The 56,496-nt window shown below is 62.2% G+C and carries 55 protein-coding genes and 1 pseudogene (1 of these 56 only partly in view); 31 read left to right on the top strand and 25 right to left on the bottom strand.

The genetic code is table 11. From position 1 onward, the window contains the following. Both Q7J58_RS18915 and Q7J58_RS18910 read left to right on the top strand, forming a co-directional pair. Window positions 1-1,132, top strand: the 3' portion of a protein-coding gene (locus Q7J58_RS18915; protein ID WP_304831168.1) for a tripartite tricarboxylate transporter permease. The gene continues 380 nt to the left of window position 1, outside the view; the window shows 1,132 of its 1,512 coding nt (coding positions 381-1,512); its start codon lies off the left edge, out of view; its stop codon occupies window positions 1,130-1,132. 62 nt (window positions 1,133-1,194) lie between these two features. Then, complete coding sequence (locus Q7J58_RS18910) at window positions 1,195-1,746, top strand: hemerythrin domain-containing protein (RefSeq protein ID WP_304831167.1); 552 nt, start codon at window positions 1,195-1,197, stop codon at window positions 1,744-1,746. A 359-nt stretch (window positions 1,747-2,105) separates the two neighbouring features. Here the strand turns inward: Q7J58_RS18910 and Q7J58_RS18905 are convergent, their stop codons facing one another. Continuing rightward, window positions 2,106-3,152: an IS110 family transposase gene (locus Q7J58_RS18905; RefSeq protein ID WP_304831166.1), complete on the bottom strand. Its 1,047-nt coding sequence runs from the start codon at window positions 3,150-3,152 to the stop codon at window positions 2,106-2,108. Window positions 3,153-3,335: 183 nt separating this feature from the next. After that, a complete protein-coding gene (locus tag Q7J58_RS18900) occupies window positions 3,336-3,638 on the bottom strand; it encodes a hypothetical protein (RefSeq protein ID WP_304831165.1) in 303 nt (100 codons plus the stop codon). Between the two features lie 242 nt (window positions 3,639-3,880). On the opposite strand from Q7J58_RS18900, the gene Q7J58_RS18895 reads away from it, so the two are divergent. The 5 genes from Q7J58_RS18895 to Q7J58_RS18870 all read left to right on the top strand — a co-directional run bounded on the left by Q7J58_RS18895 (window position 3,881) and on the right by Q7J58_RS18870 (window position 8,804). Beyond that, window positions 3,881-5,256, top strand: a protein-coding gene (locus Q7J58_RS18895; protein ID WP_304831164.1) for an IS3 family transposase whose coding sequence is annotated in 2 segments (ribosomal slippage) — window positions 3,881-4,372 and window positions 4,375-5,256 — 1,374 coding nt in all. Because the reading frame shifts where the segments join, the coding sequence is not laid out codon by codon here. Between the two features lie 366 nt (window positions 5,257-5,622). After that, window positions 5,623-5,961 (top strand): transposase, encoded by a 339-nt coding sequence (locus Q7J58_RS18885; protein ID WP_304831163.1) that lies wholly within the window; start codon window positions 5,623-5,625, stop codon window positions 5,959-5,961. After that, the gene (gene tnpB / locus Q7J58_RS18880; RefSeq protein ID WP_304831162.1) at window positions 5,958-6,290 is read left to right on the top strand and encodes an IS66 family insertion sequence element accessory protein TnpB; all 333 of its coding nucleotides are present in this window, start codon (window positions 5,958-5,960) and stop codon (window positions 6,288-6,290) included. Before Q7J58_RS18885 ends, tnpB begins: the two co-directional genes overlap by 4 nt. An 80-nt stretch (window positions 6,291-6,370) precedes the next feature. Continuing rightward, on the top strand, window positions 6,371-7,909 hold the full coding sequence (locus tag Q7J58_RS18875; RefSeq protein ID WP_304831161.1) for an IS66 family transposase: 1,539 nt from the start codon (window positions 6,371-6,373) through the stop codon (window positions 7,907-7,909). A gap of 562 nt (window positions 7,910-8,471) precedes the next feature. Then, window positions 8,472-8,804 carry a hypothetical protein gene (locus Q7J58_RS18870; protein ID WP_304831160.1) on the top strand — a complete coding sequence of 111 codons (333 nt, stop codon included), beginning with the start codon at window positions 8,472-8,474 and terminating at the stop codon, window positions 8,802-8,804. Window positions 8,805-8,887: 83 nt separating this feature from the next. Here the strand turns inward: Q7J58_RS18870 and nadC are convergent, their stop codons facing one another. From nadC to Q7J58_RS18850, 4 genes are all read right to left on the bottom strand, one after another. Continuing rightward, window positions 8,888-9,736 (bottom strand): carboxylating nicotinate-nucleotide diphosphorylase, encoded by an 849-nt coding sequence (gene nadC, locus Q7J58_RS18865; RefSeq protein WP_304831159.1) that lies wholly within the window; start codon window positions 9,734-9,736, stop codon window positions 8,888-8,890. A 21-nt stretch (window positions 9,737-9,757) separates the two neighbouring features. After that, a complete protein-coding gene (locus tag Q7J58_RS18860) occupies window positions 9,758-10,213 on the bottom strand; it encodes a hemerythrin domain-containing protein (RefSeq protein WP_304831158.1) in 456 nt (151 codons plus the stop codon). Between the two features lie 63 nt (window positions 10,214-10,276). Further along, a complete protein-coding gene (locus Q7J58_RS18855; RefSeq protein ID WP_304831157.1) occupies window positions 10,277-11,026 on the bottom strand; it encodes a TSUP family transporter in 750 nt (249 codons plus the stop codon). Then, window positions 11,026-11,997: a tripartite tricarboxylate transporter substrate binding protein gene (locus tag Q7J58_RS18850; protein ID WP_304831156.1), complete on the bottom strand. Its 972-nt coding sequence runs from the start codon at window positions 11,995-11,997 to the stop codon at window positions 11,026-11,028. Before Q7J58_RS18850 ends, Q7J58_RS18855 begins: the two co-directional genes overlap by 1 nt. A 187-nt stretch (window positions 11,998-12,184) precedes the next feature. Here Q7J58_RS18850 and Q7J58_RS18845 point away from each other — a divergent pair, with 187 nt between their 5' ends. From Q7J58_RS18845 to Q7J58_RS18835, 3 genes are read left to right on the top strand one after another with little or no spacing between them, the layout of a single operon-like run. Beyond that, window positions 12,185-13,147, top strand: a complete 963-nt coding sequence (locus Q7J58_RS18845; RefSeq protein ID WP_304831155.1) for a PDR/VanB family oxidoreductase — start codon at window positions 12,185-12,187, stop codon at window positions 13,145-13,147. A gap of 8 nt (window positions 13,148-13,155) precedes the next feature. Further along, window positions 13,156-14,361 carry a Gfo/Idh/MocA family oxidoreductase gene (locus Q7J58_RS18840; RefSeq protein ID WP_304831154.1) on the top strand — a complete coding sequence of 402 codons (1,206 nt, stop codon included), beginning with the start codon at window positions 13,156-13,158 and terminating at the stop codon, window positions 14,359-14,361. A gap of 8 nt (window positions 14,362-14,369) precedes the next feature. Then, entirely contained in the window at window positions 14,370-14,882 is a 513-nt protein-coding gene (locus tag Q7J58_RS18835) for a MarR family transcriptional regulator (protein ID WP_304831153.1), read from the top strand. A 51-nt stretch (window positions 14,883-14,933) separates the two neighbouring features. On the opposite strand, the gene Q7J58_RS18830 is transcribed toward Q7J58_RS18835, so the two are convergent. Beyond that, window positions 14,934-15,923, bottom strand: a complete 990-nt coding sequence (locus Q7J58_RS18830; RefSeq protein WP_304831152.1) for an ABC transporter substrate-binding protein — start codon at window positions 15,921-15,923, stop codon at window positions 14,934-14,936. 9 nt (window positions 15,924-15,932) lie between these two features. After that, window positions 15,933-17,252 carry a Rieske 2Fe-2S domain-containing protein gene (locus Q7J58_RS18825; RefSeq protein ID WP_304831151.1) on the bottom strand — a complete coding sequence of 440 codons (1,320 nt, stop codon included), beginning with the start codon at window positions 17,250-17,252 and terminating at the stop codon, window positions 15,933-15,935. 200 nt (window positions 17,253-17,452) lie between these two features. On the opposite strand from Q7J58_RS18825, the gene Q7J58_RS18820 reads away from it, so the two are divergent. From Q7J58_RS18820 to Q7J58_RS18740, 17 genes are all read left to right on the top strand, one after another. Continuing rightward, a complete protein-coding gene (locus tag Q7J58_RS18820) occupies window positions 17,453-17,650 on the top strand; it encodes a DUF2798 domain-containing protein (protein ID WP_336623510.1) in 198 nt (65 codons plus the stop codon). 255 nt (window positions 17,651-17,905) lie between these two features. Continuing rightward, a complete protein-coding gene (locus Q7J58_RS18815; RefSeq protein WP_304831149.1) occupies window positions 17,906-18,838 on the top strand; it encodes a LysR family transcriptional regulator in 933 nt (310 codons plus the stop codon). Beyond that, complete coding sequence (locus Q7J58_RS18810) at window positions 18,835-19,104, top strand: EexN family lipoprotein (protein WP_304831148.1); 270 nt, start codon at window positions 18,835-18,837, stop codon at window positions 19,102-19,104. The genes Q7J58_RS18815 and Q7J58_RS18810 overlap by 4 nt, the downstream gene beginning before the upstream one ends. Before the next feature lie 275 nt (window positions 19,105-19,379). Continuing rightward, window positions 19,380-21,371, top strand: a complete 1,992-nt coding sequence (locus Q7J58_RS18805; protein ID WP_304831173.1) for a conjugal transfer protein TraG — start codon at window positions 19,380-19,382, stop codon at window positions 21,369-21,371. After that, the gene (locus Q7J58_RS18800) at window positions 21,368-21,868 is read left to right on the top strand and encodes a CopG family transcriptional regulator (protein WP_304831147.1); all 501 of its coding nucleotides are present in this window, start codon (window positions 21,368-21,370) and stop codon (window positions 21,866-21,868) included. The genes Q7J58_RS18805 and Q7J58_RS18800 overlap by 4 nt, the downstream gene beginning before the upstream one ends. Then, a complete protein-coding gene (trbB, locus tag Q7J58_RS18795; protein WP_304831146.1) occupies window positions 21,865-22,941 on the top strand; it encodes a P-type conjugative transfer ATPase TrbB in 1,077 nt (358 codons plus the stop codon). Before Q7J58_RS18800 ends, trbB begins: the two co-directional genes overlap by 4 nt. Then, window positions 22,938-23,354, top strand: a complete 417-nt coding sequence (locus Q7J58_RS18790; RefSeq protein ID WP_304831145.1) for a TrbC/VirB2 family protein — start codon at window positions 22,938-22,940, stop codon at window positions 23,352-23,354. Before trbB ends, Q7J58_RS18790 begins: the two co-directional genes overlap by 4 nt. Then, window positions 23,351-23,632: a VirB3 family type IV secretion system protein gene (locus tag Q7J58_RS18785; RefSeq protein ID WP_066084106.1), complete on the top strand. Its 282-nt coding sequence runs from the start codon at window positions 23,351-23,353 to the stop codon at window positions 23,630-23,632. Before Q7J58_RS18790 ends, Q7J58_RS18785 begins: the two co-directional genes overlap by 4 nt. A 10-nt stretch (window positions 23,633-23,642) precedes the next feature. Further along, window positions 23,643-26,090 carry a conjugal transfer protein TrbE gene (trbE, locus tag Q7J58_RS18780; protein WP_304831144.1) on the top strand — a complete coding sequence of 816 codons (2,448 nt, stop codon included), beginning with the start codon at window positions 23,643-23,645 and terminating at the stop codon, window positions 26,088-26,090. Next, window positions 26,087-26,860 (top strand): P-type conjugative transfer protein TrbJ, encoded by a 774-nt coding sequence (gene trbJ / locus Q7J58_RS18775; RefSeq protein ID WP_304831143.1) that lies wholly within the window; start codon window positions 26,087-26,089, stop codon window positions 26,858-26,860. Before trbE ends, trbJ begins: the two co-directional genes overlap by 4 nt. Before the next feature lie 18 nt (window positions 26,861-26,878). Beyond that, entirely contained in the window at window positions 26,879-28,249 is a 1,371-nt protein-coding gene (gene trbL, locus Q7J58_RS18770) for a P-type conjugative transfer protein TrbL (protein ID WP_304831142.1), read from the top strand. A gap of 12 nt (window positions 28,250-28,261) precedes the next feature. Further along, on the top strand, window positions 28,262-28,966 hold the full coding sequence (trbF, locus tag Q7J58_RS18765) for a conjugal transfer protein TrbF (RefSeq protein ID WP_304831141.1): 705 nt from the start codon (window positions 28,262-28,264) through the stop codon (window positions 28,964-28,966). Continuing rightward, on the top strand, window positions 28,963-29,976 hold the full coding sequence (trbG, locus tag Q7J58_RS18760) for a P-type conjugative transfer protein TrbG (RefSeq protein ID WP_304831140.1): 1,014 nt from the start codon (window positions 28,963-28,965) through the stop codon (window positions 29,974-29,976). The genes trbF and trbG overlap by 4 nt, the downstream gene beginning before the upstream one ends. A 2-nt stretch (window positions 29,977-29,978) precedes the next feature. Beyond that, complete coding sequence (locus Q7J58_RS18755; protein ID WP_304831139.1) at window positions 29,979-31,298, top strand: TrbI/VirB10 family protein; 1,320 nt, start codon at window positions 29,979-29,981, stop codon at window positions 31,296-31,298. Continuing rightward, the gene (locus tag Q7J58_RS18750; RefSeq protein ID WP_304831138.1) at window positions 31,295-31,570 is read left to right on the top strand and encodes a DUF2274 domain-containing protein; all 276 of its coding nucleotides are present in this window, start codon (window positions 31,295-31,297) and stop codon (window positions 31,568-31,570) included. Before Q7J58_RS18755 ends, Q7J58_RS18750 begins: the two co-directional genes overlap by 4 nt. A 34-nt stretch (window positions 31,571-31,604) precedes the next feature. Continuing rightward, window positions 31,605-31,775, top strand: a complete 171-nt coding sequence (locus Q7J58_RS18745; RefSeq protein ID WP_304831137.1) for a hypothetical protein — start codon at window positions 31,605-31,607, stop codon at window positions 31,773-31,775. Next, entirely contained in the window at window positions 31,772-32,080 is a 309-nt protein-coding gene (locus Q7J58_RS18740; RefSeq protein WP_304831136.1) for a helix-turn-helix domain-containing protein, read from the top strand. Before Q7J58_RS18745 ends, Q7J58_RS18740 begins: the two co-directional genes overlap by 4 nt. Here the strand turns inward: Q7J58_RS18740 and Q7J58_RS18735 are convergent. Both Q7J58_RS18735 and Q7J58_RS18730 read right to left on the bottom strand, forming a co-directional pair. After that, on the bottom strand, window positions 32,007-33,233 hold the full coding sequence (locus tag Q7J58_RS18735) for a tyrosine-type recombinase/integrase (protein WP_304831135.1): 1,227 nt from the start codon (window positions 33,231-33,233) through the stop codon (window positions 32,007-32,009). The genes Q7J58_RS18740 and Q7J58_RS18735 overlap by 74 nt on opposite strands. Window positions 33,234-33,532: 299 nt before the next feature. Next, entirely contained in the window at window positions 33,533-34,054 is a 522-nt protein-coding gene (locus Q7J58_RS18730) for an OmpA family protein (RefSeq protein WP_304831134.1), read from the bottom strand. Between the two features lie 102 nt (window positions 34,055-34,156). Here Q7J58_RS18730 and Q7J58_RS18725 point away from each other — a divergent pair, with 102 nt between their 5' ends. Together Q7J58_RS18725 and pdxH are read left to right on the top strand one after the other, a co-directional pair. Then, complete coding sequence (locus Q7J58_RS18725) at window positions 34,157-34,801, top strand: gamma-glutamylcyclotransferase (RefSeq protein WP_304831133.1); 645 nt, start codon at window positions 34,157-34,159, stop codon at window positions 34,799-34,801. A gap of 63 nt (window positions 34,802-34,864) precedes the next feature. Continuing rightward, on the top strand, window positions 34,865-35,500 hold the full coding sequence (gene pdxH / locus Q7J58_RS18720; protein ID WP_304831132.1) for a pyridoxamine 5'-phosphate oxidase: 636 nt from the start codon (window positions 34,865-34,867) through the stop codon (window positions 35,498-35,500). An 18-nt stretch (window positions 35,501-35,518) separates the two neighbouring features. On the opposite strand, the gene folK is transcribed toward pdxH, so the two are convergent. Genes folK through Q7J58_RS18695 form a run of 5 tightly spaced genes read right to left on the bottom strand, consistent with a single transcriptional unit; the run spans window position 35,519 to window position 40,238 of the window. After that, entirely contained in the window at window positions 35,519-36,016 is a 498-nt protein-coding gene (gene folK, locus Q7J58_RS18715) for a 2-amino-4-hydroxy-6-hydroxymethyldihydropteridine diphosphokinase (protein WP_304831131.1), read from the bottom strand. 4 nt (window positions 36,017-36,020) lie between these two features. Then, a complete protein-coding gene (pcnB, locus tag Q7J58_RS18710) occupies window positions 36,021-37,724 on the bottom strand; it encodes a polynucleotide adenylyltransferase PcnB (protein WP_304831130.1) in 1,704 nt (567 codons plus the stop codon). Beyond that, complete coding sequence (locus Q7J58_RS18705; RefSeq protein ID WP_304831129.1) at window positions 37,721-38,440, bottom strand: HAD family hydrolase; 720 nt, start codon at window positions 38,438-38,440, stop codon at window positions 37,721-37,723. The genes pcnB and Q7J58_RS18705 overlap by 4 nt, the downstream gene beginning before the upstream one ends. After that, window positions 38,437-39,123: a DnaA regulatory inactivator Hda gene (gene hda / locus Q7J58_RS18700; RefSeq protein WP_304831172.1), complete on the bottom strand. Its 687-nt coding sequence runs from the start codon at window positions 39,121-39,123 to the stop codon at window positions 38,437-38,439. The genes Q7J58_RS18705 and hda overlap by 4 nt, the downstream gene beginning before the upstream one ends. 11 nt (window positions 39,124-39,134) lie before the next feature. Continuing rightward, on the bottom strand, window positions 39,135-40,238 hold the full coding sequence (locus Q7J58_RS18695; protein ID WP_304831128.1) for an AI-2E family transporter: 1,104 nt from the start codon (window positions 40,236-40,238) through the stop codon (window positions 39,135-39,137). A gap of 147 nt (window positions 40,239-40,385) precedes the next feature. Between Q7J58_RS18695 and purM the strand changes: the two genes are divergently transcribed. Next, window positions 40,386-41,423 carry a phosphoribosylformylglycinamidine cyclo-ligase gene (gene purM, locus Q7J58_RS18690; protein ID WP_304831127.1) on the top strand — a complete coding sequence of 346 codons (1,038 nt, stop codon included), beginning with the start codon at window positions 40,386-40,388 and terminating at the stop codon, window positions 41,421-41,423. Between the two features lie 19 nt (window positions 41,424-41,442). Here purM and Q7J58_RS18685 read toward each other — a convergent pair whose 3' ends face one another. The 5 genes from Q7J58_RS18685 to murJ all read right to left on the bottom strand — a co-directional run bounded on the left by Q7J58_RS18685 (window position 41,443) and on the right by murJ (window position 46,151). Then, a complete protein-coding gene (locus Q7J58_RS18685; protein WP_304831126.1) occupies window positions 41,443-42,075 on the bottom strand; it encodes an NAD-dependent dehydratase in 633 nt (210 codons plus the stop codon). 67 nt (window positions 42,076-42,142) lie between these two features. After that, entirely contained in the window at window positions 42,143-43,105 is a 963-nt protein-coding gene (locus tag Q7J58_RS18680) for a PA2778 family cysteine peptidase (protein ID WP_304831125.1), read from the bottom strand. Beyond that, window positions 43,102-43,494, bottom strand: a complete 393-nt coding sequence (locus Q7J58_RS18675) for a PA2779 family protein (protein ID WP_304831124.1) — start codon at window positions 43,492-43,494, stop codon at window positions 43,102-43,104. The genes Q7J58_RS18680 and Q7J58_RS18675 overlap by 4 nt, the downstream gene beginning before the upstream one ends. A 194-nt stretch (window positions 43,495-43,688) precedes the next feature. Next, complete coding sequence (locus tag Q7J58_RS18670) at window positions 43,689-44,546, bottom strand: tetratricopeptide repeat protein (RefSeq protein ID WP_304831123.1); 858 nt, start codon at window positions 44,544-44,546, stop codon at window positions 43,689-43,691. A gap of 39 nt (window positions 44,547-44,585) precedes the next feature. Continuing rightward, window positions 44,586-46,151 carry a murein biosynthesis integral membrane protein MurJ gene (murJ, locus tag Q7J58_RS18665; protein WP_304831122.1) on the bottom strand — a complete coding sequence of 522 codons (1,566 nt, stop codon included), beginning with the start codon at window positions 46,149-46,151 and terminating at the stop codon, window positions 44,586-44,588. A 165-nt stretch (window positions 46,152-46,316) separates the two neighbouring features. On the opposite strand from murJ, the gene rpsT reads away from it, so the two are divergent. Further along, complete coding sequence (gene rpsT / locus Q7J58_RS18660) at window positions 46,317-46,616, top strand: 30S ribosomal protein S20 (protein ID WP_304831121.1); 300 nt, start codon at window positions 46,317-46,319, stop codon at window positions 46,614-46,616. Between the two features lie 536 nt (window positions 46,617-47,152). On the opposite strand, the gene Q7J58_RS18655 is transcribed toward rpsT, so the two are convergent. The 5 genes and pseudogenes from Q7J58_RS18655 to Q7J58_RS18635 all read right to left on the bottom strand — a co-directional run. Further along, entirely contained in the window at window positions 47,153-48,337 is a 1,185-nt protein-coding gene (locus Q7J58_RS18655; protein WP_304831120.1) for an EAL domain-containing response regulator, read from the bottom strand. Next, window positions 48,334-52,800, bottom strand: a complete 4,467-nt coding sequence (locus tag Q7J58_RS18650) for a response regulator (RefSeq protein ID WP_304831119.1) — start codon at window positions 52,798-52,800, stop codon at window positions 48,334-48,336. The genes Q7J58_RS18655 and Q7J58_RS18650 overlap by 4 nt, the downstream gene beginning before the upstream one ends. Then, the gene (gene cheB, locus Q7J58_RS18645; RefSeq protein ID WP_304831118.1) at window positions 52,797-53,882 is read right to left on the bottom strand and encodes a chemotaxis-specific protein-glutamate methyltransferase CheB; all 1,086 of its coding nucleotides are present in this window, start codon (window positions 53,880-53,882) and stop codon (window positions 52,797-52,799) included. Before cheB ends, Q7J58_RS18650 begins: the two co-directional genes overlap by 4 nt. Beyond that, a complete protein-coding gene (locus tag Q7J58_RS18640; RefSeq protein ID WP_304831117.1) occupies window positions 53,879-56,206 on the bottom strand; it encodes a hybrid sensor histidine kinase/response regulator in 2,328 nt (775 codons plus the stop codon). The genes cheB and Q7J58_RS18640 overlap by 4 nt, the downstream gene beginning before the upstream one ends. Before the next feature lie 33 nt (window positions 56,207-56,239). Next, window positions 56,240-56,496: pseudogene (locus Q7J58_RS18635) on the bottom strand (chemotaxis protein); the annotation flags it as partial.

Here is a 56,496-nt window from a genome sequence, read left to right as displayed (position 1 = left end):
CCTGGCGGGCTTCGCGGCGCCGCTGACCGAACTGGCGCTCGAGTTCGGCCCGGCCGAATACTTCTCGCTGATGATCGTGGGCCTGATCGGTGCCGTGGTGCTGGCTTCCGGCTCCCTGCTCAAGGCCCTGGCCATGATCGTGCTGGGCCTGCTGCTCGGCCTGGTCGGGACCGACGTGAACTCCGGCGTCGCGCGCTACAGCTTCGACATCCCGGAACTCACCGACGGCATCAGCTTCCTGGCCATCGCCATGGGCGTGTTCGGCTACGGTGAAATCATCCAGAACCTGTCGCACCCGGACGAAAAGCGCGAAGTGTTCACCGGCAAGGTCAACGGCATCATGCCCACCGCTGAAGACTTCAAGAACATGATTCCCGCCGTGCTGCGCGGCACCGCGCTGGGTTCGGCGCTGGGCATCCTGCCCGGCGGCGGTGCGCTGCTGTCGGCCTTCACGGCCTACACCATCGAGAAAAAGACCAAACTCAACCCGGGCGAAGTGCCCTTCGGTCAGGGCAACATCCGTGGCGTGGCGGCGCCCGAGTCGGCCAACAACGCTGGTTCGCAAACCTCCTTCATCCCGCTGCTGACGCTGGGCATCCCGCCCAACGCCGTGATGGCGCTGATGGTCGGTGCCATGACCATCCACAACATCCAGCCGGGCCCGCAGGTCATGACCAGCAACCCGGAACTGTTCTGGGGCCTGATCGCCTCCATGTGGATCGGCAACCTGATGCTGGTCGTGCTGAACCTGCCGCTGATCGGCATCTGGATCAAGCTGCTGACCGTGCCCTACAAGTGGCTGTTCCCGGCCATCGTGCTGTTCTGCGCCATCGGCGTGTACTCGACCAACAACAACAGCTTCGACATCTGGATGGTGGCGCTGTTCGGCCTGATCGGTTACGGCTTCATCAAGCTCGGCTGCGAGCCCGCCCCCTTGTTGCTGGGCCTGATCCTGGGTCCGATGATGGAGGAGTATCTGCGCCGTGCACTGTTGATCTCGCGTGGCGACTGGTCGGTGTTCGTCACCCGTCCGCTGTCCGCCAGCCTGCTGGTCGTCGCTGCGATCTTGTTGGCGGTGGTGCTGATGCCCTCGGTCAAGAAAAAGCGCGAAGAGGCTTTTGTTGAGGACTGAAAGTGCCGTAGTACTAGAGGCAATATTTGCGTTTCCCGCAATGACTACATGAGGCTATCAATATGACCGAAATCATAAAATCGAACGACGATTCGCCCCTTGACAATTTTTCCAACTGTCATGAAGGAATTATTTCACATCTTAATGAATTTGGACAAATCACTGACCTTATTAAAGCCGCAACAAGTGCTCGCAAGATTGCCGACGATACCGTCACATTTTTCAGAGTCGCTGTATTTGATCATCACGCAGAAGAAGAAAGAGATCTATTTCCTGCAGTCCTTGCCAATGCAAAGCCTGGCGAGGAGCAGTCCGTCGTGCAGATGATGATCGACGGACTTATAGCAGAGCACCGCGAGATCGAATCCCAGTGGAGTCGTATAGAACCGAAGCTTGTGAAACTTGCCAAAGGGCACCTCATCGAAATCGATGTCACGGCTGTTCAACGGCTCGTGACTCAATACACGGCACATGCTAGACTGGAAGAGCGCGAATTCTTACCTCTAGCAGAAAAGATCCTTGGTCGGAAAGATCCCGAATTGGCGACGCTTGGACTCGCTCTACACACACGCCACGTCATTCGTGCAGCTCGTCGCGGCTTACGGGGCTCCTAAATGCAGAATGACGAAACCCAAAAAGCCACGAGGATGAAAAATCCAACAAGCATGTGAAGTCCCCTTGAAAACCTGAACCACCTACATGGTCCGCCCAAGGAGAACAAGTTTTCGGCGTTGTGATTTTCTGAAAGGTTTGCTGCCTTACATTCGGGCTGTTTTTGCAGTCGGTGCTGCTGCCCATGATGGCTGTTCGCGGTTGGAGCTCCTACCTCGGGGCTGTACTCAAGGTACTGGCGGTTCATCGGAATCTCTTCAACCCGGTTTGACCTTCATCCCATCACTTCGCTTCTTGCAGGTTCTCCTTCAAAACGGTTCTGGTCAGTCGCTTGCCGGCTTGATGCTCAACCGGTCGTTGATCAGTGGCTCGCATTCTCCAGTGGATGCCACTTGACCAGCTCAAAGGCCGCTCCTTTTGCCAGGACTGCCCACGCTGTGCGGGCTATTTTGTTGGCCAGTGCGACAACCGCTACGTTGTAGTGGCGCCTCTCCAGCAGCCGTGTGATCCAGCTCGATCTCTCCGCTCTGGCAATCACGGCTCTGGCGCCCGCAATCAGCAGGGTACGCAAGTAGGTGTCGCCGCGCTTGGAGATGCCCAGTTGTTGTGTCTTGCCCCCGGTGCCCACCTGTCGTGGTGTCAGGCCTACCCATGATGCAAATTGGCGCGCAGATTTGAACGTCGAGAAGTTGCCCACGGCTGCCACCAAAGCGGAGGCCGTTAAGTCTCCGATGCCCGGGATTTGCTGGATCGCCTGCATATGCCGGTCCTCGCGAATCATGGCACGCAGCCGCTGACCAAGGTGGTCGATGTCCTCTTGCAAGGCGTCAATGCGTTTGAGTTGTTCCTGCACGCTGACGACCAGATCGGCAGGCAACTGGTCCTCTTGTTGTGCCTTGGCCAACTCGCCATGGATCGTCTTGAGCAACTGGTTGTGCCCCACTGGCAATGCAACTCCAAACTCGCCAAGAATGCCGCGTAGCGCATTGGTTTGCATGATGCGAATCTTCATGAGTTGGCGGCGCATTCCGTGCAGGGACATGCAGGCCTGCTGGCGCTCTGTCTTGACGGGCACCTCTTTGATGTGGGGTTGCTGGGCGGCTACCCAGATCGCTTGCGCGTCCATGGCGTCTGTCTTGTCGCGCAGCAAGAAGGCTTTGACGTGCTGGGCCGGCAGCAGCTTGGCCTGGTGACCCAGTGAGCGGATGGTTCGTGCCCAGTGATGGGCGCTCCCACATGCTTCCATCGCGACCAGACTCGGCGCGCACTTGGCAAAAAACTCGGTGAGCTTGGCGCGTTTGACCTGCCGACGCTGGATCTCGCCAGTCTCTACATCGACGATGTGAAGTTGGAAAACGGTCTTGGCCAAATCCAGGCCAATGACGGGCAGATTTGAAGTAGATTGCATGGTGGGGCCTCCAAATTAGGTGGTTGCTCGAACCTCCACTTTGGCACTCTGATGCCGTTTCTGCGAGGCCCCACCCAACTCTGATGGCAGTCTCACTTCAGCAGCAGCGCTGTAGGTGGGCGGACCATGCCATCTCGGGGGTAGAGAATTCCCTCAGTTCCCCAACCTCTACTTTTGATTTGCTTAGGAAACCGAGGGGACTTCAACCACGGCGCACCGGGCTGCTGCCGTTACCGACCAGGTAATCGTGGTGGTGGCACTGGCACGCTGGACCTCGATGCGGATGAACTGACCATCGCCGCTAGCTTGCGTTAGAGCGGTGGCCATAGGCTGCGCAATGTGGTCATCGGCAACCACCGCTGGAATCGACAGCGGCACAAAGGCTGGCCTTTGTGGCTTTCCCTGTTCGCACTCCAAGTGTTGCTCATGCAACCAGCGGTGCACCATGTTCGGATGCGGGCCATGGCTCAAGGCCACGCCGGACACTGAGGCTCCGGGTTCACGGGTCTGAGCCAGAACCGACGCCTAGAAAGCGGTGCTGTACTCGCGCCGCAGCCGGCGATCAATCGTTCCATCGTCTCCACGATCTCCTTCGTGGGGACGATCCTCGATTACCGCTCTCGATTCAAGATGGGTTCACCGGACGCATACTCTTCTTGGCTTCATTCATGGTGTCCACCTAAATCATGATCTGACCCCCGAAACCTGGACGAATTCGAGGAATCGAAGTGACCAGGTACACAGAGAAACAGAAGCTTGCTGCCGTCACGGCCTACCGGAAGGGCGCTGGCGGCTTGCGTGCCACCGCCAGCGCGCACGACGTCGGCGTTGATTCGCTGAGGGCGTGGATCGCCGCGTACGAGGCCAATGGGAAAGCTGGTCTGGTGGCGAAAAGGCGCGTCATCTACGATCTCGACTTCAAGCTCGAGGTCCTGCGCCGGATGCAGGATGAGGGTCTGTCGTGCAGGCAGGTTGCGGCCCTCTTCAACATCCGGCGCCTCGACCTGGTAGCGGAGTGGAGCCGGTTGTACGCCGCTCATGGGGCGGCAGCTTTGCAGCCTGGCTGGAAATGGGAACAGACGAGGATGAGCAAGCCGCCGAGCAGGCACGATGACCGCGAGGCGGTGACGAACGACCAACGCAGCCGCGAAGAGTTGCTACGCGATCTCCAGCAACTGCGCGCGGAGAATGCTTACCTAAAAAAAGTGCAGGCCTTGGCTCGAACCAAGTCGCGCTCGGCGCCCGTGAAAGGACGTTGATCGTGCTCGAGTTGAGGCCGCACTTCCCTCTTGCCGATCTGCTGCGCGCTGCTGAGCTGGCGCGCAGCAGCTTCTACTACCAGCTGAAGGCTCTCCGCACGGGTGACAAACACTGCGACCTGAAAGCGAAGATCCGCGAGATCTTCAACCGTCACAAAGGCCGATATGGCTATCGACGGGTCACCGCTGAGCTGCGCCAGCAAGGTCTCGTCGTCAACCACAAGACGGTCCAAAAGCTGATGGTCGAGATGCAGCTGAAGTCGCTGGTCCGCCCAAAACGCTACAAGGCCTATGACGGCGCAGCTTCCGAGACGGCCCCGGACCGCTTGGAGCGCGACTTCACGGCTGATGAGCCCAATCAGAAGTGGGTGACCGATGTGACCGAGTTCAAGGTGAACAACCAGAAGCTGTACCTGTCGCCGGTGATGGATCTCTACAACCGCGAGATCGTGTCGTACGAGATTGCAGAGCGTCCACTGCCGGTCATGATCAAGAACATGCTCACCAAGGCGTTCAACCGGCTCGACTCAGGCCAGCGACCGATCCTGCATTCGGACCAAGGGTGGCAGTACCGCATGCCCGCGTACCGCCGACGCCTGCATCAAAGCGGGGTCGTCCAGAGCATGTCGCGGAAGGGCAACTGCTATGACAACGCAGCCATGGAGAGCTTCTTCGGAACGCTGAAGTGCGAGCTGTTCCATCTCAACAAGTTCGACACCACCGAGACGTTGAAGGACGCCCTTCACGACTACATTCGCTACTACAACGTGGATCGCATCAAGATCGGGCTCGGAGGCCTGAGCCCAGTGGCGTACAGGATGCAGGCCGCCGCGGCGCCCGCATGAAACCATAACTGTCCAAGGTTTGGGGGTCGGTTCAATCACTTGTTGGACACCAACGTTGCCGCTTAAACCAATCTCTTCAAGGGTGGGATGGCCGTGCGCTTACGTCAATCTGGCCAAGTATCTGATCCAGGTTCACGCGGTGGATGCCGCAGGCAAGGTGGTAACCAGTCGCGCCTTGAAACGCGAGAAGTTCCTGCTCTGGTGCACGGGTCTGCCGACAGGCTGCCTGATTGCGATGGAGGCCTGCAGTGGATCTCATCACTGGAGCCGCAAGCTGATTGAGCGTAAGCGTCCGGCCATCCCACCCTTGAGGTCGGCGGCATAAGCGGCAACGATGGCGTCCACCAAACGAGATAGGTGGACACCATGACCGAAGCCAAGAACAAGACCCGTCGGCGCCACAGCGCCGAGCTCAAGCAGCAGATCCTGGCCGAGTGCGCCCAGCCCGGCGCCTCGGTGGCCAGCGTGGCCCTCTCGCACGGCATCAATGCCAACGTCGTGCACAAATGGCGCCGCATGGTCCATGTCCCGAGCACGGATCTGCAGTTGCCCACGTTCGTACCTGTGGCGCTGCCCCAGGCGAGCTGCGCTCCTGCCGCTGACATCCGCGTGGAATTGCGCCGTGGCGCCACCAGCGTGACGTTGACCTGGCCGGTGGCAGCGGCCGAGCACTGCGCGGCCTGGATGCGGGACCTGCTCAAGTGATCCGCATCGACGCCCTGTGGCTGGCCACCGAGCCGCTGGACATGCGTGCCGGAACAGAGTCGGCCCTGGCCCGCGTGGTGGCTGTCTTCGGTGCTGCGCGCCCACACCACGCCTACCTGTTTGCCAACCGGCGTGCCAACCGCATGAAGGTCCTGGTGCACGATGGCATCGGGGTGTGGCTGGCAGCTCGGCGCCTGAACAGCGGCAAGTTCGTCTGGCCGCGTGAGGGGGCATTGACCGCCACGCTCAGCCGTTCGCAGTTCGATGCCCTGGTGCTGGGCCTGCCTTGGCAACGCCTGGGCGATGGTGGTGTCATCACCGTGATCTGACGCTGGTCTGTGCGCACGTACTTGCCAATTGGGGCATGCGCCAATGGTGCGGCTGCACTGGCGCAGGCACAGTCCTACCCATGGTGGTCGAGCCGCAATCGCTTGAGAGTCTGAGTGCAGAGCAACTGCGCTGTGCACTGCTCTCCATGCTGCAGGCGGCCGCCGCCAAGGACAAGGAGCTGGCCTTCAAGCAGGCCATCATCGACAAGCTCACCCACGAGAACGCGCTCTTGAAGCGCATGAAGTTCGCGGCACAGTCCGAGCGCTTCAGCCCCGAACAGAAGAGCCTGCTCGAAGATGAGATCGAGGCCAACCTGGCGGCCGTGGCCAGCGAGATCGATGCTCTGTCGCAGACACAAACGTCGGCCACCCCCGAGAAGAGGCAAGCCAAACGGCTGCCGCTGTCGGCGCACCTGCCGCGCCGCGAGATTTGCCACGAACCTGTGTCTACCACCTGCGCGTGTGGCTGCCAGATGAAACGCGTGGGCGAGGACGTGGCCGAGAAGCTGGACTACGTGCCAGGCGTCTTCAGCGTCGAGCGCCACATCCGCGGCAAATGGGCCTGTGCCAAGTGCGAGACCATTCAACAGGCGCCGGTCGAGGCTCATGTCATTGACAAGGGCATCCCCACCACCGGCCTGCTGGCCCAGGTGCTGGTGGGCAAATACGCCGATCACCTGCCGCTGTACCGCCAGGAAGTGATCTTCGGCCGCGCCGGCCTGGCCATCCCCCGCTCGACGCTGGCGCAGTGGGTGGGCACCTGCGGGGTGCGGCTGCAGCCGCTGGTCGATGCCTTGAGGAGCGAGATCCTCGGCCACCGGGTGCTGCACGCCGACGAAACACCGGTGGCCATGCTCAAGCCCGGCGAGGGCAAGACGCACCGCGCTTATCTCTGGGCCTATGCGCCCGGGGCGTTAGAAGACATGAAGGCCGTGGTTTATGACTTCTGCGAGTCCCGCTCGGGCGAGCATGCCCGGCGCTTCCTTGGAGAGTGGAAGGGCAGCCTGACCTGCGACGACTTCAGTGGCTACAAGGCTCTGATCGCCAGTGGCGTGACCGAGGTGGGCTGTCTGGCCCATGCCCGGCGCAAGTTCTTCGATCTGAACGCGGCCAACCAGAGCCAGATCGCCGAATTTGCCCTGCAGCAGTTCACCCGGGTCTATGACATCGAGCGCGAGGTCAAAGAACTGGGCACCGAGAAACGGCAAATCGTTCGGCAGCAGCAGACCCGACCGATTCTCGATGCCCTGCTTAACTGGATGACGCTTCAACGGCGCCAGGTACCCGACGGATCGGCAACCGCCAAAGCGCTGGACTACAGCCTGCGGCGCTGGGAGGCGCTGACCCGATTCGTCAGTGACGGCCAGTTGCCGATTGATAACAATTGGATCGAGAACCAGATCCGGCCCATTGCCATCGGTCGCAACAATTGGCTGTTTGCTGGCAGCCTGCGCGCGGGTCAGCGGGCGGCTGCCGTCATGAGCCTGATCCAGTCGGCGCGTATGAACGGGCACGACCCGTATGCCTATCTCAAGGATGTGCTCACGCGGCTGCCCACGCACAAGGCCAGCCGCATCGACGAACTCTTGCCGCACCGCTGGCAGCCCACTGACATCTGATCGTCAGACAGGACCGTCGGCGGCGGTCAACATGGGTTCGCCGGACGCTTACGATTGAGCGCGGCTTCGACGCCCGGATCATTCCGGGATCGTCTGTAGCTCCCAACCGGATACAGGGGCGCAGGGGCAAGAACGATGCAAACGATGTTTCTACCGCCTGCGAATCAGCGTCCAGACCCCACATGAACTTTGTCCCCACCAAAACACTGGCCCAACAAGGCATGCTCTGCGTACACAGGCTGGGGAAGAGGGCCTCAAGGAAAGATCTCCTGCACTAGTCGCATTCGCGGCCTGCTGGCAGAGTTCGGCGTTGTGTTGCCGCAGGGCCCGGAGGTGTTGGGCCTGCATCTGAGCGACATCGTTGAAGATACGAGCAATGACATTGCCGTCGTGGCTCGTCTTATCTTGTCTTGCAACGAGCACAAGACCACTGGCGCGAGTTGGATGCACGCATCAAGCCTTATGAGATGTATTTATCCAGCCCTTTCAGCAAACAGCCATCAAAGCGCGAAATATGTAGAAGATGAAATCAAGATCTCGGATCACCTGCCTGCGAACCCACTTGCAGAACAAAATTCCGCTCAACCTCTGTGACGCCATCGACCAACCTATGAACCTTAGAGAAAAGCCTGCTTCCATGATTGGTCAGAAAAACCCCCCTCGCACTACGCGTCATAAGTTCAGCCCCGATTCGAAGCTCCAACCTCTTAAGACGTCTGCTCAAAGCCGGTTGTGCAATCTCAAGGTACTCGGCCGCCTTGGAAAGGCTGCCAAGTTTTGCTGCCACAACAAAAATCCGAAGATCATCAAACACCAAAACAGTTTTCATTCCAGCCATATCAATGGAAGCTCTTACGAAGAAGACGCGACTACAATTAAATTAAAAACCAAATGATCTTTTTCAGCACTCAAAAACCGTCAAACACGAAAAGCCGCCAAACATGCCAATAGAAAATCAAAAATGGAACCACAATAAAATCACTCGACAGGCTTCTCTTGAAATCTCATTGAAAAATCAACAGCCTTAACATCCTTAATCAAGGCTCCAACAGAAATCCGGTCCACGCCTGTTTCAGCGTATTCACGCAAGTTTTCATACGTGACCCCTCCCGAAATTTCGAGGCTACAGCGACCGCCGGCCATTTCCACCGCCGTCCTGATATCAACAAGGGACATGTTGTCCAACAACACCATCGTCACTCCCGCGGCCAGAGCCTCCTCCAATTGACGGATAGTCTCCACCTCGACTTGGATGAATGAGACGGGTGACGTTGTTTCCTGCGCGGCCTTGAATGCAGCAGTGAGGCCCCCTGCTGCTGCAATATGGTTTTCTTTGATCAAGATCGCATCAAAGAGCCCCATCCTGTGGTTTTTTCCTCCGCCACAGCGAACGGCGTACTTTTCGGCGGCACGCAGACCAGGAATGGTTTTTCTCGTGTCCAGAACACTCGCTGCAGTTCCCTCGACCGCCTTGACATGGGCCGCTGTCTTAGTGGCCACGGCGCTGAGTGTTTGCATCCAGTTGAGGCATGTGCGTTCAGCCGTCAGCAACTCGCGCGCTTTACCTTCGATTTCCACAATTTTCTGGCCGGCTTCGCATCGATCACCATCGCTCAGCAGCCAGGTGGCCCGTGAGCCTGGCGCCACCTGTCTAAGTACCTCTGTAACCCACGGGCGTCCGCAGATCACGGCAGAGTCTCGGCAAATAATGGTGGCCCGTGCCTGGCGATCCGCAGGCACCAAGGCGGCCGTCAGGTCACCTGTACCCACGTCTTCCCTCAATGCGCGCTCGACATCTTCGCGAACTTGTTCTTCAAAGGTATTCATCAGAAAATAAATCCAGTTAACTCAAACAGAATCGATGGGAAGCTCGGTGCTTTTGATGTTGCGCCGCAAGATGACGGGTTTTCCACCCAAGGTTCGCTTGCACATCCAATGCGCCAAGGCAGAGTCAAGGTAATCTGCGTGCCCTGGAAACCAGGCAGCAAGCTCATTCCCCAATTGCCGACAAACGGCCACATTGCCGATCGCCAACTGCTGCTTGACCTCATGAATGGACTTCAGGACGGCTGCATGTTCGTTAATATGGCACTCACTGGCAGGAAAATCGCTTTCAAGCATCCAGCGATCTTCCTGTTCAAAGTGCGCCTGGCAGTGTTGAAGCAAAACCCCCAACACTCTATCCAAGTCAGAATCTGCGGCTTGCTGTAAAGCGGCCACAAATTCAACAAACTCTTGGTGTACTTGGTCCATCGGATTGAATCCGAGAAGATAGCCATCACTCCAACTAATTGATGCATTCATTGAGCACTCCTGTCGTCTGGTTTCTTCTTCAGCCTTACGTGGTACTGCCGCACACATTGCGGCTTATTTCATCAGAAGCAGCAAAGACAGCGCCACCAACAAACTCAGCAATAGATGCCGAAATACTTTGTCGCTCAGTCGATGACGGATCGTCCTACCGATTTGCAAACCGACAAACATAGGGATCAGCGCAAGACAAGACAGTCCGACCTCCGAAAAACCGAACCGCCCATACAACAGCATGGCGCCATACATTGGTACTGCACCAATCAGGTAGATGATGCTGATGGAACCAACAAACTCTTCCCGACGAAGCCTGAGAGCCAGGAGATAAGTGATCAGTATCGGACCGGTGAGGGAGGAAACGCCGGCCATCGCGCCGGCAATCACACCCACCAACGGCCCCATCCAGCGCTCCTTCTGACGATCAATGTTGAATGATGTCCCGAGCAGCATCATTCCCACCGCCGCCATCACGACCAGCGCCAGCAACATGTTGAACCCCTGCACAGAGAGGTTCCTGGTGAAGTGGATCGCAGCAATCGTCGCGACAAACTGACCAACCAGCAACCCACCGAAGCGCTGAAATCCCTCACGCAGTTTCTGTCCCTCTATGGACTGCCATAGGTTGGAGAGCAGAACCGGCATGACGAGCAGCCCCATCGCTTTGGGCGCTGGCAGAAGAAGCGACAGCAAGGGAACCACGACGAGCGGCAAACCCACCCCAAGGGTTCCCTTGACCACGCCCCCGAGCACCACGGCGCCAATGCAAGCGATCCAAAGTGCCATAGAAGGCATGGCATCTTGAAACATCACTCGGCTTTGAGTTCCGCGTGTTTGCCCGCCTTTGCCATGGCTTGGTTCTCCTGCTCAATGACTTTGCGGTAGGCGTCGCCATTGGCACCGACGGACTCGATACCGGCGGTCTGGAACTTCTCGACGACGTCCGGCAATTTCACGATCTGAGCGATTTCATCGGAGATCCTCTTGGAAATCTCTGACGGCGTGCCGGTGCGGGCGAGCACCCCTACGCTGACAGAAAAGTCAAAGCCTGGGATCGTTTCAGTGATCGATGGCACATCGGGCACGGACGCCGAGCGCTTGGCCGCGTTGCTGGCCAGCAAAACAACTTGACCGCTTTTCACAAAACCCTGCATGGACGGCAACGCGGCAAACAAGACGTCCACCTGTCCACCGACCAATGCCGGCACAGACTGACTCGAACCGCGGAAGGGGACGTGAACCAGAGACAAACCGAGATCCGCCTTCATAGCTTCCATCGTGAGGTGGTGCGTGCTTCCGATCCCCGACGACCCATAGGTGAAGGCACCAGGCTCCTTTTTAGCGCGCGCGACAAACTCCTGGAAAGTCTTGACGCCGGTCTTAGGGTGCGCCACCAGGAACAAGGGCGAGCGTGCAATCAGCGATACGGCCTGAAGGTCCTGTCCGACCGCGTACTTAGCGGCCTTGTTGATCTGCGGTGTGATCGAAAGCATGGAGCCATCGGAAACGATGAAGCTGTAACCATCGGCAGGCAACGCGGTCAGGGTCTGAACCGAGACGATACCGTTGCCCCCCGGTTTGTTCTCTACCACGAAGCCCTGCTTCATGCGCTCGGAAAGCTTTTGGGCAATGACACGCGCCACCGTGTCTGGCAGGCCGCCCGGTGCATAAGGCACGATGAACTTGACTGGACGGTTGGGGTAGTCGCCAGCCTGTGCCAGCACGGCACCAGATGCAAGGAGCGCGCTCATGGCAAGTGCTGCAAGGATTCGTCGTTTCATGGTTTGTCTCCGTAAGTGAGGTTGATGAGATGAAGAAAGCAGAACAGCATCTGTGCACCCCTTTTTAGGGGAGATGCGTGACTGCTTGTTTTTTCTTAGAAATCTAAGATAATTGATTTTTCCCACTTGCTTGATCTTTGTCAAGAGTAGGTACCCATCAACTTCGCTGCGTAGAAACACTTACACCATGACTGCAAACGAGACAATGCACCCCCTCCTCATCACTCGAAAGGAGGTCATCGCCAAGGACGTCTTTCTCTTCGAGTTGAAGTCTCCGGACGCGTCACCGCTGCCCAGCTTCACGGCCGGGGCTCACATCGCGGTCCAGGTGCCCAATGGCTCTATGCGCCACTACTCGCTGTGCAGCGACCCTGGCCGAACAGACCTTTATCAACTCGCGGTCAAACGCGAAGATGACGGCAGGGGGGGCTCCAAGAGCTTGATCGACGAGGCGAACGTCGGCGACACGCTTCTGACCGGCACCCCCAGCAATCTGTTCGAGCTCAGCGAAAAGGCCAAGAGCTTCATCCTCGTGGCCGGTGGCATCGGCATCACACCCATGCGAGCGATGATTCACACCCTCGAAGCCGAAGGCATAAGGAGCTTCAAGCTCTACTACCTTGCACGCACGCCAGAATCGGCCGCCTTCCTGGACGAACTGAGTGCCCCCGAACTGAAGGGGAAGGTCGCCATCCACCACACTTACGGCGACCCGTCAAAAACCTTCGATCTCTGGTCTGTCTTCGAGAAACCTGTCGCTGGCACGCATGTCTATTGCTGCGGCTCCAAGCGACTGATGGATGAAGTCAAGGATATGACGGGTCATTGGGCCAGCAGTGCCGTGCACTTCGAGAGCTTCGGAGCTGATACGAAACCGCACCCCGACGACAAGCGCTTCGAAGTCGAATTGGCCAGAACGGGCATGAAGATCCTCGTGCCAGCCAACCGAAGCATCCTGGATACCCTGCGCGAGCATTCCATTCGAGTGCCCAGTTCTTGTGAGAGTGGAACGTGCGGCTCTTGCAAGGTGCGGCTGCTCAAAGGCGAAGCTGACCATCGGGACCTGGCCCTTCTCCCTGAGGAGCAGGAGGACCACATCATGGTGTGCGTCTCCAGAGCGAAGTCGGACACCTTGGTGCTTGACCTGTGAGCCCCTCAGTGAATCCCCACAAGCAGCCCATCAGGCTCGGTGTCCTGGGTCTTGGCCGCGCATTCACCCTGATGATTCCGACGCTCAGCAGGGATCCGCGCGTCGCGCTGGCCGCCTGCTTCGATCCGAATGCTGGTGCCACCGCAGCCTTTGCCAAAGCGTTTGGCGGGGTGGCGCACACATCGGCCGAAGCGCTTTGCGCCGATCCGAACGTTGAATGGATCTACGTCGCCACACCGCATCAGCTGCATGAGGAGCATGTGCGACTCGCGGCGAGCCAAGGCAAGCACGTCCTGGTCGAGAAACCCATGGCTTTGTCGCTTGCAGCATGCGCCCGCATGCAGGCCGCTTGCGAACAGGCGGGCACGCAGATGATTGTTGGCCACAGCCACAGCTTCAACGCGCCCGTATCGCATGCCAAGGCACTCATCGAGTCAGGTCAATGGGGCCGTGTCTGCATGATTCACGCCATGAACTTCACGGATTTTCTCTACCGTCCCAGGCGTCCGGAAGAATTGGATACAGCGAAGGGCGGTGGCGTCGTCTTCAGTCAGGCCGCGCACCAAGTCGATATTGTCCGGCTGCTGGCGGGCGGTGACGTCAGTTCCGTTTATGCAAGAACCGGATCATGGGACCCGACACGGCCCACCGAAGGTGCGTACACCGCGATACTGAACTTCCGCTCAGGCGCGTTTGCCAACGTGACCTACAACGGCTACGGCTTCTTTGACAGTGACCCGTGGATGGCGGGCATCGGGGAAATGGGCTGGCCCAAAGACGTCAACACCCATCGGCTAACCCGGGAAAAGCACCTGGCGACGAAGGACGAGGCGGCCGAGGCCCGCCGGAAGGCCAGTCGGAACTTTGGTGGCCAGGACTATGCGCCGGACGTTCGGCCATCGCCCGCCGCCTTTCAACACTTCGGCCCGGTCATCGTCAGCTGCGAGCATGCCGATCTGCGTTTGACTCCTTACGGCGTGGAGATTCACGACACCCATGGCGTGTGCCTGGAGGCCCCGCAGCGCGGACCGGTGCCTCGCTTTGAGGTTGTGGACGAGTTGTGGTCGGTGGCCCGAGATGGGAGCCCTCCAGTCCACTCAGGGGCGTGGTCCGCAGCAACGATGGAGGTCTGTCTGGCGATTCTCGAATCGGGCAAGAAAAGAGAAGCTATCATTCTGGAACATCAAGTCCCAGTCCCGCCGCTTCGGCTTTGACGCCTCCAATGAGCGAAAAATCCATAGACACCCGGAACCTGCTTAGCCACTGGCGAGAATCCGTCCCCAATGATCGCCTTGCCCATTTGGTGCGAGACGTCGCACGTGCGCAGATGCGAGCGCTCCAGCATCGATTGACCCCGTTTGGCGTCTCATTCGGTCACTGGTCGTTTCTGAGGATTCTGTGGAGCCGTGACGGACTGACCCAAAAGGAACTGAGTGATCTGGCTGGCGTGATGGAACCCACGACGTTCACTGCGGTCAAGGCCATGGAGAAGATGGGCTTCATCGAGCGCAGGCATTTGCCTGGCAACAAGAAGAACATGCATGTGTACCTGACGGAGTCGGGCCGCTCATTGGAAAGGGTACTTGTTCCTTTGGCCGAGGAAGTCAACCACATCAGCGCGAAGGGACTACCGGATCGCACGATTTCAGTTGTTAGAAATGCACTCGTCCAGATGATCGAGAATCTTGCCCAAGAAGAAGCCCGCGTCGATGCGAGCATCAACGCGGGCTGTTAGCAGGCGCCTTCCAAACCGATCTCCGGCAGGGTTTGCCGGAGGAAAGCAACCTCAAATACTGTAGCTTTCGTAGGTCGACGGGTCGAAGAGCTCGTCTAACCCCACCCTCCGGCATGACAGCCCCTGCGCATGATGGTGATGCAGGAACGCCTCGAGAGTCTTTCGATTCGGCCCTACGCCATAGGACCAGAAGTCCTGTCCCAGCGTTTCACGCGCTGCCTTGAGCTGTTCCTCCACAAACGGCAGGGTCACCTTGGTGGCCGAGGTGTCCGCCAGCAGTTCCAGGGCTTTCGCCTTGGATTCGCTGAATGCCTTGAACACAGCGCCCGGCAGCCAGCGGTTCTGTTCTGCCAACTCCTTGCGGATGCCCACCACGTGCATGATCGGAAAGATGCCCGTTCGCTTGTAGTAGTCCTTGGCCACCGCCGTCGGGTCGTCGAAAAGCCAGGCCACATCCGGGTTGGTCAGCGCGGCACCACTGGGTGGCCTTGGCGCAATGAATGCGTCAATTTCGCCCGTGTTCAGCATGTCCGAGATGGTCCGCATCTCCGGGGCCGCTTCAACCTTCACACCTGCAGGCAACTCCAGCTTGATCTTCTCCGGGCGCCCGGGCGTGTCAATCCCGCCCCTGACCCAGGTCACATCCTCCGGTCGTATCCCGTAGTCATCCTGCAGGATCGAGCGCGCCCACACGATCGCCGTCAGCTGGTACTCCGGCACCCCGATTCGGCAACCCTTGAGGTCCTCCGGCTTGCGGATGCGGTCCTTCCGCACGTAGATGGACGTGTGGCGAAAGGCACGTGACAGGAACACCGGAACCCCGATGTAAGGGCTCTCGCCCTTGGCGTGCTTCACCAGATAGCTGGAGAAAGACAGCTCGGTGATATCGAAGTCTCGGCTCCGCATGGCCCGAAAGAACATCTCCTCCGGGTTCAGCAGCATGTACACCGGGTCGCATCCATCAATTTGAACACGCCCGTCGTACAAGGCCCGATTGCGGTCGTAGTCACCCATGGCGACTGATAGTCGTAGCTTGGTCATCAAGTCAGCTCAGGCAGTGACAACATAAGAACGGTCCATCTCTGGATTATCCTGACCCTCAAGCCAGACATAGCTCGTCTCGTAAGCGCGCCAGTCCACGGTCTTTGGAATGACTCCCTGGAACGAGCACACTTCATTCGGAATGCGGTTCTCACCACCACCGATGACTTCGCCACTCTTCTGGAACGCCTGAACCGCCTCGACCATCTGCTTGCGGAACTCGACGATGGCCATGTCGCTGGCTCCAAGGCGGTCGTGACTTCTGTCGGCGATCTTGCCCATGGTGATCCACATGGCCATGTCCTGATTCGGAATGCCGGAAATGCCGGTGAAGTTGCCACTCTTCATCGCTTGGCGGTCCTGCCAGTACCTGTTCTCGTAGTTGCGCAGCGGACGGTACTGCTCATCCAGATCGACGCCGACCGTCTGGCCCAGGAATTTGCGCCAAGTGGCCGTCTCAGGGGTCTGCGAAGGATGGCCCCAGCCGATGAAGTAGAAGCAGGTGTTGGTATCGTCCACTGGCACATTCACGTTCGCCACGTTGTACAGGTTGTTCGGTGGAATCAGCACCGTCCAAGGCGCAACGAACACCGTCGTGCGCACGTAGTCGTGCGTCTGGGCATTGAAGATGGGGCGCCGCACTGCGGCATACCGGAAGCCGAACTTCGCGCGCTGCACCTGCATCCGCGGCGCCTTGTCGGTGGACGGACGCAGCCAGTTCTTGTCGGTGGCTTTCGCACCATCGACACGTGCAGGAACCATGTCCGAACTGTGCAGGCTCGAGCTGTGCGCCGAATCGATCGCACCTTCCAGAATCTGTGCCCAGTTCACGGGGATGATCACCTTGGCGACGCTCACCCGTGTTTCCGCAGTGGGCGCCCAGCGGGGTGGCTCAAACTCCGGCATGGTTTCGGCCGCACCCATGTAGGCCCAGACAAAGCCGCCCCATTCCTTGGTGGGGTATGCCTTGTGTTTGACTTTTTCCAGCATGCCACTGGCTTCCGGCTCGGAGGACATCTCGGTGACATTGCCCGCCACGTCCATCTTCCAGCCGTGATATAGGCAGCGCAAGCCACCCTCCTCGTTCCGGCCGAACACCAAGGATGCCCTGCGATGGGGACAGTACTCGTCCATCACGCCGACTTGCCCATCGGTGTTTCTGAACACCACGAGGTCTTCGCCGAGGATCCGTGCTTTGACAGGGGTTCCGTCAGGCTCCGACACCTCTTCGATCAGACAGATCGGAACCCAGTGTCGACGCATCAGATGCCCCATCGGGGCACCGTTTTCAACGCGGCACAGCAGATCGTTTTCTTCATGCGTAATCATGGAACTCTCCTGTAAGGATGGGTAAGTGCAAGAAGGCACTGCGCCGCAGTATACTTCGATATCTAAGTATTTTTTTAAGGGTTATCCCTTGCCACATCCTCTGCACTGTCTCTTCGTCTCGCCAACCACCTAGGGTGAAGGCCCTCTACAGCATGAGAAAGCTTCCATACAAATTTAGTTCTCTCGCATTTGCGTTCTACATGGCAACCATCATCGCCTTCATGATGTGTCTGCTCCTAACGGCCATCAACACCGGAATCGACGCTCGGTTCATTCAACGGGTACGTGGTACCTATGAGATAGCAATGCCAGTGGCCTTCGCATGCGTCATCTTGGTACGTCCGCTTGTCCTCTATCTCGTATCAAAGACCGTGGCCACGAAAACAGGTGACATCTGATAGGACTCGGACATCATCTGAACACAGCCAAATTCAGACGCAGTCACCATCAGAAGGTACAGCCGGCAACTGCGATGACTGCGCGTTCAGTGCTGTTGTAGTGCGCTCAGCTTGGCCAAAGGACTCCAAGATCGCGGTCTTCCGCGAGGCTACTGCGTACTCAAACCTGAGGTGTTTGGTGTAGTGCTTTGGTTGGCCACATCACTGTCGGTGCAACTGAAATTTGAGAAAAAATGAAAACAATCAGGGAAAACCATGGAATTGAGGCACCTTCGGTGCTTTTTGGCGGTCGCTCAGGAACTGCACTTCGCTAGAGCCGCTGAGAAGCTTCACATTGAGCAGTCGCCACTTTCGAGGGCGATAAAGGAACTGGAAGGAGAGCTGGGGGTCCGCCTCTTCGACCGCAACACGCGCAGCACGCGTCTGACCCGTGCGGGTCAGGTCTTCATGGATCACGTGCCACGCGTGTTCGCCGCTCTGACCAAGGCGCGTGACAGTGTTCGGGCCGTGTCGGCCGGGTTTCAGGGGCAGTTGCGGATCGCATTGTCCGAAGGTATCTCGCAGGCCCGGCTCACGGCATTGCTATCGTGTTGCCGTGTGGAAGAACCAGATACGGAAATCCGGCTTTACGAGGGTCCACTGTCACAGCAGATCAGAGGCCTCGAAGCCGATTTGTACGACGCTGGGTTCTCCCACTCATCGGAAGTTGGTGAAACGCTGCTAGCCGTATCAGCGTGGAACGACCCGATGGTCGTTGCCGTGCCATCGCGCCACCCGTTGTTGGCCCACAAAAAGCTGCCACTGGATGAAGTGCTGCGCTATCCCTTGGTGCTTTCCGACCCCGAGATGTGCGAGGGATGCAGCCGCCAGGTGGCGCGCGTACTGCGCTCAACGGATCGCGAACCTATCGTGGCCGAACAGGTGGCCAGCCAAGATCTGATGGTGACATTGGTTGCAGCGGGCTACGGTCTGGGCTTCTCAACAGAGGCACACGTTTCGACCTGCGGCCATCCCGAGATCGTCACAAGGCCGCTGGCTGGCCGCACGCCGGTGCTGACCACCTACCTGATCCGCCGCATCGGTGACCCGTCGGAAACCTTGCAACGATTCATGAAAAGAGCCCTTGTCGCTGCGCCAAATCGAGCAACTGACGAAGCGTTGGACACATCACCAGGGAGTAGCACATGAGAAAGCTTCAAAACTTGACTGCGGCGTTGGCGGTCACCTCCGCAGCCTTGCTGCTGTCGTCCTGCGGCAAACCACAGTCAGCTGAAACTGTGGAATCGCTGATGGCCGATCCTGGACGGTTGAAACACTTGCGAGAGCAGTGCAAGACCGACCGCGCCAAGCTGGGCGACGAACTTTGTGACCGCATGGCCGAGGCCACAAAGCGGCGATTTTTCGGGGACGGCAAGGTACCGTACAACCCACCCAAAGAATCACCCAAATTCTGAACGTGCGCTCGTCGCCACACTAGGTGACGCCTATTTTCTACATGGGCGCTGTACTACTTACAGCGCTGCAAGGTGCCATGACACGCGCTAGCACGCTATCACTTGCATTCTTGCAGGCCGAGCTGCGAGCCTGCCGATTTCGGACTTTGACCCACCGATAGCCAGCCTTGATCCTCATGCGTGCGACACACCTTCGTGCCGCACGCACGGCCCCCGCGTGACGGGCCACTGGATCGGAGGTCAAGGTGCAGGCTCAGGGCGCAAGCCACCAGGGGATTCTCTACGGGCAGATCGCGGTGGTGCTCGGCGTCGTCGTGGTTGGCGTGTGGGGCGCGACCCAGTGGACAGCCGCTGCGCTGGGTCACCAGGCACGCCTTGGGGCGCCATGGTTCGAAGCCCTCGGCTCGCCGGTGTACCACCCCTGGCGCCTGTTCGAGTGGTGGTTCGTCTTCGATGCCTACGCACCGGATGTCTTCGACATGGGTGGTGCGATTGCGGGTGGCAGTGGCATCGCCTCGGTGGGCGTGGCGGTGGGAATGTCAGTATGGCGTTCTCGGCAGTCGCGGCTGGTCACCACCTACGGCACGGCACGCTGGGCCACGGCTGACGATGTTCGCCAAGCGGGCCTGAATCGGCCATCCGGCGTCTTCCTCGGCCGGCATGGTGAGCGGTACCTGCGCCACGACGGCCCAGAGCACGTACTTGCGTTTGCGCCCACCCGCTCGGGCAAGGGCGTGGGTCTGGTTGTACCCACGCTGCTTTCGTGGCCCGGTTCAGCCGTCATCCATGACATCAAGGGCGAAAACTGGCAGCTGACGGCCGGCTGGCGCGCATGCTTCTCGCACTGCCTGCTGTTCAACCCCACCGATGCGCGCTCAGCCGCCTACAACCCGTTGCTGGAGGTGCGGCGCGGCGTACATGAAGTGCGCGACGTGCAGAACATCGCCGACATCCTTGTGGACCCAGAAGGCGCGCTGGAGCGGCGCAACCACTGGGAGAAAACGTCGCACGCCCTGCTGGTCGGCGCCATCCTGCACGTGCTCTATGCGGGCGAGGATAAGACGCTGCGCGGCGTGGCCAACTTTCTCTCCGATCCAGCCTGCCCTTTCGAGGTGACGCTGCACCGGATGATGACAACACCGCATCTGGCAAGCGAGCAAGGCGGTGGCGCGCACCTCGTGGTCGCCTCGGCCGCCCGCGAGGTGCTCAACAAGAGCGAAAACGAACGCTCGGGTGTGCTGTCCACGGCCATGAGCTTCCTGGGCCTGTACCGCGACCCGACTGTGGCGGAGGTGACCTCGCGTTGCGACTGGCGCATCGCCGATCTGATCTCGACCGAGCACCCGGTGTCGCTGTACCTGGTGGTGCCGCCTTCGGACATCAGCCGCACCAAACCGCTGATCCGGTTGATCCTGAATCAAGTGGGGCGGCGCCTGACCGAGTCGCTCGATGGCTCGGACGGCATCGCACGGCGGCACAAGCTGCTCCTGATGCTGGATGAATTCCCGGCGTTGGGTCGGCTAGATTTCTTCGAAACCGCCCTAGCATTCATGGCGGGCTACGGCATCCGCAGCTTCCTGATCGCGCAGAGCTTGAACCAGATCGACAAGGCCTACGGCCAGAACCATTCGATCCTGGACAACTGCCATGTGCGCGTGACCTTCGCCACCAACGACGAGCGCACAGCCAAACGCATCAGCGAGACCCTGGGCACTGCTACCGAGCTGCGTGCCCAGCGCAACTACGCCGGCCACCGGTTGGCGCCGTGGCTGGGGCACCTGATGGTCTCGCGGCAGGAGACGGCGCGCCCGCTGCTGACGCCTGGCGAGGTGATGCAGCTGCCGCCGGACGAAGCGGTGGTGATGGTCTCCAGCGTGCCACCGGTCAAGGCCCGCAAGCTGCGCTACTACGCCGACGCGAACTTCAAGCGCCGCGTGTTGCCACCGCCCGTCCTGACTGCCGGCCCCTACCCCGATGCGCCACCTGCGCGGGCGGACGACTGGGGCGATCTGGCTGTACCGGCTTCGCCCGCTGCATCGAACCCTGCCTTCATGGCCGGCATGGATGCCGACGAAGGCGGTCCCCGCCTGCAGCCAGAGCTGACGGAGATTGCGATACACAACCCCGCGATCGACGCACTGACCAATGCCCTGGCGCTGATCGATGACGACGACGCGCCCCTGCCCCTTCCCCGCCAGCTCGATCCGGCCATGCAACGCGCAGTGCGCCTGGCCGCACTCGACCCCGACGATGGAATCACGCTATGAGTCAGTACCGCCTGAATCTGTTCATTCCGCCTGAGCACGCGCGACGCCTCGAAGAAGTAGCGGCCAAGAAGGGGGTGTCCAAGTCGTCCATCGTCGCGGCGGCACTGGCCTCGTGGCTGTCGCCGGATTCGGGCGACCAGCGCGAGGCGGCCATCGCCAAGCGACTGGACCGGCTCTCGCGCCAGTTCGAGCGGCTGGAGCGCGACCAGAACATCGAGATCGAGACGCTGGCACTGTTCATCCGGTACTACCTCACGGTGAGCACGCCGGTGCCCGAGGGGCACCAGGAGGCGGCCCGTGCGCAAGGCAAGGCCCGCTTCGAGCAATTCGTCGAGCAACTGGGCCGCCACCTGCTGCGCGGCCGCAGTCTGGTGCGCAATGTGATTGAGGAGCTTCACCCGCAGGAACAGGGCCTGAACCGGCAACTGGACGAAGCGGCAGGCATGGCCGAGGACCCGATGGATTCCGGGCAAGCCGACGAAGGGCCGACGGCATGACGGCCCCACCACCCAGCACCGAAAGAACCACGCTCGACCGCCGTGTCCGCATGCTGCGCACGGCCATGGGGCCGATGATCGCGGCCGCGCTGGAAGACGCGGACGTGGTGGAGGTGCTGCTCAACCCCGATGGGTCCCTATGGCTGGACCGGCTCTCCACCGGACGGGCACCGACGGGCGTGACCTTGTCGGCTGCCGATGGCGAACGGATCATTCGCCTGGTGGCGGCCCATGTCGGTGCCGAGGTGCACCGGGGCCAGCCGCTGCTGACGGCCGAGCTGCCCGAAACGGGCGAGCGCTTCGAAGGGGTTCTGCCCCCTGCTGCGCCAGGCCCGGCGTTCGCGCTGCGCAAGCGCGCCGTGGGCGTGATCCCGCTCGACCGCTACGTGGCCGACGGGATGATGACGGCGGAGCAGGCCGGTTTCCTGTGCCAGGCCGTGCACGCGCGGCAGAACATCCTGATCGCTGGCGGCACCAGCACCGGCAAGACCACGCTGGCCAACGCGCTGCTGGCCGAGATCGCCACCACGGGCGACCGGGTGCTGGTGCTCGAAGACACCATCGAACTGCAGTGCTCCGCGCGGGACCACGTGCCGCTGCGCACGCGCGCAGGCGCCGTGTCCATGGCCGAGCTGGTGCGCGCCACGATGCGGCTCCGGCCCGACCGCGTGGTGGTAGGTGAAGTGCGTGGCGGCGAGGCACTCGACCTGGTCAAGGTCTGGGGCACCGGCCACCCCGGCGGCGTCGCCACCATCCACGCGGGGTCGGCGCTTGGCGCGCTGCTGCGGCTGGAGCAGTTGATCCTGGAGGTGGCGGTGAACCCGCCGCGTGCGCTGATCGCCGAAGCGGTCAACGTGGTGATCTACATCGCCGGTCGCGGCCGCAAGCGCCACATCGAAGCGATTGCCCGTGTCACCGGACACGACAGCACGGGCTACCACCTGATAGCGATGAACGGCGCGCTGGATACGCCCTTCCCTCAGCTGCCAGCGCCGCAGCCACTTGCGCCCTCTCCCTCCCCGCCTCCTGCGGCGGATTCCCCTTCCTCAACCCTGCCTGGAGAACTTCCATGAACCCTTCGCTTTCCCTGCGCGCCTTTGCCGATCTGCTGGCCCAATCATTCTCTCGATGGATCCCGTCCGCCGGCGTGGCCGGCCTGAAGCGCATCCACCGGCTTATCCAGCCCGCCCGCCAGGGTCTGCTCACCGCCGTCGTCATGCTGAGCCTGGCGGGCACGGCCAAGGCGGCCGGGTCCAGCATGCCCTGGGAAGGACCGCTGCAATCCATCCTGGACTCGATCCAGGGCCCTGTGGCACGCATCGTGGCGGTGATCATCATCATCGCCACCGGCCTGGCACTGGCCTTTGGTGACACCTCGGGGGGCTTTCGCAAGCTGATCCAGATCGTCTTCGGCCTGTCGATCGCTTTTGCGGCCTCGTCCTTCTTCCTGAGCTTCTTCAGCTTCTCCGGTGGTGCCCTGGTATGAGCGGCGCTGCCGAGCAGGCCAGCCTCGCCAGCGGCTTCGAGATCCCGCTGCACCGGTCGCTGACCGAGCCCATCCTGATGGGCGGCGCACCGCGCACGGTGGCCATCGCCAACGGAACGCTGGCGGCCGCCGTGGGCCTGGGCCTGCAGCTGTGGATTCCAGGCATCGTGCTGTGGATCGTCGGCCACTCGCTGGCGGTCTGGGGCGCTCGGCTCGATCCGCAGTTCATGGCGGTGTTTGCGCGGCACATCAAGCACAAGCCGCTACTGGACGTGTGAGGAAGACACCATGCTCAACCTCACCGAGTACCGGCAACGCCCTGCCCTGCTGGCCGACTGGCTGCCCTGGGCCGGGTTGGTGGCGCCCGGGGTGGTGCTGAACAAGGACGGTTCGTTCCAGCGCACCGCACGCTTTCGAGGGCCGGACCTGGACAGTGCCACGCAGGGCGAACTGGTAGCCACCACCGCGCGCCTGAACAACGCGCTGCGCCGCCTGGGTTCTGGCTGGGCGCTGTACGTGGACGCTGAGCGCAGGTCGGCCGCCGACTACCCGCGCTCGGACTTCCCAGAGGCCCTGTCGTGGCTGGTGGACGAAGAGCGGCGCGCTGCCTTCGAGGAATCGGCCAGCCACTTCGAGAGCCGCTACCACCTCACGCTGCAGTACCTGCCACCCGAAGAGTCGCGCGCACGGGCCGCTGGCCTTCTCTACGAAAACCGGGCCAGCACGGGTGTGGACTGGCGCGAGCGGCTCGGTGCCTTCATCGCCGAGACCGACCGGGTGTTCGACCTGCTCGACGGTGTGATGCCCGAGATCGCCTGGCTGCAGGACGCCGACACGCTGAGCTACCTGCACGCCACTGTGTCGCCGCGCCCCTACCCGGTGGCCGTGCCCGAGGTGCCATTCCACCTCGATGCGCTGCTGGCCGATGCCCCGCTGCTGGGCGGTCTGGCGCCGATGCTGGGGGATGAGCACCTGCGCGTGACCACGGTGCGGGGGTTTCCCACGTCCACCTGGCCCGGCGTGCTGGACGATCTGAACCGGCTCGGCTTTGCCTACCGCTGGTCCACGCGCTTTCTGTGCATGGACAAGGCCGAAGCCGAGAAGGAACTGGGCCGCCTGCGCCGTCAGTGGTTCGCCAAGCGCAAGAACGTGATCGCCCTGCTGCGCGAGACGCTGTTCCAGCAAGAGTCGCCTCTGGTGGACACCGACGCGGGCAACAAGGCCGCCGACGCCGATGCGGCCCTGCAGGAACTGGGCAGCGACCAGGTGGCCTTCGGCTACGTGACCGCCACGCTGACCGTGCTCGATGGCGACGCGACCACCGCCGACGAAAAGCTGCGCATGGCCGAGCGCGTGATCCAGGGCCGCGGCTTCGTCACCATCCCCGAGACGCTGAACGCCGTGGAAGCCTGGCTGTCGTCGATCCCGGGCAATGCGTATGCCAACGTGCGCCAGCCCATCGTCTCGACGCTGAACCTCGCGCACCTGATGCCGGTTTCTGCCGTGTGGGCCGGGCCTGAGCGCAACCGGCACCTGGACGGCCCGCCACTGGTCGTGACCCGCACCGAGGGCTCGACGCCCTTCCGGCTGGTGACCCACGTGGGCGACGTCGGTCACACGCTGGTGGTCGGCCCGACGGGCATGGGCAAGTCGGTGCTGCTGGCCTTGCTGGCCCTGCAGTTCCGGCGCTATCCCGGCTCACGCATCTTCGCGTTCGACATGGGCCGATCGATGCGCGCCACCGTGCTGGGCCTGGGCGGCGAGCACTACGACCTGGGCCACGACGGCGACATCGCGTTCCAGCCACTGGCCGGCATCGACCAGGAGGGCTACCGCAGTTGGGCCGCCGAGTGGGTCGAAGGCCAGCTGGTGCACGAGGGCGCGGCCCTGGGGCCCGACGAGAAGGCGGCGATCTGGTCCGCGCTGGGCAGCCTGGCCGGCGCGCCGCGCGAGCAGCGCACGCTCACCGGTCTGTCTGTGCTGCTGCAGTCCAACGCGCTGCGCCAGGCGCTCGCGCCCTACGTGCTGGGCGGCGCCCACGGCAAGCTGCTGGACGCCGACCACGACCGGCTGGGCGCGGCCGACGTGCAGTGCTTCGAGATGGAGGAGCTGATGGGTAGCCGCGCGGCGGTGATGGCCGTGTTGGGCTACCTGTTCGCACGCTTCGATGCGCGTTTCGACGGTGCGCCCACCCTGCTGATGCTGGACGAATCCTGGCTGTTCCTGGACGACCCGGTGTTCGCGGCGCGCATTCGCCAGTGGCTCAAGACGCTGCGCAAAAAGAACGTGTCGGTGCTGTTTGCCACACAGAGCCTGGCCGACATCCAGGGTTCGAGCATCGCGCCGGCCATTGTGGAGAGCTGCGCGAGCCGCATCTTCCTGCCCAACCCGCAGGCCACCGAGCCGCAGGTGCGCTCAATCTACGAGGCCTTCGGCCTGAACCGGCGACAAATCGAGATTGTGGCCACCGCCGTGCCCAAGCGCGACTACTACTACCAGTCGCGGCTGGGCAATCGCCTGTTCGACCTGGACCTGCGCGCCGTGGCCCTGGCCTTTGCCGGCGCCTCCTCGCCGCAGGACCAGCGGCTGATCGACGAGGTGCTGGCCACCTGCCCGCCAGAGGGTTTCGCCCCGGCCTGGCTGCGCCACCGTGGCCTGGACTGGGCCGCCGATCTCTTTCACCGCTACCCCCATCACCACCCCGGGCATGCCCGACCTTCAGGAGAAACACCATGAGCCTTCGTGCACCGCTTCGCTCTTTCAAACCCCGCCTCGTCGCGCTGGCCACCGCTGCCGCGCTGACCCTGGGCGCCACGCAACCCGCGCACGCACTGTTCGGCGTGGGTGACATCGTGCTGGACCCGGTCAACCTGGTGCAGAACACCATGACGGCCGCGCGCACGCTGGAGCAGATCAACAACCAGATCCGCCAGTTGCAGAACGAGGCGCAGATGCTGATCAACCAGGCACGCAACCTGGCGAGTCTTCCGTTCAACGTGGTCAACCGCCTCCGTTCGACGCTGGACACGACCCGGCAACTGATCGCTCAGGCCCAGGGCCTGGCCTACCAAGTGTCGCACCTCAACACCGAGTTCGCCCGGCTCTACCCCGAGCAGTACGCCGCCACCGTGAGCGGCAATCAGATGTTCCAGGACGCGCACCAGCGCTGGAAGAACACGCTCAACGGCCTGCAGACCGCCATGCAGATGCAGGCCCAGGTGTCGCAGAACCTGAGCCTGGACGAAGGCGTGCTGGCCGACCTGGTGAGCCAGAGCCAGTCGGCCACCGGCGCGCTGCAGGCCATGCAGGCGACCAACCAGTTGCTGGCCTTGCAGGCCAAGCAGTCCATCCAGTCGCAGCAGCTGATGCTGACGCAGGACCGCGCCGCCTCGCTGGAGCTGGCCCGGCAGGCTGCGGCCATCGAGCGCGGCCGTGAGGTGACGCGCCGCTTCATCGGCAGCGGCACGAGCTACACGCCACAAGGCGTGAGCTTCTACGGCCACTGAGCCACCGGAGGCCCTGCCATGGACGACGTCGCCGTCATCGACCGCTTCCTAAACACCTTCTCCACCTACATCGACTCGGGCTTCGGGTTGCTGAACGGCGAGGTCGCCTTCCTCACCGCCACGCTGGTGGCCATCGACATGACCCTGGCTGGACTGTTCTGGGCCATGGGGCACGCCACCGGCCAGGGCGAGGACGTGATGGCGAAGCTGATCCGCAAGGTGCTTTACGTGGGCGCCTTCGCCTACATCATCGGCAACTTCAACAGCCTGTCGGGCATCCTGTTCCGCTCGTTCGCCGGGCTGGGCCTGCAGGCCAGCGGGTCGGGCATGAGCCTGGCCACTTTCCTGCAGCCCGGTCACCTGGCCAAGGCGGGCATCGATGCGGCGGCGCCCATCCTGCAGCAGATCAGCGACCTCTCCGGGTTTCCGGAGGTGTTCATCAACATCGCACCCATCGTGGTGCTGTTCCTGGCCTGGCTCACGGTCATCGTGAGCTTCTTCGTGCTGTCCGTGCAGCTCTTCGTGACGCTGATCGAGTTCAAGCTCACCACGCTGGCGGGCTTCGTGCTGGTGCCCTTTGCCTTGTGGAACAAGACCACCTTCCTCGCCGAGAAGGTGCTGGGCAACGTGGTGTCCTCGGGCATCAAGGTGCTGGTGCTCGCGGTGATCGTGGGTATCGGCACAGGTCTGTTCTCGCAGTTCCAGACCACACCGGCCGAGCCCTCCATCGACCACGCTTTGGTGGTGATGCTGGCCTCGCTGTCCCTGCTCGGGCTGGGCATCTTCGGACCCGGCATCGCGACCGGCCTGGTGTCCGGCGCTCCGCAACTCGGTGCGGGCGCAGCGGCCGGCACGGCGCTGGGCGCCACCGGCCTGGCGGTTGCGGGAGGCGCTGCCGTGGCCGGTGCTGGTGCGGCGGTGGCCGCCGGTGCACGCATGGCGCCTAGCGCGGCACGCGTTGCCATTAGCGGTAGTGCATCGGCGGCCCGATCAGCCAGCGGCCTTGCGGCGGGTGCGAGTTCGGCCTACGAGTCCGGCGCTGCCGCGTCCTCGGGCGGGCCGCTGCGCGCCGCTGGCGCGGGCGTGGCCAACGTGGCTCGTACAGGAGCCAGCGCAGTGGGTCAGAAGCTGGCCGACGGCGCCCAGGCCGTGAAAGACAAGGTGTCGGGTTTCGTGGCCGAGGCCGCTGCGCCCGTTGCGGGATCGGGCCCCGAATCGGCCATGTCGAACGCAACCACCTCAACACCCGCGAATGAGCCCGCCTGGGCGCAGCGCATGCGCCGGCGCCAGCAGATCGGCCATGCCGCCACGACGGCGGCACACACCCTGCGCGGCGGCGACGGCGGTGGCTCGGGCAGCGGTCCCAGCCTTCGAGATTCGGATTCCTGAGGAGAACCCCGCATGCGATTCAAACGACCGCAGGTGCGCTATGCCGACACGCCGCCGCCTGCCACCCCCTACCAATCGGCCGCACAGGCCTGGGACGAGCGCATCGGCTCGGCCCGTGTGCAGGCCCGCAATTGGCGATTCATGGCCTTCGGTTGCCTGTCGCTGGCCCTGCTGATGGCCGGCGGCCTGGTCTGGCGCTCGGCGCAGTCCATCGTCACGCCCTACGTGGTCGAGGTGGACCAGGCCGGCCAGGTGCGAACCGTCGGAGAAGCCGCCTCACCCTACCGCCCCGGCGATGCGCAGATCGCGCACCACTTGGCTCGCTTCGTGACGCTGGTGCGTTCGCTGTCCATCGATCCCATCGTGGTGCGGCAGAACTGGCTGGACGCCTACGACTACACGACCGATCGCGGGGCCGCTGTGCTCAACGAGTACGCCCGCACCAACGATCCATTCGTGCGGGTGGGCAAAGAATCGGTGACGGTGCAGATCACCAGCGTGGTCCGCGCCAGCGACGCCTCGTTCAACGTGCGCTGGACCGAACAGCGCTACGTCAGCGGCGCACCGGCCGGCACCGAGCGGTGGACCGCCGTGGTCTCCACCGTGTTGCAGACGCCACGCACCGAGCAGCGCCTGCGCAAGAACCCCCTGGGCATCTACGTCAACGGCCTGTCCTGGAGCCGCGAGCTGGATGCGAACGAAGGAACCAAGCCATGAAAACCCAGAATATCAATGCGCGCCACATTGTGGTCTCCCTTGCCCTTGCGGCCACCCTGGCAGGGTGCGCATCGCAGGGCGTGCCGCCGCCCGTGATCCCGCTGGATGAGCCGGTGATGGCTCAGCCGCTGCCCGAGCCACCCAAGCCCGTGGAAGTGGTCGCCGTGCCGCAGGTGCTGCCGATGCCCGCCCAGATGAAGCCGTTGCCAGAAGCGCTGGACAAGCCGACGGCACCCGAACCGGCCGACGAGCGATTGCGGGTGTCGCGCGCCAACGCGGAAGCCCGGGTGGCGCCCACGCGAGAAGGCTACGTCAACGCCATCCAAGTCTGGCCCTACACCGACGGAGCGCTGTACCAAGTCTATGCCGCGCCAGGCCGCGTGACGGTGATCTCGTTGCAGTCGGGCGAAGAGCTGGTGACTGTCGCAGCCGGCGACACGGTGCGCTGGGTCGTGGGCGACACGTCCAGCGGCTCGGGCGATGCGCTGCGCGTAAACGTGCTGGTCAAGCCGGTGCGCACGGGTCTGAAGACCAACCTGGTCATCACCACCAACCGGCGCACCTACCTGATCGAGCTGACCTCTACCGAAAAGACCTGGATGGCATCGGTGTCCTGGGACTACCCCAAGGACCACATGCTGGCCTTGCATCGGCAGGCCCAGGCGGCGCAGACCGCCGCCCCGGTGGATGCGGGACTGTCGCTGGAGCGCATCCGCTTCCGCTACGCGATCAGCGGCAGCACGCCGCCCTGGAGGCCGCTGCGGGCCTTTGACGATGGCGAGAAGGTCTACATCCAGTTCCCGACTGGCATCGCGCAAGGCGATTTGCCACCGCTGTTCGTCATCGGTGCACAAGGTGATGGCCAGTTGGTGAACTACCGCTTTCGGTCGCCCTACTACATCGTCGATCGCCTGTTCGGCGCGGCCGAGTTGCGACTGGGCGCCGACAAGGGCGACGTGGTCCGCGTCGAGCGCACGGACGGTGTGCCGCCCACCGCTCGGAAGGACTGAGCATGGCCACGAACGACTCCACCGCATCGGTTGCCAGCAGCCGCCCCGCAGCAGCCAAGGTATCGCCCGAGTCGGTTGCCTTGCGAGCGCAGCCGCAACCGGTGACCCGCCTGAATCGCCGCAGCCTCGCGCTGATGGCGGGCTTGCTGGCCTTGGGTGTGCTGGGAGCGACGGTGTGGTCGCTGCAACCGAAGGCTCGCCGCGAGGCGAACGATCCCGCTGAGCTGTTCAACGTGGATCGGGTGTCGCGGTCCGAAGGCCTGGGAAAGTTGCCCGCCGACTACTCAAAACTCCCGCCTCCGCTACCAGCGGCCGTACCCGAACTCGGGCCACCCCTGCCCGGTGATCTGGGCCCTGCCATCGTCAAGTCGCAACAGCCGGTGGTGCCGAGCTATTCACCACCGGGACACGACCCTGCTGCGTCGGAGCGCGATGCCCGGCGCAAGGAAGCCGAGCAGGCAGCGGCAGCGTCGGTGTTCTTTCGCAGTGGAGGGCAGCGCTCTGCCGCTGCTTCACCAACCGGTGCAGCGCCTGGTACTGCCGGCGCGACGTCGAGCAGTCTGGCGGGCTTCGACCCGATGGCGGCTGGCCCGACGTCCACACCAGCGCAGGCTGGCAGTGCCGACGCCACGACTGCACAAAACCGACAAGACCAAAAAGAGTCTTTCCAGAAATCCGGTTCCACGGAAACCCGCAATTCCGGATCTCTGCAACTGCCCGCCTCACCGTACCAGGTGATGGCTGGCACGGTGATCGCCGGGGCCTTGGTCACCGGTATCCAGTCCGACCTGCCCGGAGACGTGATCGCCACCGTCACCGAACCGGTCTACGACACCGCCACTGGCAAGCATCTGCTGATCCCGCAGGGATCCCGCATCCTCGGCCGCTACAACAGCCAGGTGAGTTACGGCCAGAGCCGTGTGCAAGTGGTGTGGAATCGGGTCATCCTGCCCGACACGTCGTCACTGACACTGGACAACTTGGTCGGCTCGGACCCGGCTGGCCGAGTCGGACTCGAAGACGGTGTTGACTGGCACTGGGATCGAGTGTTCGCAGGAGCCGCGCTGACTTCGCTGCTGGGCATCGGCGCCGAGCTGGCCGCGCCAGAGAACCGGCAGGACGGTAACCGCATCGTGATCGCCGGTCGCGACAGCCTGCAGGACAACGTGAACCAAACCGGCCAGGAGGTGACCCGCCGCAACCTGAACATCCAGCCGACGTTGACCGCGCGACCGGGGTTACCCATGCGCGTCATCGTGAATCGCGACCTAGTCCTGCGCCCCTACCAGCCGCTGTTTTTCGTCCGAGGGGTGCCGCGATGAGCACAAACCGTCAACTTCGCTTGGGGCCACTGCCCAAGACCGAAAGCGTCAAGCTCACCTTCTCGTGCTCTGTCACCCTGAAGGCTGAACTGGATCGCTATGCCGCACTGCACGCGCAGACCTATGGCGAGGCGGTCGATGCGGCGACGCTGATCCCGCACATGCTGGAGGCCTTCATGGCCAGGGACCGTGGATTCAGGCGAGTGCATGCCAAACGCAAGACTCCATTGGCGTCGGCCAAGTCGTCCGATGTTGTCGAGGCAATGGAGTGACTGAACCCCTTGGCAGTCATGTCGGGAGGACTCCATGTGTAATTTAGACCCGTGGGGGCTGATCAAGCCTTTCGCCGAAGTCACCGGTTACGGCGAAAACGATGTGCACCAAAAAATCGAAGATAGGCCTTGGGTGGACAACAGCTATGTAACTCTCGATGTGCGCGAGAGCCACGAGCACCATCAGAACGGCGGCGCAACATGACCGCCGAGACGATCAACGCCGAACAGTGTGCCGAACTCCTGCACTGCACCGAGCAGCGAATAGAGGAACTGACCCGAAGCGGCGAGCTACCGGGGATGAAATTCGGTCGCGGCTGGATCTACGTGAAAGCCGATCTGCTGGCCTACATCGCCGAGCGCGCCCGGAAAGAGGCTGAAGAGCGGCGCCAGAACCTCAACGCAAGAAAGTCGGTCCCGCGCCTGGACATGCCGGTCAGGCCACGGCGGCAGACGCCGCCCCCGCTTCCTGTGCCGGCCAAAGCCTTTGCGCAAGGTCCACGCCCCTGAAGCTGGCATAGCGCTGGGCCATCACCGAGCCCGGCTTCCATCCCATGATCCTGTTCAGTTCCTCCAGACGGAACATGTCGCGCCCGTCGTTGTCTTTCAACTCCAGCCATCGGCATGTCGCTTCGTGTCTCAGATCGTGTTCATGAAGGCCAACGATGTCCATGTACTCGAAAGCGATCCTGAAACGGAATGACAGCCGTTGACTGGTACGCACCAAGCCCTTTTTCCCTTCCTCGATCCCTTCTTCGTGGAGGAACGGGAAGATGTGCGCATCGGGTTCGAACGGCGGCCGCGATGCAAAGTACGAGGACAGCGCCTGATGCACTTCCGGGCGCATCGGGACATCCCGATAAGAAATCTTCCCACGCCACTGCTTGGTCTCCCTGGCATGGATCACCTTGTTCTGCATGTCGATCTGGCCTCTGGTCAGGGTGTACGCCTCCCTAAGCCGCAGTCCCGTGTTCAAGATCAGCAGGTACAAGGTCAGTAGCGCATCGCCGCCCTTGAGTTCGAGGCCGCGCGAGCGATCCGGTCGCTCATAGCCCGACAGCACCGCCACGATCTTCTCGTGCTCCCCTGGCAACAGGCGCCTGTCGCGCGCCACGTTCACCTTCACCTTACCTCCCTTGGCTTTCGCCATCTGGGCATCGACGTCGGTATAAGTCGAGTAGCCCTTGGGCAGCAGCTTCACCGGGTTGCTGATCTTGACGTTCACGTTGTGCCGCAGGTACTCGTCAATGGCCCGGCTCAGCGCCTGAATACGATGCTTGATGGATGAAGGGGATAGGTTCTTCTCCACCTTCAGGGATCGGAGATAACTGGTCAGCCACTTGTAGCTGGCGTCGGAGAGGCGCACTGAACCTACCTCACGCGTCAGCGTCGAGAGCGTGAGAATTTGCGAAGGCGCCGCGAAGCCACTGTCCGACCACTCACCAAGAATGCGCACCAAGCGCACACTGTCGCCGGGGGAGGTGGGGGCGGTTAGTTCTGCCGGCGGCGGGATGTCCGCGTGCTTCATCAGCTTCCACTGCTGCCCGTAGGCAATGGCCTCGACCTCGGTGTCGAAGGTGAAGTACTTGCGCCCGCTCGGAAGCGATGGGTGCCTCAGCCCGATTTCCCACTTCCCGGATGGCTTCAGTCTGGGTTTTGCCATGCCGCATCTCCATCGTGTCAACGAGATGGATCATCGCATGATCTGATCGAGTTTCAGCCGCCATTTTGTGGCGTCTGCGGGTGCTTTTGAGGCGTCTCTCAGCCTCCATGGAATCAACAAGTTATTGATTTATATGGAATTTAAAAATGAAGACAAACACAACGATCAGCTACAAGATCGAATTGATACAACGTGCCGACACCCAAACCGGGCAGGGCCTGCGCTGAACTGCCCAAACCACCCCAACCTCACAAAAAACCCGGCAGTGCCGGGTTTTTTGTGGATTGAAACGGCGCGGATCAGTCCGCAATGGTCACGTCCACGCGGCGCGCTTCGGCTTTGCTGTCCACGTTGTCCGGCATGGCTTGGGGCTTCATGATCTCCAGGTGACGCTCGGCAACACCAGCCCCCACCAGCACACCGCGGACCGAAAGCGCGCGTTGCCTGGCCAGTTCAGCGTTCATGGCTGGGTTGCCCGTGGCATCGTGAAAGCCCGAAAGTACCAGTCGCTTGCCCTCTTTGGCCGCTGCGATGGCCTCACCCAATGCATCCAGAGCCCCCGAAGCGAGATCGGCTTGACCAGAAGCGAAATAAAACTTCACCACACCGTTGTCGACCACCACACTGGCATCTTCGGCCAAGACCGCCGGCTCCACGGCAACCGCTTGCACAGCGGGCACACCGACCACAGATGCAGGTGGAACCACGCTGCGGGCTTTGTAAATACCCACACCCAGCGTCAAGCCGATAGCCAGCAAAATCGCAGCGATCAAAACCACCACCGCCATCCGAATATCCTGGTCATTGTTCTGAAAAGACATGGGCGACACTCCGTGAAAAAATAACCCCCAAACCCCTTTTCATGGGGAAACCCATCAGCCCCATACGTGCAAATGACCAACGAACCCTATTTCGGATTCTAAATGGCCCTCTCTTACCACCGCGCTGACCGCGCACGGCCCACACCACAAGCCCCGACCACCTGGGACCCCACTCAGCGCGACGGCGCTCGCATGATGAACACGGCCTTGGCGCAATGGCGCGCCCAAGGCCCGCAACCCGACCTGTGGGTGTTTGCCTACGCCTCGCTGGTGTGGCGCCCAGAGTTTGAGGCAGCCGAGCAACGGCTGGCGCGCGTGCATGGGCACCACCGTTGCCTGCACATGTGGAGCCGGGTCAACCGCGGCACGCCCGAACGGCCCGGCTTGGTGTTCGCCTTGGTGCCGGGCGGCAGCTGCCATGGACTGGTGCTGCGTGTGCCACACCACCAAGTTGAAGCTGTGATGCCCAAGCTGTGGGCACGTGAAATGCCCAACCCGGTGTACGACCCCAAATGGCTGCACTGCCAAACAGCGCAAGGCCCGGTACAAGCCTTGGCGTTCACCCTCTCGCGCCGCAGCCCCAGTTACACCGGCGTACTGGAAGCCGACCACTACCGCGACATTTTTCAACACGCCGTGGGGCGCTACGGCAGCACCCTGGACTACGCACGGCAGACATTGGCGGGCCTGCAACGGCACGGCATTGAAGATCCTGCGCTGCGCGCCCTGCTCAAGCTGGCAGACTGAACCTGCCCACCAACAATTTCACCGACACAAGATCCGGCACGGGTGCACGCCTATACTGAAAATATGAACATTGCAGACCTTCGAAAAAGCTACGAAAAAGCCGAACTCAGCGAATCGGCGTCGCACACCGATCCGCTGCAACAGTTTGCGAAATGGCTGCAAGAAGCCATCAGCAGCGAAGTGCCCGAACCCAACGCCATGACCGTGGCCACTGTGGGCTCCGACCTGCGCCCCAGCACCCGCGTGGTGCTGATCAAGGGGTATGACGAGCGCGGCATCGTCTGGTACACCAACTACGCCAGCCGCAAAGGCCAGCAGCTGGCTGGCAACCCCCATGCTGCACTGCAATTCCATTGGGTGGAGCTGGAGCGGGTGGTGCGCATTGAAGGCACGGTTGAAAAAGTGAGCGACGCAGAGAGCGACGCCTACTTTCACAGCCGCCCGCTGGACAGCCGCATCGGCGCCTGGGCCAGCCCGCAAAGCGAGGTCATTTCCGGCCGCACCGTGCTGGTGACCAACGCGGCCCGGTACGGCGCGCAGTTCATGCTGCAGCCACCACGCCCACCCCATTGGGGCGGCTACCGGCTCAAGCCCGAGCGATGGGAATTTTGGCAAGGCCGCAAAAGCCGCCTGCACGACCGGCTGCGCTACACCGCCCAGACCGACGGCGGCTGGTTGCGCGAACGCCTCGCGCCCTGAACCTACCCCTGGGAATCCTCAGGGCAGCATCTCGATGGCCTGATCGGCAACCGCTTGCAGCTGCGCCGCGCTGACGCACTGCGGTGCAATTTCAGCCAGCGGCACCAGCACAAAGGCACGCGACCCCATGCGGGGATGGGGCAGGGTGAGCGCGAAGGAGTCGATGCGGGCACTGCCGTAGTGCAGCAAGTCCAGGTCCAGCGTGCGCGGTGCGTTGCGGTAGGGGCGTTCGCGGCCAGCCCCGTTTTCAATCGCCTGCAGCGCGGCCAGCAAGCTTGGTGCGCCGAGCGTGGTCACCACTTCGGCCACCGCATTGATGTAATCGGGCCCAGTGGAATCAACCGGCGCGGTGCGGTACAGGCTGGAACTGCGCACCCGCTGCACACCGGGCACTTGGCTCAGCGCCACCAGCGCGGCACGCACGGTGTGCGCGGCATCACCCAAGTTGGCGCCCAACGCCACAAAGGCTGTGACAGGGTCGCGGCCTTGAGGTTGTGAGCCGACGGAGTCGTACACCGGTTCAGTCGGCAGCAGGGCTTTCGCCGCCCTGCCCACCTTCACCGGTGGGTTTGCGCCGGCGGCGGCGGCGCTTTTTGGCCGGGGCCGACTCGGTTTCACTGTCGATTGAAAACGCACTGCCAAAGCCCACACTGGCCTGCGGCTTGTCTTCGTCCGGAGCGCCCTCATGGCCTTCGCCGTCTTGGGCTTTTGCACGCAAGCGGGGATCGGGTGCCTGCGCAACCGCAGGCTCAACCACGGCTGCACTGGCGCTGGCCTGGGCTGGGTGATCGGCATCGGTGCGTTTCACGCGGCGGGCTTTGCCCGGTCCGGGCTTGGCCAGGCTTTCACGGCGCTGGGCGTCCACCATGTCGTCACGCACTTCGTCGGAAGCGTGCTGGAAAGTTTCCCACCAGTGGGCCAGCTCTTCTTCCACCTCGCCCACCTGGGCGCGCAGGCGCAAGAAGTCGAAACCGGCGCGAAAGCGGGCCTGGTCCACCAGGCTGAAGGGCGAGGTGCCCACGCGCTTGTCAAACCGCGGCTGCATCATCCAGATTTCGCGCATGTCGGCACCGAGCTTGCCGCGGCCCGACACATCGCCAATACGGGCATCAAACGCTTCGTCCACCGCCTCTTGCAGCGCGGCAAACGGTGGCGGTGGACGCTGGCCCGGCCGTGCGTTCAGGCGCTGGCTCCAGCCCTTGCGCACGTCGGCCCACAGCACACAGGCCAGCAAAAAGCTGGGCGCCACGGGCTTGCCTTCGCCCACGCGGCGGTCCGTATCTTGCAGGGCCAGCTTCACAAACGGTTCGTCGGCGCGCTGCACCACCACGTCGAGCAGCGGGTAGATGCCGGTGTTGAGGCCCACCGCCTTCAGTTGCTCCACGCTGGCCAGCGCGTGGCCGGTTTGCAGCAGCTTGAGCATTTCGTCAAACAGGCGGCTTTGCGGCACATCGGCCAGCAGGTTGCGCGACGAGGCCAGTGGCTCCAGCGTCTTGGCGTCAAATTTGAAGCCCAGGCCGCTGAGCTTGGCGGCAAAGCGCACGGCGCGGATGATGCGCACCGGGTCTTCGCGGTAGCGCGTGGCGGCGTCGCCGATCATGCGCAGGGTGAGCTTCTTGGCGTCCCGAATACCGTGGTGGAAATCGACCACCACCTGCGACTCCGGGTCGTAGTACATGGCGTTGATGGAGAAGTCGCGGCGCGCCGCGTCGTGCTCAATGGGGCCCCAGACGTTGTCGCGCAACACGCGTCCGCTGGCGTCCACCGCGTGTTTCATGTTGGACAACTCACCCTTGCTGGTGCGCTCGTTGCCACTGACCTGCTCGGCATCGGCGCTGTCGAGGTAGGCGCGAAAGGTCGAGACTTCGATCATTTCATGCTCGCGGCCCCGGCCGTAAATCACATGCACGATGCGAAAGCGCCGCCCGATGATGAAGGCCCGGCGAAACAGGCCCTTGACCTGTTCGGGCGTGGCGCTGGTGGCCACGTCAAAGTCTTTGGGCCGCAGACCCAGCAACAGGTCGCGCACCGCGCCGCCGACGATGTAAGCCTCGAAACCGGCTTGCTTGAGGGTGTGCACCACATCGAGCGCGCGCTGGTCCACCAGATTGCGGTCAATACCGTGCACCGACGCCGGTACGTCTTCGCGCTTGCCAAATGGGCTGGCCTTGCGGCTGGAGGCGCTGGATTTGCCCAGCAGTTTGTCGATGAATTTTTTGATCATTCGAATAGATTCAATATGCGCCAGCCCCGCTCGGTGGCGATGGCTTGGAGCCGGGCGTCCGGGTTGGTGGCCACGGGCTCGTGCACTTTTTCCAGCAGCGGCAGGTCGTTGATGGAATCGCTGTAGAAGGTGCTGTGCTCAACGCTGGACCAGTTCAGGCCCCGCGCGGACAGCCATTGTTCCACACGCGCGACCTTGCCCTCTCGAAACGAGGGTGTGCCACGGATGGCGCCGGTGGGATTGCCCTGGGCATCGTGCTCCAGATCAATGGCGATCAGCTCGTCCACACCAAAGGCTTTGGCAATGGGTCGGGTCACGAATTCGTTGGTGGCGGTGACGATCACCACCTCGTCGCCTGCGGCCTGGTGGGCCCTCACCAGGTCCAGCGCCGACTCGCGCAGGGCGGGCAAGATCACCTCTTGCATGAAGCGGTGGTGGGCCACCTGGGCTTGCTGGCGACCATGCTCGCGCAAGGCACCGGTGGCAAAGCGCACGTACTCGGCAATGTCCAGCGTGCCGGCTTTGTAGTGGGCGTAAAAGCTGTCGTTGGCGCGGGTGAAGCTGTCGGCATCGCGCCAGCCCAGCCCCACGGTGAACTGACCCCAGGCGTAATCCGAATCCAGCGGGATCAGCGTGTGGTCCAGGTCAAACAGGGCCAGTCGAACGCGCTGAGCAGCAAGGGGGGTGGCGGCCAGGGCCTCGGTGTGTAGGTTCATTCGTTTTCAAGCATCGATTTGATCAACGGGATGGTGATGGCCCGCTGGGTGCGCAAGGCGTAGGCGTCCAACTGGTCCAGCAACAGCATGAGGCTGGAGAGGTCGCGGGAAAACCGGGTCAGCATGAAGTCCATCACCTCGTCGCCCAGAAACACGCCACGTTCGTCGGCAGCCCGGCGCAACACCGTGCGCCGCTCGACCTCGCCCAGGGCATGCACATGGAACACATGGCCCCAGCCCAGGCGGGTGCGCAGGTCTTCGCGCAACGGCAGGTCGGCCGGTGGTCGGTCGGCCACGGCCAACACCCAGCGGGCGGGGCCGTACGCCGGGTTCTGGGCATTGATGAACCAGTTGAAAGCGGCCGCCTGCTGCTCGGTCGTGTACAGGTGGCAATCGTCCAGCAACACCGCGTCCCAGTGGTCGTCGTATTCGCCGGGGTGCAGGCGAGAGGCGTCGATCCAGCCCACACGGCTGCCTTGCTCGCGCAACAGTTCTCGCACGGCGTTCAACAGGTGTGTTTTGCCGCAACCACTCTCACCCCACAGAAAAGTGGGCACGGAGGAGCGCAACGGGTTGTCGGCCCACAGACGCAAATGCTCCAGCGCAGCCTCGTTGCCTTCGGACGCAAAGTTGGCCAGGGTCGGTATGGGCGCCAGGCCAATGTCCAACGCCATCTGCTTCATGGAGGTGGTGCTCAAGCGTCATCCTTTGGCAGGTCTGCGACCGGGTGCGCCGGTTGGTCCAGATACAGTTTGCTGGCCATATAGCCGTGTTGGGCGCGTCGAATCGCCACCAACAGGACCGCGCTGGCGGGCAACGCAATGAGCACACCCACAAAACCAAACAAGTGGCCAAACGCCAGCAAAGCAAAGATAACGGCAATGGGATGCAGGCCAATGCGCTCGCCCAGCAGGCGGGGTGTGAGGTACATGCTCTCAATCACCTGCCCCACCAGATAAACCATGCCCACCAGTGCCACGCCCAGCAAGCTCTGAAACTGCAGCAAGGCCGCCAGCAACGCCAGCACCAGCCCCAGGCCAAAACCCAGATACGGCACGAACACCGCCAGTCCGGTGAACACACCAATGGGCAACGCGAGCTTGAGGCCCACCAAGGCCAGACCCACCGTGTAGAGCACCGCCAAAATGCCCATGACGAGCAATTGACCGCGCAGGTACTGGCCCAGCACCTCGTCGGTTTCGTCCAGAAAACTTTGCACGTTGGCGCGCCAGCGCGGAGGAATCAGCGACTTGGTGCGGTCCACCAGGTTGGCCCAGTCCAGCAACAGGTAATAGGCCACGATGGGCATGAGCAGCAAGTTGCCAAACACCGCCGCCAATGCGCTGCCCCCAATGCGCAGGGACGAAAGCAGACCGTCAATGAGTTCACTTTCGTGCCCGGTGATGAGCTTTCCCAGCCATTCGCGCACCAGATTCACGTCCACCTGCAAGTCAATCCCAAAGCGGGAGGCCACCGGCAGCAAGGCTTTGTTCAAGCCGTCCAGCAAGGCCGGGACCTGCTCGCGCAGCAGCGGCACTTGCTTGGTGATCACAGGCACGATCAGCAGCAGCACCGCCAGCAGCACCAGCATGAGTGCAGCAATGGCCAGACCCGCACCCAGCCAGCGCGGTACATGCCGGGCGTGCAGCCGCTCCACCAGGGGCTGCAGCGCATAGGCCAGCACGGCCGCCAACAAAAAGGGCATGAGCACCGGCGACAGCAGCGACAGCAGCAGCCAACTCACGACAGCGATCGCGACCCACAGTGCGGCACGGATCTGGTTGGGGGTCAATGGCATGGGTAGGTGCGTCAGGGTGAAATGGGTCGCGGGGGCAAACCCTTAAAATCTGGGGCAAATTCTATCGGGCCACACTCAGGGTACCCGAAAGTCTTCTCCATTCTGTCCCAACGACCCGCCCGGCCCCGCCGCCGTGCCTTGCCCTCCATGACCCAAAGCACCACCCCCCTCTCGTACAAAGACGCTGGCGTTGACATTGTTGCTGGCGACGCGCTCGTCGAACGCATCAAGCCGCTGGCCAAAAAGACCCTGCGCGAGGGCGTGCTGGCCGGCATTGGCGGCTTTGGCGCGCTGTTTGAAGTGCCCAAGCGCTACCGGGAACCGGTGCTGGTGAGCGGTACCGACGGCGTGGGCACCAAGCTCAAGCTGGCGTTTGAATGGAACATGCACGACACCGTGGGCATCGACCTGGTGGGCATGAGCGTGAACGATGTGCTGGTGCAAGGCGCCGAACCGCTGTTTTTTCTGGACTATTTCGCCTGCGGCAAGCTCGACGTGGACACCGCCGCAGCCGTGGTGGGCGGCATTGCCCAGGGCTGCGAACTGTCTGGCTGCGCCCTGATTGGCGGCGAAACCGCTGAAATGCCTGGCATGTACCCCGCAGGTGAATACGACCTGGCCGGCTTTTGCGTGGGCGCGGTCGAGAAAAGCAAGATCCTGACCGGCCAGAACGTGAAGCCTGGCGATGTGGTGTTGGGCCTGGCTTCGCACGGCGTGCACTCCAACGGTTTTTCGCTGGTGCGCAAATGCATCGAACGCGCGGGTGCCAACCTGCCCGCCACACTGGACGGCCAACCGTTCAAGCAGGCCGTCATGGCACCCACCCGCCTGTACGTGAAGAACGTGCTGGCCACGCTGGCCAAGCACCCGGTGAAGGCCCTGGCCCACATCACCGGTGGCGGCCTGCTGGAAAACATCCCACGCGTGCTGCCCGAGGGCACCGCCGCCCACCTGAAGAAGGGCAGCTGGCCACAGACCGAGCTGTTCGCCTGGCTGCAGGCCACGGCCGGCATCGACGACACCGAGATGAACCGCACCTTCAACAACGGCATCGGCATGGTGGTCGTGATCGCCGCTGAAGAAGCCGCTGCCTGCGCCGCCACGCTGCGCGAGCTGGGTGAGACGGTCTATGAGATCGGCACCATTGGCGAGCGCGGTGACGGCGCTGCGGTCACGGTGGTCTGAAACAGACCCGCAGCCCGGGTTACAGCAACTGCTCAGACATCAGCACCTGCACGCCCGGCACGGCTGCCAGTGCCGCCTGCAGCAGGTGGTGCGCGATGCAATCGGCCGGCACCACCCGGTAGCGCCGGGGCAGCAACGGCTGCAGCCACGTTGAAAGACGCACCGCCAGCTGCTCGGCGGGCCTTGCTTGTCGGCGTTCACCACCGATCAGGCCGGGCCGCACCAACGTGAGCGAGCGGTAACCCAAGACTTGCAAATCCTGCTCCAGTTCGCCCTTGGTGCGCGAATAAAACACACGGGATGCCGGGTCGGCCCCCAGGGCCGAATTGAGTGCGTATGCCTTTGCGCCTTGGCGCAGCGCCAGCCGCGCCACCTGCAACGGGTAACCGTGGTCTACACGGTAAAACGCGGCCTGCGAGCCGGCCGTCTTGATGGTCGTGCCCAGCGTGCAGACCACTGCGTCCACAGCCCACCAATCGGCGTTATCGGACAAATGGTCAAAGTCCACCAGCGGGTTGAGCAGCTTGGGGTGCGGCGGCAGAGCGCTGCGCGTGGGCGCCACCACTTGGCGCACCCGTGCATCGGCCAGTGCCTGCTGCAGCACGCAGTGCCCCACCAGACCCGTGGCACCCACCAGCATCAAACGTGACATAGAACGCTTTCTTGTGCAAAACGCGCATTGTGGCGGTACCGCCAAAACCACCCCCAAACAGCGGCATTCAAGGGCGCTGTGCCTCAATCTTGCCCAGCAGCGCGCGGTAGCCCGGCAAACGGGGACCGCCCAGCGCCACGGCCGTCAAGGCCGCATGGTGTGCAGCATCCAGCTGGCCCAGTTCCAGCCGCACCTGTGCCAGGTTGTTCCAGGCGTCGGCAAAGTCTGGGTGTGCCAAGGTGGCGGCCTCAAACGCCTGCGCAGCATCTTCGCGGCGGCCCAACGCATAAGCGGTGTTGCCCAGGCCCAGCAGACTGGTGCGGTGCCCAGGCCAGGCACCCAGCGCGGTCGTGTAGGCGGTTTGGGCGGCTTGCGCGTCCACCCGCTCCAGCGGGGCCACGGCGCTGGCCCAGGCATCGGGCAGTGCGGTGACGGGCAACTGGTTCGGCAAGCTGACCCGAAAGGCCCAGTGGTCGGACCGCGCCCAGGTGTGCTCGAAGGTGGACAAAGGCATGCTCAGGCGGGCCGTGGTGCCCGAATGCAACAAAATCTCTCGGCGCTCGCGGTCAAAACCCACCACCACCGCGTAATGCCACATGGGCGAAATGGGCAGTGCCAGATTTTGCAGCACCAACACCGGATGGCCACTGGCCACCTCGGTCAGCAAAGCCTGCAAAGTGGGCACCAGCGGATAGGCCACCAGACCCTGGCGGCGCGCAGCGGCCAGCATTTCCAGCTGCAAGGCACCTTGGCGCCCAGGCAGATACACCTGGGACGTCAGCGCTTCAGGCGTCACCGATTTGCCCGCCGCCTGGGCCACCATGGCCAGCGTAGCGGGGCCGCACAGGTGGTCGTCCTGTGGGTGAAAAGGCACCTGCGCCAGCAACACCCGGTCCGGCAGTTGCTCGGGCCACTGCCGCTCCAACTGCGCCAGTTGAGGCGGTGTGGCACACCCCCCCAACAACAGTGCTGCACAAAGCAGAACCCCCGCCAAGGCGGGGGTGGCATGGCGAATTCGCCAGACGCTCATCGAATGCTGCGCGTGAACGGGAACACTTTGGTCAGGCCCATGATGTCGGTCACCAGCAGGACCAAAAACACAGTGAACAGCACACCCACCACGCCAGCACCGGCCGGTGCCTGGTCCACACGGTCGGCCAGTTGGGCCACTTCGGCGTCCGACAGAGCTTGCACACGGGCCATCGCGTCGCTGGCGCTCACACCCTGCGCCTGCAGCGACGTCTGAACGTCGTCGCGAGAGAAGAATGCGGTGACGCGCTCGCGGTCGGCATCGCCCGCTGCTGTGACCATCGATTGCTCGGTAGACACCATGGAGGCCTGGGCCGTGAGGGGAACACCAGCGAGCATGACGCAAGGAATCATGACGGCGGCAACGAGGCGATAGAGTTTTTTGAGCATGGTTGTGGTTCTCATAAAGATGGACTTTGCTGCATGAAAAACACAGCGCCGGTCGCATTGTTGAAGGGCTTGAGGCTCTGGGTCGATGCCCGTTACACCCCCACGCATGAAGCGCTCAAAATGCAAAAAAGTCCGTTCGTTGGCGCACAAAGGGCTCACGAACCAGCCCTTTGCGTGCGCACGCTGGGTTGAAGTCAGTTCAAAGCGCGGCGCAGTTCCTGCAGACGTTGGCCAATGGCATCGCGATCCAGCGCGTCGTCGGTCTGTGCCATGTAGGTATCGAGATCGGCCACAGCCAGCCGGTTGTCACCCATTTCTGCCCAGGCCAGGCCGCGGTCGCGGTATTCGGTCCAGGCGTCGGGTAACAAGATGAGCAAGCGGTCCAGCACCGCAATGAGGCGCAGCCAGTCTTCTTGCGTGCGGTGCACTTCCTTCAGATTGCGCAGCATGCGAGCCAAAATATCGCGCGGGGTTGCCGCCTGCAGATAAAGACCCACGGGCACATCGAAATCGTCCACCAAGCCATTGCGGCGCTTGTAAGGCTCCAGCCGTTCAGACAAATCTTCCCGGCTCAACGACTGCCCGGTGAACGGATCGATCACGGCCTGTCCATCAGGCAAGTTCACCTTGACCATGAAATGCCCGGGGAAGTTGACACCACGGGCCTTGAGCCCCAGCCCTTGGGCCAGCTCCAGCCACAAGACGGCCAGCGTGATGGGGATACCACGGCGTGTGCGCAGCACCACGTTCAGGTAGCTGTTGTCGGGGTCGTAGTAGTTGTTGACATTGCCGCCAAACCCCATATCGCGAAAGAAGAACTGGTTGAACACACGCAGACGCTGCAGGGGATCGGTCACATCACCGCAGCGCCGACGGGCGCGTGCCAGCAACTGGTCCACGTCGCCCAACACCTGCTGCACGTCCAGGTCGGGGTACTCGTCTTGCGCGATGGAGGCGGCCGCCTCCATCAACGGCAAGCTCTCGTCGTCACGCACCAGCGCAGCAAAATAACCCAGCGGGGTGGGCACGGTGAAGTCAAAAACAGAGGACATGGATGCAACGCCGGTGGGCGCCATGAAGCCGCAATGGACTTATTTTCGGACGAACTGGCGCAGATTCAAACCCGCCAGCAGCAAGACCAGGAAATACACCGCAGCCCCACCTGCCACACACAAGGCCAACAAACCCACACGCAGCAGAGCCTGCCCTTCAAAGCCCAACCAGGGGAACTGAGCAGCTGCCCACATCAAAAACACCGCCAGCAACGCACTGGCAGCCACCACTTGCAAACCCAAGCGAGCCCAACCCGGGGTGGGCGTGTAAGCACCGCGCCTGATCAGGCCGATGAGCAACCACAAGGCGTTGACCATGGCGCCCAGCCCAATCGCCAGTGCCAGCCCAGCATGGGCCAGATACGGCACAAACAGCAGGTTCATGCACTGCGTCAACACCAGCACCACAATGGCAATCTTCACCGGCGTGCGAATGTCTTGGCGCGCATAAAAACCGGGTGCCAGCACCTTGATGGCGATCAGGCCCAGCAAGCCGGCTCCATAGCCCATCAGCGCCACCGACGTTTGCTGCACATCGGCCGCCGTGAAAGCACCGTAGTGGTACAGCACCGCCACCAGCGGTTTGGCAAAGGTCAGCAAGGCCACCGCACAAGGCACCGCCAGCAACACCACCAAACGCAACCCCCAATCCAGCAAGCCGCTGTAGCGCACGGCATCGTCGGCCGCCTTGGCCGCAGCCAGCTGCGGGAGCAACACCACGCCCAACGCCACGCCCAACATGGCGGTGGGAAATTCCATCAACCGATCGGCGTAGGTAAGCCAGCTCACACTGCCCGTCACCAGATGGGAAGCGATCTGTGTGTTGATCAGCAGCGAAATCTGGGCCACGCTCACACCCAGCAACGCCGGCAGCATCAGGGTGGTGACGCGGCGGGTGCCCGGGTGGTTCCAGGCCGCCTTGAGCGATGACCAGCGCACGCGGATACGCGGCAACATCCCCAGACGGTGCAGCGCCGGAATCTGCACCGCCAGCTGCAACGATCCACCCAGCAGCACACCGCCGGCCATGGCGTAGATGGGCTCAATGCCCAGGCTTTCAAACCAAGGCGCGCCCCAGTACGCGGCGGCAATCATGGCCACATTGAGCAGCACCGGTGTGGCGGCCGGCACGGCAAAGCGTTTCCAGGTGTTCAAAACCCCGGCCGACAAGGCCACAAAGGACATGAAGGCGATGTACGGGAACATCCAGCGTGTCATGAAAACAGCCGCCTCAAAGCCCTGCGGACTTTGCTTCAAACCGCTGGCCATGGCCCACACCAGCACCGGCGCACCGGCCACTCCCAGCACACAGGTGATCGTTAATGCCCAGGCCAACACCGTTGCAATCTGGTCCACCATCTGGCGGGTCGCCTCATCGCCCTCTTTTTCGCGCACACCGGCCAGCACCGGTACAAAAGCCTGGCTGAACGCCCCTTCGGCAAACAGACGGCGCAGCAAATTCGGGATGCGAAAAGCAACGTTGAACGCATCGGTGAGCGCACTGGCGCCAAACGTGGCGGCCATCAACAGCTCACGCACCAAGCCGGTGATGCGTGAAACCAGCGTCAGCAAAGAAACAAGGGAAGCGGATTTGAACAAGGTCACAGACGAAGTGTACCCAGACCCACACATCCACTTTCAGCCCGCCCCTGGACAGAGAAGGCATGCGATGCGGCGGCTGACAGAGATCAGCCGAAAGATTGCACAGCAGAACATGCTAGAATTTTTGGCTTTGCTGGCATCATCCCCAAACATTCAAGGAAAATTACCATGGCAACCAAGCCGAAGAAAAAAAACCCCCGTCTGGCGTCTGGCCGTAAACGCGTTCGCCAAGACGTCAAGATCAACGCCGCCAACACCTCGCTGCGTTCCAAGTACCGCACCGCCGTGAAAAACGTCGAAAAGGCCGTTCTGGCCGGCGACAAGACCAAGGCAACCGAACTGTTTGCCAAAATGCAAAAAGTGGTGGACATCGTTGCCGACAAAGGCATCTTCCACAAAAACAAGGCTTCTCGCGACAAGAGCCGCCTGTCCAGCAAAGTCAAAGCACTGGCCCTGGCCTCTGCCTGATCCCATCTCGGCCTGATCGCTCAGGCCAACAGCCCGGACCTGCAAAGGTCTGCCGTTTGAAAACGGTGCGCTGCCAGCAAAAAATTCGACATAGGATGCAGCCATTATCGGCTGCACCCCTGCCAAACCGCCCGACCTGCAGATCCGCACCGGGCGGTTTTCGCGTTTAAGGTCAGGGCCGTCTTGGCAACCCCAGTCCGTCAAAGTACGCAACCGTCAGCACGCTGTTGAGCAGCTTGACACTGTTTCGCCACCATTGACCGCCGTCCAATTTCTACGGATTTAGACCGCCGGTAACAGGCGACAAGTGACCACACCAATTGATTCACTGGGGCACTTACAGAGGGAAGCGGTCGTGAGGCGCAATGCCTGCAAGCATGACAAAGACAGTCAGACAGTCCGTTGATCCGGGCGTTGGGACTGGACCACTGCTGAGAGCGGTTGCTTAATGAGTACACGTACCGATCACTCGCAGATATTGCATTGCTTTTGGTCTAAACGGCTGGAGACTGTCTTGAATGGTCACGGCCTCGAAGTCAAAAATTGTCGTAACGCTCTTCCCACTCCTCTATCCAGCACGGCAGGGCCGCCGCCATCATGGGCTTGGCGATGAAATAACCTTGCGCCGTGTCACAACCGGCGCTGCGCAGGAAGTCCCAGTCTTCCCTGTCTTCCACACCCTCAGCCACCGTTTTCATGCCCAACTGTCTGCCCATGCCAAGGCTCGCATCGAAAAGTGTTCGAAGCGACGGGTCACGGCCAACGCCGTGAACAAAGCTCTTGTCCACCTTCAATTCATCAAAAGGGATATCGCGCAGTTGGGCCAGCGAAGAATGCCCGGTGCCAAAGTCGTCAATGGACAGACTGATGCGCTTGAGCCGCAATCGGGTCAGGATGTCAAGTGCCATCAACGGGTCACTCATCAACTGGCTCTCGGTCACCTCCAAAATCAGACTGGTCGGGGGCACACCTGCCTCAAGCACCTTTTGTGCGACAAAATCGGGAAAATCCAAGGAAATGAGGTTGTCCATCGAGACATTCACCGCAACGCACAGCTGGAGCCCGGCATCCTGCCAGATGCGCGCCTGCCGCAAGGCGCCGCTGAGCACGACGCGTGTCAGGTCGTCAATGAGTCCGGTTTCCTCCGCCAAGCCGATAAATTGGTCCGGACAGACCAGACCATCCACCGGATGGCGCCAGCGCACCAGTGTTTCGACGCCCGTGACGATACCGGACACCAGGTTGACCTTGGGCTGATAATAATTGACCAGTTCGTCACCGCTGATGGCTTGGCTTAACGCCTCGCGCGAATAAGTCTTGCCGGCGCTGGGCCATTTCGCGGCAGGCCGCTGGTGGTACTTCAGCACCTGTTGCAATTGCTCTGGCGATACCGGCTTTTTCAGGGCGCCCAGCACATTGAGCCGGTGCGCCTTGGACAGTTTTTCGGCCGTTTGCAGGATGCGGGCATCTTCGCCGCTGACCAGCACCAGCGCGCCCGCATAACTGAGGCGCACCAACTGGCGAATGAATTCCACGCCGTCCATGCCGGGCATTTGCAGGTCACACAGGATCAGGTCGAACGCCTGGGTGTCACATTCAAGCAGGGCCACGGCATCCGTTGCGTGCTCATGGGCCACGACATTGCCAAATCCGAAATTCACCAACAGGCGCGTGTGCAACTTCAGCGCAAAACGATCGTCGTCAACCAATAGAACTTTCATTTTTTTTCCTCCCTGAGAGATTGTTCGCAGTCCACCAGGATCAAGCTGATTGCAGCCTCCACCATCGTCAGGTGGGCTTTGAATTGCACCATGGTTTTTTCGATAGCCTTCAAGTCGTCTGTCTTGCCCAAGTTCTCCAGTTCGGCGCACAGGTCCCCCAATGCCAGTGCCCCCACCGCGCGCGACGAAGACTTGAGCTTGTGGGCGAGGGCGCCAACCTGGCGCGAATCACCAGTTGCCAGGAGCACGCTCATATCTTCCTTGATATCCCGGGACGCGGCCAGGAAATCGGTCAAGAGTTCGCTCACGATGACGGGGTCATCACCCACCAAGGCCTCCAGCATGGTGACATCAATGATGGATTTGTCGTGCACCTGTTTTTTCTTGGCAAGGGCAGCGCGTGTGGTCGAGTCGCTGCCTTGGGGCATCCATTTTTCCAGCATGACCCGCAACGCGGCAAGCTGCACTGGTTTGGTCATGTATTCGTCCAGCCCGGCGGCGCGCGCACGACTGGCCTCGCCGCGCAGGGCGTTGGCGGTAAGCGCCAGTATGGGAACACGGCTGCGCCCCGCTTCTTCACGGCGGATGGTGTCGGCCAGGGTGTAACCGTCCATTTCCGGCATGTGCAGATCGGTGAGCACCAGGGCGTAACGCCCACCGCGCCATAACCTCAGCGCTTCAACGCCGTTGCTGGCGATTTCTGCCGCGTAACCCAGCAGCGCAAGTTGCCGCAGAATGACTTTCTGGTTGATCTCGTCGTCTTCGACCACCAGAATCAGGCGGCCTTGGGAACGGGCCTCGGCGATGGTTGGTGGCTCCACTTCGCCAACGGTGAATGTCTCGGCCTTTTCCTGGAAAACCTCGGGCGAGGCTCGGCCCGCAGCCACCGCCACGGCGCTCAACAAGGCGAGCCGCCGCAAGGCATTGCCGTCAAGTGTGACCACGCTGGACGGCTCCACCCGCGCACGTCGGCGCACGCCGCGGGTGATGAGCAACTGGCGCACCTGCGGCATGGCTGAAAAGGCAGAAAGTGCTGTCACATTAGGGACGTTAGGGGCTTCCAGCACAACCACCACCGGTTCAGCCAGCGGTGTGGCGAGTCTGTGCACCGCAGCCATATCGCTCGCCACGTAGACATCAGCGCCAGCGTGTGCGAGATACCTGCGAAGATCGTCGGCATGGAGATCCGGGCTCTCCAGCAGGATGCAGGTCAGACCGGAAAGGTCCGGCTGGCTGCGCACCGGCTGCCCGGCGGACAACTCGAAGGGCAGGATGACGGTGAAGGCGGAACCCGAACCCAGCGTGCTCTCCACACCAATCTCACCCTGCATCAGGTCCACCAGCCGCTTGCAGATGGTCAGCCCCAGGCCTGTGCCGCCATAACGCCGGGTGGTCGATACCTCGGCCTGGGAAAAGGGGGTGAAGAGTTCAGCCAGCGTGGCGGGCGACATGCCGATGCCGTTGTCGGCGATGCGCAGGGCCAGGCGCAAGGGAGCGGTTTGCGCCACCTCCAGCCGGACCAGGACGCGCCCGCGTTTGCCGGGCTGCCCGCCTGAAAACTTGATGGCGTTGCCCAGCAGGTTGTAGAACACCTGACGCAAGCGAACATCGTCGGACAAGACCTGCTCCGGAACCTCCGGCGCTACAAACAGCGTCAGTTCGACCCCTTTGCGCGACGCGACTGGCACCAGCGAATTGCACAGGCCTTCGAGCACCTCGGCCATGCAAACCGGTTCGCGTTCCAACGCCAGCCGGCCGGCCTCGATCTTGGAAAAATCCAGGATGTCGTCGATGATGCGCAGCAGGGCGTTGGCGGAATCCCGGATGGTGTTGACCAGATCGGACTGATGCGCCGTCAGGCTGCTTTGCGCCAGCACATCCACCATGCCAATGACACCATTCATGGGGGTGCGAATTTCATGGCTCATGGTCGCCAGAAAGGCAGACTTGGCCAGGCTCGCGGCGTCGGCCGCACGCCGGGCCTGTTCCAAGTCAGCGGTGCGTCTGACCACCCGTTGCTCCAGGGTCTCATTGAGTTGCACCAGCGCCGCCTCGGCTTGTTTGCGTTCGGTAATGTCCTCCTTGATCGCCAGGTAATGGGTGATGTGGCCATCGGCATCATGTACCGGTAACACATAGATGGATTCGACATAGTGGCTGCCGTCCTTGCGCCGGTTGACGAACTCACCCTTCCAACGTTCATCGCGCAGCAGATGCGCCCACATGTCTCGGTAAACTTCAGGGGGCGTTTTACCGGAATCAAGGATGCGTGGGTTTTTGCCGATCACCTCTTCACGGCTGTAACCGGTGACATTGACGAAGCCCTCGTTGACGTATTCGATGTTGGCATCCAGGTCGGTGATCACGATCGAATTGGGGCTTTGCGCCACTGCCAGAGACAATTTGCGCAACTCGTCTTCTGCCTGTTTGCGCCGTGCCTCGATGCGAAGATTTTCCAGCGCATAACCGATGTCCCCGGACATCTCGTTGAGCAACTTTATTTCTTCGTCATCGAACACATTCTTTTCAGAGGCATAAAGCGCAAAGACACCAAAGGGTCGTCCATCGAACAGCAGCGGCAGCACAGCCACTGAAAGGTAGCCCATACGCAAGGCCGCGGCGCGCCATGGCGCCGTGCGCGTATCACGGGCAATATCGTTGCAGACCGTCAGCGCCATCCCGGTCAGGGCCTGCGTGGTCAACGCACAGCTTCCAGGAATGCCTTCACCCGCCACCAAATTGAACTGCTCCAGGTAGCCATCGCAACGACCAGCCTTGGCCACCGGCGTGACCTCCAGGCTGTCGGCATCGAACCGGCCGATCCACGCAAAGGCAAACTGGCCTTCTTCCACCGCGATGCTGCAGACTTCCCTGAACAGTTCGACTTCGTCCCGGACGCGCACAATCGTGGTGTTGATGCCGCTGAGCACCGCGTAAATGCGGTGCAGGCGCGCGATCCGTGCCTCGTGTATCTTGCGCTGCGTGATGTCACGCGCGATGGTGGACATGTACGCCGCCGCCCCATCCATACCTCTGTGGGCCAGAATCACCTGAAGCACCGGGATCTCGCGGCCATCCGCTCCGAGAATGGCCGTTTCCCCGCTCCAGCAACCATGGCTGATTGCGTGCGGAATACCTTCTTCCTGCACCAGCTTGCCCGCCCATTCCGGATGGACATCCTGGATACGAAGCGCAGATAAGTCTTTATCTTCAATCCCCATCATGCGCAGGCCAGCCTGATTGGTATAGAGCAGCCGACCATCCGGTGTCGCCGTGCCCACCAGATCGGGCGTCGCCTCGATGATCGCCACCAGCCGGGCTTGTTCCTGTTCGATGCGTTTTCTTTCCCCGATCTCGGCCGTGAGCCTGGCGGTGCGCTCCGCGACCTGCTGTTCAAGATGCTCGTGCAGTCGCGCGCGCTCCAGCGCGACCGCCACTTGGTTGCCAACGCTGTGCAAGATTTTCAGCTCAGCCTCGCTGAACAACTTGTTGGCGTAACCAGCCAGGTTCATCACGCCCAGGGCGTGATCATCGCCAAGCCACAAGGGGATGGAGGCATGGCAGCACAGGCCGAGTGTTTCGTCCTTTGCCCTGGCAAGCCGCTCACATTGGATGATGTTGGTGCCTGAGGCAAGCGCGCCATTGATCAATTGGCGCCGGCAGGCGCAGTCGCCCACAAAGGCTTCCGGACCATTCAACGCGGGCGGCAGACCGCAGGCGGCGGCAACGTAGAAGCTGCTTTCGCCCCGGCGCAGAAAGATCCATCCGGCATGGATGCCCGGCAATTCCATCGCGCGCTGCAATGCCATCTCGGCCACCTCTCTTTCGGTGACGACGCTGTTGAGGCCTTCCGCGATGCGGTTCAAGCCCTGCAGCACCTGGTTGGAGTGCGCCAGTTCCGTCTCACGCTGCTTGAGTTCTCTGTTGACATGAACGGCCTGTTCGTAGGTCGATATCAGCAGGTCCAGAATCTGCTGGCGCTCGGCCGTGATGGCGTGCTTGTTGCCACCCAGATTGATTTCCAGCGCCATCTGCATGCGCTGGTTGGCGCGCAACTCGGCGTTCATCAGAAGGTAATTGATGCGCGACAACAGGTATTTTTGATCGTAAGGCTTGCGGATGAAATTGTCGGCGCCACATTCCAGCCCGCGGATGACGTCATCAGGATCGGACAGCGTGGTCACCAGCATCACCGGCAGGTGCTTGAGCTTGTCGTCGGACTTGATCGCCTTGCACAGGCCATAGCCGCCCAGCTCGGGCATGTTGACGTCGCTGATGACAAGGGCCGGTTGGTGCAGCGCCAGTAGCGCCAGCGCCTCGCGGCCGTTGGTGGCGGCCGTGACCTTGTAGTGGTTCTGTTCGAGCAGGTAGATCAGTTGCGCCGCCTGGGTCGGACTGTCCTCGGCAATCAGGATCTCGATTTTGTTGTTGACAAGGTCGTTGATCTTGGGCTTGGTATTCATGGCCCGCTCCCTCCTGCTTTGCGCACTAGATTGGTCAACACCGCGGCAATTTTCGCCGACGGCAGTATCAAAGTTGCTGCATCGATCTGGATGGCCGCGCCCGGCATGCCATGCACCACCGAGCTTTCCTTGTCCTGGGCGAAGGTCATGGCACCCAGGTCGCGCAGCACCTTGAGTTCGTCGGCACCGTCACGCCCCATGCCCGTGAGCAGGCCGGCCACGGCATCACGGCCATAGACTTCGACCACCGAACGCAAGAGATAGGAAACCGACGGCCGCAAGCCGTTCTCGGGCGCATCTTTGGTCAGGGTGATTCTTCCACCGCGCGCCACCCGCATCTGGAATTCATCGGGGGCTACATAGACATGGCCGGGACGAAGCTGCTCATCGTGCGCGGCGAGATGCATGGGCAGGCTGGAGGTTTGTGCCAGCCACTGGACGAAGCCCTGTGTGAAGCCGCTGGCCATGTGCTGCACGATCAGGATGGGCACCGGAAAATCCGCCGGCAGCGCGGCAAGCAGGGTTTGCAGCACCGGCGGACCCCCGGTCGAGGCACCGATAGCGACGAGCTTGACCTTGGCCTCAACCTGAGCGCGCTGCACCTGCGCGGCCAGCGGAAGTTGCGGCTTGCTGCCTGCGCGCAGCGTGCGCCTGACCACCTTGATCTCGGACATCAGTTTCACTGTCTGGACCAACTCCTTGGTGGTGGTCTCATGATCAGGATGGCCAATGCCCGCCGGCGGGCGCAAAGCGGCCACAGCGCCTGCCTCGATGGCGCGAAATGTCGTCGCGACGTCGCGCGGGTCCGTGCTCCCGCTGACGATGACGATGGGCGTGGGGTGCGTTTCCATGATCCGGCGCGTGGCCTCGAGGCCGTCCAGCCTTGGCATATGGACGTCCATGGTGATCACATCAGGCCGTTTTTTCGCGACGGCCTCGAGCGCTTCCATGCCGTCGTTAGCGGTGCCGATAACTTCAATCGCGGGGTCAGCGCCGAGAATCCGCACGAGAAACTCGCGCACCACGGGCGAGTCCTCTACGATCAGGAGCTTGATCTTGGGTTTGTCTTTCCACGCGTTCATATCAGCCGACCCACGATTTCCAACAGATTGCTCTGGTCGAAGCTGCGTTTCACGACATAGGCGTTGGCGCCGACATCGATGCCGCGCTCGCGGTGCTCGCGCGACTCGAGCGCCGTCACCAGCACGATTGGCAGGTGTGCCAGGGCTTTGTCCGCGCGCAGCTTCGCAGTGAGGTCGAAGCCGTCCATGCGCGGCATCTCCACGTCAGACACCAGCAGGTCAAAGCTTCCGCTCTTGAGCGTTGTGTACGCCTCGACCCCGTCGACCGCGGTGGTGACCTTGTAGCCCGCCGATTCGAGGATGTTCTTGATCAGCGCGCGCGAAGTGATCGAATCCTCGGCGACCATGATTGAGCGCTGCGCCGCCGCCTGCGGCTCGTCGCTCGCACTTGCAGGCGGACGTGCCGCCGGCCCCAGCGCCGACTGCAGCAGATCGGGCACATGCAGAACCGCCACCACCTGGCCCGTGCCGAGCACACTGGCGCCGGCCAGGTTGCGCACGCGCGCAAGCTGCGGCCCGAGGCTCTTGACCAGTACCTCCTGCTCCGCCAGCACCGCGTCCACCCGGAAAGCGATGCGGCCAGACCCGCGACCCAGAACCACCACCTGTCCGCTTTGTGCCGGCTCCTGCGCCAAACGCGGGATTTCCAGCACATCGGCCAGATGGGCCAGCGACAGCGCCTGCCCGTCGAGCATGATGGTTTCGCGGTTCTCCACCGTGCGAACCTCCTTGTCCGCGACCAGCGCCACCCGCTCTACGCCGACGGCCGGAATCACGAACACCTGGCCGCCAGCACGGACCAGAACACCCCTGAAGGTGGCCAGCGTCAGCGGCAGTACGATGCGGAAAGTGGTGCCCTGGCCCGGTTGTGATTCGAGAGCGATGGTGCCGCCCAGGCGTTCAACTTTCTCGCGCACGATGGCCAGCCCCAGACCCCGGCCCGAAAGCTCGGTGACGATGGGGCTGGTGGACAGACCGGACCGGAACACCAGCGCCAGCACCTGGCGTTCATCCAGTGTGCCAAGTTCCTCCGCAGATAGCAGACCGAACTTCAGCGAAGCAGCCTTGACTTTCGCTAGATCGATACCGGCTCCATCATCCGTGACCATGATTTCGATCTTGCTGCCGCTTTCGTGGGCGACGGCGATGGTCAGCGTGGCGTGCGCCGGCTTGCCTTGTCGCTCGCGCACCGCCGGCGGCTCCACGCCGTGATCGATGCAGTTGCGCAACAAATGGTTGAGCGGATCCTTGATCTGCTCAAGAATCCGCCGGTCGACTTCGATTTCTTGGCCGCGCAGCACCAGCTCCACCTGCTTGGCCTGATCGCGTGCAAGCTCACGTGCCAGCCGAGGAAAGGCCTCAAGCAAGGACGATAACGGCAGCATGTGCATTTCCCGGACGTCGTGCAGGAGGCCGTCCACCATGGCACTCAGGGCGCGATGATCGCTTGCGGCGGCGCTTTCGAGTTTCGCCAAGCGGTCCTCGAGCAGTTTCATCAGCGGCGGCTCGGCGTCCAGATACTCGAGCAGCTTCGCCAGATCTCGCCGCTCCGTGGTCGTGCCGCGCACCCGTTCGGCCCCGACGAACGCGCGTTCCACCGTCCGCATGGCTGGCCGAATCCTGGCATGTAGTTTCTTCCAGGCGCCCAGAGCGGCCCCAAGCTCCCGTAGCTCCCGCGCCCGTTCATCCGCTGCCAGGCGCGGCGCCAGCAGCTCCTCCGTTTGCCGCATCACCGAATCGAGCTTTGCGGTCGTCACCCGGATGGTTTCGGTACTGCGGCTGGAAACCCGCGGTCCGGCGCCGGGAGCGAAATTAGCGTCTGCTTCGACGGCTGCTGCGGCAGGCAGGGAAGCGGCGTCCTCAGCCACAGCGGGCGTCACAACGGGCGCCATCGTCGGCGCCACAACGGGTGCGCCGCGCATAGCATCGTCGAGCCGGCGCAGCAGCGCCGCGCCCACCTGCTTCTGCGCTTGTGCAGGGGCCTTCCCGGCGCAGGCCAACAGCCCGCCGAGGGCCTCCAGCGTCTGATGCAGCAAATCGAACAGCAGTGGCGTGGCGGCCAATCGCTCGTTCTTGAGTCTGTCGAACACGCTCTCCAGCGCATGGCACAGCGCTTCCATTTCCGCGAGATTGACGGCACGTGCGGCGCCCTTGAGGCTGTGTGCTTCGCGGTAGATAAGCTCCATGCCTTGCGCGCGCTGCTCACCGGCAGGCATGGTTTCGAGGGCGACCAGTCCCGAGGACATCGCCTGGATGTGCTCGTCCGCCTCGAGACAAAATATCCCGAGGAGCTTTTTCAGGAAATCGTCCTTGTTCGTCGTCATGGTCTTAGCTTGCCTCGCTCCGGTTCATGTTCGTCAGGCTTTGCTGCCGATCATGGAGCCCAACTGCTGACCCAGTTCGTGCAGGCTGTGTGCGGCGGTCTCCGCTTGGCGGGTGCCGCCAACGTTCTGCAGGCTGGCCTGCTTGATGTTCTCCATCGCCTGCGCCACCTGGTCCATGCCCACCATCTGCTGCTGGCTCGAGGCGGCAATCTGGGTCGCCGCCTGCGCCGCCTCGCTCACGCTTTCGGCCAGCAGCCGGATCGACTCGCCGGCTTCGCCCGACTGCTTCA

The sequence above is a fragment of the Hydrogenophaga sp. genome (genome assembly GCF_030656115.1).
In the GTDB taxonomy this organism is placed as follows: domain Bacteria; phylum Pseudomonadota; class Gammaproteobacteria; order Burkholderiales; family Burkholderiaceae_C; genus Hydrogenophaga.
The sequence above is the reverse complement of the archived record's forward strand: the minus strand, read 5'-3'. Positions and strand labels throughout refer to the sequence as shown.

Bases quoted from the DNA above. Each gene is read 5' to 3' on its own strand.
- Q7J58_RS18910 (WP_304831167.1), top strand. From the start codon at position 1,195: ATGACCGAAATCATAAAATCGAACGACGATTCGCCCCTTGACAATTTT.
- Q7J58_RS18905 (WP_304831166.1), bottom strand. From the start codon at position 3,152: ATGCAATCTACTTCAAATCTGCCCGTCATTGGCCTGGATTTGGCCAAG.
- Q7J58_RS18885 (WP_304831163.1), top strand. From the start codon at position 5,623: ATGACCGAAGCCAAGAACAAGACCCGTCGGCGCCACAGCGCCGAGCTC.
- Q7J58_RS18875 (WP_304831161.1), top strand. From the start codon at position 6,371: ATGGTGGTCGAGCCGCAATCGCTTGAGAGTCTGAGTGCAGAGCAACTG.
- nadC (WP_304831159.1), bottom strand. From the start codon at position 9,736: ATGAATACCTTTGAAGAACAAGTTCGCGAAGATGTCGAGCGCGCATTG.
- Q7J58_RS18860 (WP_304831158.1), bottom strand. From the start codon at position 10,213: ATGAATGCATCAATTAGTTGGAGTGATGGCTATCTTCTCGGATTCAAT.
- Q7J58_RS18855 (WP_304831157.1), bottom strand. From the start codon at position 11,026: ATGTTTCAAGATGCCATGCCTTCTATGGCACTTTGGATCGCTTGCATT.
- Q7J58_RS18850 (WP_304831156.1), bottom strand. From the start codon at position 11,997: ATGAAACGACGAATCCTTGCAGCACTTGCCATGAGCGCGCTCCTTGCA.
- Q7J58_RS18845 (WP_304831155.1), top strand. From the start codon at position 12,185: ATGACTGCAAACGAGACAATGCACCCCCTCCTCATCACTCGAAAGGAG.
- Q7J58_RS18835 (WP_304831153.1), top strand. From the start codon at position 14,370: ATGAGCGAAAAATCCATAGACACCCGGAACCTGCTTAGCCACTGGCGA.
- Q7J58_RS18830 (WP_304831152.1), bottom strand. From the start codon at position 15,923: ATGACCAAGCTACGACTATCAGTCGCCATGGGTGACTACGACCGCAAT.
- Q7J58_RS18825 (WP_304831151.1), bottom strand. From the start codon at position 17,252: ATGATTACGCATGAAGAAAACGATCTGCTGTGCCGCGTTGAAAACGGT.
- Q7J58_RS18820 (WP_336623510.1), top strand. From the start codon at position 17,453: ATGGCAACCATCATCGCCTTCATGATGTGTCTGCTCCTAACGGCCATC.
- Q7J58_RS18815 (WP_304831149.1), top strand. From the start codon at position 17,906: ATGGAATTGAGGCACCTTCGGTGCTTTTTGGCGGTCGCTCAGGAACTG.
- Q7J58_RS18810 (WP_304831148.1), top strand. From the start codon at position 18,835: ATGAGAAAGCTTCAAAACTTGACTGCGGCGTTGGCGGTCACCTCCGCA.
- Q7J58_RS18800 (WP_304831147.1), top strand. From the start codon at position 21,368: ATGAGTCAGTACCGCCTGAATCTGTTCATTCCGCCTGAGCACGCGCGA.
- trbB (WP_304831146.1), top strand. From the start codon at position 21,865: ATGACGGCCCCACCACCCAGCACCGAAAGAACCACGCTCGACCGCCGT.
- Q7J58_RS18790 (WP_304831145.1), top strand. From the start codon at position 22,938: ATGAACCCTTCGCTTTCCCTGCGCGCCTTTGCCGATCTGCTGGCCCAA.
- Q7J58_RS18785 (WP_066084106.1), top strand. From the start codon at position 23,351: ATGAGCGGCGCTGCCGAGCAGGCCAGCCTCGCCAGCGGCTTCGAGATC.
- trbE (WP_304831144.1), top strand. From the start codon at position 23,643: ATGCTCAACCTCACCGAGTACCGGCAACGCCCTGCCCTGCTGGCCGAC.
- trbJ (WP_304831143.1), top strand. From the start codon at position 26,087: ATGAGCCTTCGTGCACCGCTTCGCTCTTTCAAACCCCGCCTCGTCGCG.
- trbL (WP_304831142.1), top strand. From the start codon at position 26,879: ATGGACGACGTCGCCGTCATCGACCGCTTCCTAAACACCTTCTCCACC.
- trbF (WP_304831141.1), top strand. From the start codon at position 28,262: ATGCGATTCAAACGACCGCAGGTGCGCTATGCCGACACGCCGCCGCCT.
- trbG (WP_304831140.1), top strand. From the start codon at position 28,963: ATGAAAACCCAGAATATCAATGCGCGCCACATTGTGGTCTCCCTTGCC.
- Q7J58_RS18755 (WP_304831139.1), top strand. From the start codon at position 29,979: ATGGCCACGAACGACTCCACCGCATCGGTTGCCAGCAGCCGCCCCGCA.
- Q7J58_RS18750 (WP_304831138.1), top strand. From the start codon at position 31,295: ATGAGCACAAACCGTCAACTTCGCTTGGGGCCACTGCCCAAGACCGAA.
- Q7J58_RS18745 (WP_304831137.1), top strand. From the start codon at position 31,605: ATGTGTAATTTAGACCCGTGGGGGCTGATCAAGCCTTTCGCCGAAGTC.
- Q7J58_RS18740 (WP_304831136.1), top strand. From the start codon at position 31,772: ATGACCGCCGAGACGATCAACGCCGAACAGTGTGCCGAACTCCTGCAC.
- Q7J58_RS18735 (WP_304831135.1), bottom strand. From the start codon at position 33,233: ATGGCAAAACCCAGACTGAAGCCATCCGGGAAGTGGGAAATCGGGCTG.
- Q7J58_RS18730 (WP_304831134.1), bottom strand. From the start codon at position 34,054: ATGTCTTTTCAGAACAATGACCAGGATATTCGGATGGCGGTGGTGGTT.
- Q7J58_RS18725 (WP_304831133.1), top strand. From the start codon at position 34,157: ATGGCCCTCTCTTACCACCGCGCTGACCGCGCACGGCCCACACCACAA.
- pdxH (WP_304831132.1), top strand. From the start codon at position 34,865: ATGAACATTGCAGACCTTCGAAAAAGCTACGAAAAAGCCGAACTCAGC.
- pcnB (WP_304831130.1), bottom strand. From the start codon at position 37,724: ATGATCAAAAAATTCATCGACAAACTGCTGGGCAAATCCAGCGCCTCC.
- Q7J58_RS18705 (WP_304831129.1), bottom strand. From the start codon at position 38,440: ATGAACCTACACACCGAGGCCCTGGCCGCCACCCCCCTTGCTGCTCAG.
- hda (WP_304831172.1), bottom strand. From the start codon at position 39,123: ATGAAGCAGATGGCGTTGGACATTGGCCTGGCGCCCATACCGACCCTG.
- Q7J58_RS18695 (WP_304831128.1), bottom strand. From the start codon at position 40,238: ATGCCATTGACCCCCAACCAGATCCGTGCCGCACTGTGGGTCGCGATC.
- purM (WP_304831127.1), top strand. From the start codon at position 40,386: ATGACCCAAAGCACCACCCCCCTCTCGTACAAAGACGCTGGCGTTGAC.
- Q7J58_RS18685 (WP_304831126.1), bottom strand. From the start codon at position 42,075: ATGTCACGTTTGATGCTGGTGGGTGCCACGGGTCTGGTGGGGCACTGC.
- Q7J58_RS18680 (WP_304831125.1), bottom strand. From the start codon at position 43,105: ATGAGCGTCTGGCGAATTCGCCATGCCACCCCCGCCTTGGCGGGGGTT.
- Q7J58_RS18675 (WP_304831124.1), bottom strand. From the start codon at position 43,494: ATGCTCAAAAAACTCTATCGCCTCGTTGCCGCCGTCATGATTCCTTGC.
- Q7J58_RS18670 (WP_304831123.1), bottom strand. From the start codon at position 44,546: ATGTCCTCTGTTTTTGACTTCACCGTGCCCACCCCGCTGGGTTATTTT.
- rpsT (WP_304831121.1), top strand. From the start codon at position 46,317: ATGGCAACCAAGCCGAAGAAAAAAAACCCCCGTCTGGCGTCTGGCCGT.
- Q7J58_RS18655 (WP_304831120.1), bottom strand. From the start codon at position 48,337: ATGAAAGTTCTATTGGTTGACGACGATCGTTTTGCGCTGAAGTTGCAC.
- Q7J58_RS18650 (WP_304831119.1), bottom strand. From the start codon at position 52,800: ATGAATACCAAGCCCAAGATCAACGACCTTGTCAACAACAAAATCGAG.
- cheB (WP_304831118.1), bottom strand. From the start codon at position 53,882: ATGAACGCGTGGAAAGACAAACCCAAGATCAAGCTCCTGATCGTAGAG.
- Q7J58_RS18640 (WP_304831117.1), bottom strand. From the start codon at position 56,206: ATGACGACGAACAAGGACGATTTCCTGAAAAAGCTCCTCGGGATATTT.